General features: G+C 72.4%; 50 protein-coding genes (2 of these 50 only partly in view). 25 read left to right on the top strand and 25 right to left on the bottom strand.

The genetic code is table 11. The features are described from left to right. Nucleotides 1-1154, bottom strand: partial view of a M36 family metallopeptidase gene (locus tag ACFYTT_RS27135; RefSeq protein ID WP_387263342.1) — the start only. 1669 nt of this gene lie to the left of the window's left edge; only the first 1154 of its 2823 coding nucleotides appear in the window; the start codon lies at nucleotides 1152-1154; the stop codon falls past the left edge of the window. 296 nt (nucleotides 1155-1450) lie between these two features. Here ACFYTT_RS27135 and ACFYTT_RS27130 point away from each other — a divergent pair, with 296 nt between their 5' ends. The 5 genes from ACFYTT_RS27130 (at nucleotide 1451) to ACFYTT_RS27110 (ending at nucleotide 6784) form a co-directional block, all read left to right on the top strand. Then, nucleotides 1451-1981: a PadR family transcriptional regulator gene (locus ACFYTT_RS27130; protein ID WP_131054704.1), complete on the top strand. Its 531-nt coding sequence runs from the start codon at nucleotides 1451-1453 to the stop codon at nucleotides 1979-1981. Beyond that, nucleotides 1978-2670, top strand: a complete 693-nt coding sequence (locus ACFYTT_RS27125) for an ABC transporter ATP-binding protein (protein WP_176094487.1) — start codon at nucleotides 1978-1980, stop codon at nucleotides 2668-2670. Before ACFYTT_RS27130 ends, ACFYTT_RS27125 begins: the two co-directional genes overlap by 4 nt. Continuing rightward, nucleotides 2667-4958, top strand: a complete 2292-nt coding sequence (locus tag ACFYTT_RS27120) for an FtsX-like permease family protein (protein ID WP_387263338.1) — start codon at nucleotides 2667-2669, stop codon at nucleotides 4956-4958. Before ACFYTT_RS27125 ends, ACFYTT_RS27120 begins: the two co-directional genes overlap by 4 nt. Nucleotides 4959-5151: 193 nt before the next feature. Then, nucleotides 5152-5829, top strand: coding sequence for a hypothetical protein (locus ACFYTT_RS27115; RefSeq protein ID WP_387263335.1), 678 nt, complete (start codon nucleotides 5152-5154; stop codon nucleotides 5827-5829). A 76-nt stretch (nucleotides 5830-5905) separates the two neighbouring features. Continuing rightward, on the top strand, nucleotides 5906-6784 hold the full coding sequence (locus ACFYTT_RS27110; RefSeq protein WP_387263333.1) for a metallophosphoesterase family protein: 879 nt from the start codon (nucleotides 5906-5908) through the stop codon (nucleotides 6782-6784). A 3-nt stretch (nucleotides 6785-6787) separates the two neighbouring features. Here the strand turns inward: ACFYTT_RS27110 and ACFYTT_RS27105 are convergent, their stop codons facing one another. Both ACFYTT_RS27105 and ACFYTT_RS27100 read right to left on the bottom strand, forming a co-directional pair. After that, nucleotides 6788-7204, bottom strand: a complete 417-nt coding sequence (locus tag ACFYTT_RS27105; RefSeq protein WP_131055080.1) for a cold-shock protein — start codon at nucleotides 7202-7204, stop codon at nucleotides 6788-6790. Nucleotides 7205-7373: 169 nt separating this feature from the next. Next, nucleotides 7374-9407, bottom strand: coding sequence for an NAD(+) synthase (locus tag ACFYTT_RS27100; protein WP_176094483.1), 2034 nt, complete (start codon nucleotides 9405-9407; stop codon nucleotides 7374-7376). A 254-nt stretch (nucleotides 9408-9661) separates the two neighbouring features. Between ACFYTT_RS27100 and ACFYTT_RS27095 the strand changes: the two genes are divergently transcribed. Continuing rightward, a complete protein-coding gene (locus tag ACFYTT_RS27095; protein WP_387263328.1) occupies nucleotides 9662-10258 on the top strand; it encodes a LemA family protein in 597 nt (198 codons plus the stop codon). After that, nucleotides 10258-11763: a DUF2207 family protein gene (locus ACFYTT_RS27090; protein ID WP_176094481.1), complete on the top strand. Its 1506-nt coding sequence runs from the start codon at nucleotides 10258-10260 to the stop codon at nucleotides 11761-11763. Before ACFYTT_RS27095 ends, ACFYTT_RS27090 begins: the two co-directional genes overlap by 1 nt. Here ACFYTT_RS27090 and ACFYTT_RS27085 read toward each other — a convergent pair. The 4 genes from ACFYTT_RS27085 to rpsD all read right to left on the bottom strand — a co-directional run bounded on the left by ACFYTT_RS27085 (nucleotide 11704) and on the right by rpsD (nucleotide 15119). Continuing rightward, nucleotides 11704-12723, bottom strand: a complete 1020-nt coding sequence (locus ACFYTT_RS27085) for a hypothetical protein (RefSeq protein ID WP_254876912.1) — start codon at nucleotides 12721-12723, stop codon at nucleotides 11704-11706. The two genes, ACFYTT_RS27090 and ACFYTT_RS27085, sit on opposite strands and share 60 nt — an antisense overlap. After that, on the bottom strand, nucleotides 12720-14081 hold the full coding sequence (locus ACFYTT_RS27080) for a hypothetical protein (RefSeq protein WP_387263325.1): 1362 nt from the start codon (nucleotides 14079-14081) through the stop codon (nucleotides 12720-12722). The genes ACFYTT_RS27085 and ACFYTT_RS27080 overlap by 4 nt, the downstream gene beginning before the upstream one ends. Beyond that, nucleotides 14078-14383 carry a DUF6403 family protein gene (locus ACFYTT_RS27075; RefSeq protein WP_176094479.1) on the bottom strand — a complete coding sequence of 102 codons (306 nt, stop codon included), beginning with the start codon at nucleotides 14381-14383 and terminating at the stop codon, nucleotides 14078-14080. Before ACFYTT_RS27075 ends, ACFYTT_RS27080 begins: the two co-directional genes overlap by 4 nt. Before the next feature lie 127 nt (nucleotides 14384-14510). After that, nucleotides 14511-15119 carry a 30S ribosomal protein S4 gene (gene rpsD, locus ACFYTT_RS27070; protein ID WP_357216987.1) on the bottom strand — a complete coding sequence of 203 codons (609 nt, stop codon included), beginning with the start codon at nucleotides 15117-15119 and terminating at the stop codon, nucleotides 14511-14513. A gap of 32 nt (nucleotides 15120-15151) precedes the next feature. On the opposite strand from rpsD, the gene ACFYTT_RS27065 reads away from it, so the two are divergent. The 5 genes from ACFYTT_RS27065 (at nucleotide 15152) to ACFYTT_RS27045 (ending at nucleotide 20552) form a co-directional block, all read left to right on the top strand. Continuing rightward, nucleotides 15152-15880, top strand: a complete 729-nt coding sequence (locus ACFYTT_RS27065; protein WP_387263322.1) for a DUF2470 domain-containing protein — start codon at nucleotides 15152-15154, stop codon at nucleotides 15878-15880. Between the two features lie 36 nt (nucleotides 15881-15916). Beyond that, nucleotides 15917-16645: a DUF2470 domain-containing protein gene (locus ACFYTT_RS27060; protein ID WP_387263321.1), complete on the top strand. Its 729-nt coding sequence runs from the start codon at nucleotides 15917-15919 to the stop codon at nucleotides 16643-16645. A gap of 118 nt (nucleotides 16646-16763) precedes the next feature. Further along, nucleotides 16764-18785, top strand: a complete 2022-nt coding sequence (locus ACFYTT_RS27055) for a copper resistance protein CopC (RefSeq protein WP_387263318.1) — start codon at nucleotides 16764-16766, stop codon at nucleotides 18783-18785. Nucleotides 18786-18968: 183 nt separating this feature from the next. Beyond that, nucleotides 18969-19847, top strand: a complete 879-nt coding sequence (locus ACFYTT_RS27050) for a hypothetical protein (RefSeq protein WP_387263315.1) — start codon at nucleotides 18969-18971, stop codon at nucleotides 19845-19847. Nucleotides 19848-20000: 153 nt separating this feature from the next. Continuing rightward, nucleotides 20001-20552 (top strand): AAA family ATPase, encoded by a 552-nt coding sequence (locus ACFYTT_RS27045; RefSeq protein ID WP_387263312.1) that lies wholly within the window; start codon nucleotides 20001-20003, stop codon nucleotides 20550-20552. Nucleotides 20553-20579: 27 nt separating this feature from the next. Here ACFYTT_RS27045 and ACFYTT_RS27040 read toward each other — a convergent pair whose 3' ends face one another. From ACFYTT_RS27040 to ACFYTT_RS27030, 3 genes are all read right to left on the bottom strand, one after another. Continuing rightward, a complete protein-coding gene (locus ACFYTT_RS27040) occupies nucleotides 20580-21215 on the bottom strand; it encodes a response regulator transcription factor (RefSeq protein ID WP_176094472.1) in 636 nt (211 codons plus the stop codon). Further along, complete coding sequence (locus ACFYTT_RS27035) at nucleotides 21187-23322, bottom strand: sensor histidine kinase (protein ID WP_387263309.1); 2136 nt, start codon at nucleotides 23320-23322, stop codon at nucleotides 21187-21189. Before ACFYTT_RS27035 ends, ACFYTT_RS27040 begins: the two co-directional genes overlap by 29 nt. Before the next feature lie 127 nt (nucleotides 23323-23449). Beyond that, nucleotides 23450-24181, bottom strand: coding sequence for a hypothetical protein (locus ACFYTT_RS27030; protein ID WP_387263307.1), 732 nt, complete (start codon nucleotides 24179-24181; stop codon nucleotides 23450-23452). A 177-nt stretch (nucleotides 24182-24358) separates the two neighbouring features. On the opposite strand from ACFYTT_RS27030, the gene ACFYTT_RS27025 reads away from it, so the two are divergent. Together ACFYTT_RS27025 and ACFYTT_RS27020 are read left to right on the top strand one after the other, a co-directional pair. Beyond that, the gene (locus tag ACFYTT_RS27025; RefSeq protein ID WP_387263305.1) at nucleotides 24359-26386 is read left to right on the top strand and encodes a hypothetical protein; all 2028 of its coding nucleotides are present in this window, start codon (nucleotides 24359-24361) and stop codon (nucleotides 26384-26386) included. Beyond that, entirely contained in the window at nucleotides 26373-27284 is a 912-nt protein-coding gene (locus tag ACFYTT_RS27020; protein ID WP_387263302.1) for a hypothetical protein, read from the top strand. Before ACFYTT_RS27025 ends, ACFYTT_RS27020 begins: the two co-directional genes overlap by 14 nt. A gap of 107 nt (nucleotides 27285-27391) precedes the next feature. Here the strand turns inward: ACFYTT_RS27020 and ACFYTT_RS27015 are convergent, their stop codons facing one another. Next, entirely contained in the window at nucleotides 27392-28606 is a 1215-nt protein-coding gene (locus ACFYTT_RS27015) for a S8 family peptidase (protein ID WP_387263300.1), read from the bottom strand. Nucleotides 28607-28867: 261 nt separating this feature from the next. Between ACFYTT_RS27015 and ACFYTT_RS27010 the strand changes: the two genes are divergently transcribed. From ACFYTT_RS27010 to ACFYTT_RS26995, 4 genes are all read left to right on the top strand, one after another. Next, the gene (locus ACFYTT_RS27010) at nucleotides 28868-29956 is read left to right on the top strand and encodes an aldo/keto reductase (RefSeq protein ID WP_387263297.1); all 1089 of its coding nucleotides are present in this window, start codon (nucleotides 28868-28870) and stop codon (nucleotides 29954-29956) included. A gap of 15 nt (nucleotides 29957-29971) precedes the next feature. Further along, nucleotides 29972-30586 carry a TetR/AcrR family transcriptional regulator gene (locus tag ACFYTT_RS27005; RefSeq protein ID WP_387263294.1) on the top strand — a complete coding sequence of 205 codons (615 nt, stop codon included), beginning with the start codon at nucleotides 29972-29974 and terminating at the stop codon, nucleotides 30584-30586. 261 nt (nucleotides 30587-30847) lie between these two features. After that, nucleotides 30848-32158: a cellulose binding domain-containing protein gene (locus ACFYTT_RS27000; RefSeq protein WP_387263291.1), complete on the top strand. Its 1311-nt coding sequence runs from the start codon at nucleotides 30848-30850 to the stop codon at nucleotides 32156-32158. A gap of 157 nt (nucleotides 32159-32315) precedes the next feature. Continuing rightward, entirely contained in the window at nucleotides 32316-33095 is a 780-nt protein-coding gene (locus tag ACFYTT_RS26995) for a DUF4184 family protein (protein WP_176094463.1), read from the top strand. On the opposite strand, the gene ACFYTT_RS26990 is transcribed toward ACFYTT_RS26995, so the two are convergent. Together ACFYTT_RS26990 and ACFYTT_RS26985 are read right to left on the bottom strand one after the other, a co-directional pair. Next, nucleotides 33037-33249: a hypothetical protein gene (locus ACFYTT_RS26990; protein ID WP_131054241.1), complete on the bottom strand. Its 213-nt coding sequence runs from the start codon at nucleotides 33247-33249 to the stop codon at nucleotides 33037-33039. The genes ACFYTT_RS26995 and ACFYTT_RS26990 overlap by 59 nt on opposite strands. Nucleotides 33250-33465: 216 nt before the next feature. After that, the gene (locus tag ACFYTT_RS26985) at nucleotides 33466-34263 is read right to left on the bottom strand and encodes an SAM-dependent methyltransferase (protein ID WP_176094462.1); all 798 of its coding nucleotides are present in this window, start codon (nucleotides 34261-34263) and stop codon (nucleotides 33466-33468) included. Between the two features lie 160 nt (nucleotides 34264-34423). Between ACFYTT_RS26985 and ACFYTT_RS26980 the strand changes: the two genes are divergently transcribed. After that, nucleotides 34424-34969 carry a hypothetical protein gene (locus ACFYTT_RS26980; protein ID WP_387263287.1) on the top strand — a complete coding sequence of 182 codons (546 nt, stop codon included), beginning with the start codon at nucleotides 34424-34426 and terminating at the stop codon, nucleotides 34967-34969. Here the strand turns inward: ACFYTT_RS26980 and ACFYTT_RS26975 are convergent. Both ACFYTT_RS26975 and ACFYTT_RS26970 read right to left on the bottom strand, forming a co-directional pair. Beyond that, nucleotides 34957-35142, bottom strand: coding sequence for a hypothetical protein (locus ACFYTT_RS26975; RefSeq protein ID WP_387263284.1), 186 nt, complete (start codon nucleotides 35140-35142; stop codon nucleotides 34957-34959). The genes ACFYTT_RS26980 and ACFYTT_RS26975 overlap by 13 nt on opposite strands. A 55-nt stretch (nucleotides 35143-35197) precedes the next feature. After that, nucleotides 35198-36034, bottom strand: coding sequence for a phosphohydrolase (locus ACFYTT_RS26970; RefSeq protein WP_387263282.1), 837 nt, complete (start codon nucleotides 36032-36034; stop codon nucleotides 35198-35200). A 272-nt stretch (nucleotides 36035-36306) separates the two neighbouring features. Between ACFYTT_RS26970 and ACFYTT_RS26965 the strand changes: the two genes are divergently transcribed. Then, nucleotides 36307-37260: an endonuclease domain-containing protein gene (locus ACFYTT_RS26965; protein WP_387263279.1), complete on the top strand. Its 954-nt coding sequence runs from the start codon at nucleotides 36307-36309 to the stop codon at nucleotides 37258-37260. A 26-nt stretch (nucleotides 37261-37286) separates the two neighbouring features. On the opposite strand, the gene ACFYTT_RS26960 is transcribed toward ACFYTT_RS26965, so the two are convergent. Both ACFYTT_RS26960 and ACFYTT_RS26955 read right to left on the bottom strand, forming a co-directional pair. Continuing rightward, complete coding sequence (locus tag ACFYTT_RS26960; protein ID WP_254876908.1) at nucleotides 37287-37580, bottom strand: hypothetical protein; 294 nt, start codon at nucleotides 37578-37580, stop codon at nucleotides 37287-37289. Then, complete coding sequence (locus ACFYTT_RS26955; protein ID WP_387263276.1) at nucleotides 37577-37855, bottom strand: DivIVA domain-containing protein; 279 nt, start codon at nucleotides 37853-37855, stop codon at nucleotides 37577-37579. The genes ACFYTT_RS26960 and ACFYTT_RS26955 overlap by 4 nt, the downstream gene beginning before the upstream one ends. A gap of 316 nt (nucleotides 37856-38171) precedes the next feature. Here ACFYTT_RS26955 and ACFYTT_RS26950 point away from each other — a divergent pair, with 316 nt between their 5' ends. The 3 genes from ACFYTT_RS26950 (at nucleotide 38172) to ACFYTT_RS26940 (ending at nucleotide 41223) form a co-directional block, all read left to right on the top strand. Further along, nucleotides 38172-38411 (top strand): winged helix-turn-helix domain-containing protein, encoded by a 240-nt coding sequence (locus ACFYTT_RS26950; RefSeq protein ID WP_387263273.1) that lies wholly within the window; start codon nucleotides 38172-38174, stop codon nucleotides 38409-38411. Between the two features lie 320 nt (nucleotides 38412-38731). Next, the gene (locus tag ACFYTT_RS26945; protein ID WP_176094454.1) at nucleotides 38732-40903 is read left to right on the top strand and encodes an EAL domain-containing protein; all 2172 of its coding nucleotides are present in this window, start codon (nucleotides 38732-38734) and stop codon (nucleotides 40901-40903) included. Further along, nucleotides 40900-41223: a hypothetical protein gene (locus ACFYTT_RS26940; RefSeq protein ID WP_176094453.1), complete on the top strand. Its 324-nt coding sequence runs from the start codon at nucleotides 40900-40902 to the stop codon at nucleotides 41221-41223. Before ACFYTT_RS26945 ends, ACFYTT_RS26940 begins: the two co-directional genes overlap by 4 nt. An 84-nt stretch (nucleotides 41224-41307) precedes the next feature. Here the strand turns inward: ACFYTT_RS26940 and ACFYTT_RS26935 are convergent, their stop codons facing one another. From ACFYTT_RS26935 to ACFYTT_RS26900, 8 genes are all read right to left on the bottom strand, one after another. Then, on the bottom strand, nucleotides 41308-44148 hold the full coding sequence (locus tag ACFYTT_RS26935; protein ID WP_387263269.1) for an AAA domain-containing protein: 2841 nt from the start codon (nucleotides 44146-44148) through the stop codon (nucleotides 41308-41310). Nucleotides 44149-44546: 398 nt separating this feature from the next. Then, nucleotides 44547-46109: a polysaccharide lyase family 1 protein gene (locus tag ACFYTT_RS26930; protein WP_387263267.1), complete on the bottom strand. Its 1563-nt coding sequence runs from the start codon at nucleotides 46107-46109 to the stop codon at nucleotides 44547-44549. A 71-nt stretch (nucleotides 46110-46180) separates the two neighbouring features. Beyond that, entirely contained in the window at nucleotides 46181-47539 is a 1359-nt protein-coding gene (locus tag ACFYTT_RS26925) for a polysaccharide lyase family 1 protein (protein ID WP_387263264.1), read from the bottom strand. Between the two features lie 214 nt (nucleotides 47540-47753). Next, complete coding sequence (locus ACFYTT_RS26920) at nucleotides 47754-48917, bottom strand: Gfo/Idh/MocA family protein (protein ID WP_387263261.1); 1164 nt, start codon at nucleotides 48915-48917, stop codon at nucleotides 47754-47756. Between the two features lie 86 nt (nucleotides 48918-49003). Next, nucleotides 49004-50494, bottom strand: coding sequence for a mannitol dehydrogenase family protein (locus ACFYTT_RS26915; protein WP_387263258.1), 1491 nt, complete (start codon nucleotides 50492-50494; stop codon nucleotides 49004-49006). After that, nucleotides 50485-51786, bottom strand: a complete 1302-nt coding sequence (locus ACFYTT_RS26910) for an enolase C-terminal domain-like protein (protein WP_387263255.1) — start codon at nucleotides 51784-51786, stop codon at nucleotides 50485-50487. Before ACFYTT_RS26910 ends, ACFYTT_RS26915 begins: the two co-directional genes overlap by 10 nt. Beyond that, the gene (gene uxaC, locus ACFYTT_RS26905; RefSeq protein WP_176094446.1) at nucleotides 51783-53213 is read right to left on the bottom strand and encodes a glucuronate isomerase; all 1431 of its coding nucleotides are present in this window, start codon (nucleotides 53211-53213) and stop codon (nucleotides 51783-51785) included. The genes ACFYTT_RS26910 and uxaC overlap by 4 nt, the downstream gene beginning before the upstream one ends. Nucleotides 53214-53237: 24 nt before the next feature. Then, nucleotides 53238-54566 (bottom strand): Gfo/Idh/MocA family oxidoreductase, encoded by a 1329-nt coding sequence (locus tag ACFYTT_RS26900; RefSeq protein WP_357216890.1) that lies wholly within the window; start codon nucleotides 54564-54566, stop codon nucleotides 53238-53240. A gap of 238 nt (nucleotides 54567-54804) precedes the next feature. Here ACFYTT_RS26900 and ACFYTT_RS26895 point away from each other — a divergent pair, with 238 nt between their 5' ends. After that, nucleotides 54805-55935 (top strand): LacI family DNA-binding transcriptional regulator, encoded by a 1131-nt coding sequence (locus tag ACFYTT_RS26895; protein WP_387263251.1) that lies wholly within the window; start codon nucleotides 54805-54807, stop codon nucleotides 55933-55935. A 19-nt stretch (nucleotides 55936-55954) separates the two neighbouring features. Continuing rightward, nucleotides 55955-56979, top strand: the 5' portion of a protein-coding gene (locus tag ACFYTT_RS26890) for an ABC transporter substrate-binding protein (protein WP_387263248.1). It continues 319 nt past the right edge of the window; only the first 1025 of its 1344 coding nucleotides appear in the window; it begins with the start codon at nucleotides 55955-55957; the stop codon falls past the right edge of the window.

The raw sequence follows: 56979 nt of genomic DNA, 5'->3' as shown, positions 1-56979 counted from the left end.
ACGTCGTGGATGATGTTGTTCCAGTAGAACAGGTTGGCGGTGGCCGCGTCCCGGTAGCTCTGCGGGTTCTCGCCCAGGTCGAGCGGGAAGTTGAAGGTCAGGTTCGGCCCGCCGTCCGGGCTGCTGCCGAAGTCCGGCGCGTTGTTGTTGTCCTGGTCCTGGTACGCGTGGACGTTGTTGCCCTGGGTGGTGGTGAACTCCGGACCGGGCACACCGTCGGTGTCGTGCCAGCCGTGCGGCGAGGCCAGCGCGTCCGCCGGGTCGGTCACCACGGCGCGGGGGCCGTCGTTCGGGCTCTCCGTCGGGTAGCCGTAGACGTGGTAGCTCGACCCGTCCCGCACCGGGTCGGGCGTGCCGAGCGGCCCGCTGCGCCGGACCGGCATCGTCCGGCCGGAGACCGGGTGCAGGGTCTCGGCGAGGTCGTCGGTGTGTTCGTGGGTGGTCCAGTCGTCGGCGTCGAGCAGGTCGCCGCTCTCCGCGTCGACGGTGGCGTTCCAGAGGTGGGCGTCGGTGGCGTCGTCGATGACGAGTTGCCAGGCGAGGCGGAGCCCGGCGTCGGTGGGTTGCCAGCCGAGCTTGGCCGGGATGGGCTCGGCGGAGACGCCGCTGCCGCTGACGACGGTGCCCTGCGCCGGGCCGCCGGTGCGGCTCATCACCCGGGTGTTGGTGGGCGTGGGCAGGTCCAGGGCCTCGGCGGCGGCCTCGACGGCGTCCACGGCGTCCAGGTCGGGGGTGGTGGCCCCGGCGGTCAGGCCGGCCACGAGGGTGTCGCCGACGAAGACGACGCTGCCGTCGCGGGCGACGTTGACCGTCGCGGTGGCCCCGAAGATCTCCAGCTTCTCGTGGCGCTGGGCGAGGTTGACGTGGGTGACGCCGGTGTGCCGGCTGGTGTAGCTGGACACCACGGCGAGGTCACCGAGGTCGGCGGCGGTCACCCCGTGCCGGGTCGGGTCGGCGCGCAGGTAGGCGGCGGCGATGTCCTCCGGGGCGCCCTGGTTCGGGCCGGTCAGGAAGATCTCGTGGGACCTGAGGGGTTCCTCCGGGGCCGCCGCGGCGGGCTTCGCGGCGACCGAGGTCAACGAGGCGACGAGGGCGGTGGACAGCAGCAACGCGCCGCTGCGGCGAGCGCGTGACGAGCGGGGTTGTCGGGGCACTTCTGCTCCTTCGGGGGTGGAAAGGACAGCACGGAGCGCCGATCCACGACCGGGCGGTCCGTCACGGCGGCCGTGACGCTCGCGTGCGGTCACGGTGCGTGACCGTGCCCGTGCGAGGTGGATCGCGTCGACGCTACGGCGCAGCTCACGGCCGGTCATCCGACAAATGTTCAAATATTTCGATCTATTGCTCCTACGTCTGTCGTGCGACCGTTCCGAGCTGCGGCAATGCGTCGTCGGTCCGTACGTCGCGCGCGTAGACACTGTGTGTATAGCCCGCGTGTATAGTGGCACTCATGTCTGTCGGTTACGCCCTACTGGGTCTGCTGGAGCAGGGCCCGCGACACGGTTACGACCTCAAGCGTTCCTACGACGACCAGTTCGGTCGCGGGCGGTCGCTGCACTACGGCCAGGTCTACGCCACGCTCGCCCGGTTGCTCAAGAACGGTCTCGTCGAGGTCCAGTCCGAGCCCGGCGAGGGCCCGGACCGCAAGCGGTACGCGATCACCGAGGCCGGCGTCACCGACGTCGAGCAGTGGCTGGCCCGACCGGAGCAGCCCGAGGTCTATCTCCAGAGCAAGCTCTACACCAAGGTCGTCCTGGCGCTGCTGACCGACCGTGACGCGGTCGACCTGCTCGACGTGCAGCGCGCCGCCCACCTGGCGCAGATGCGGGAGCTGACCCAGCGCAAGCTCGCCGGTGACCTGGCCGACCAGCTCGTCTGCGACCACGCCCTGTTCCACCTGGAAGCCGACCTGCGCTGGTTGGAGCTGACCGCCGCCCGGCTGGACCAGCTCCGCGCGCAGGTGCGAGAGGAGATGCGATGAACCCCGCAACGGACGCCCCGCTGCTGGAGGCGGAGGAGCTGGTCAAGACGTTCGGCGCCACCACGGCGCTGGACGGCGCGTCGCTGCGGGTGTACGCCGGTGAGGTGCTCGCCCTGATGGGCCCGTCCGGCTCCGGCAAGTCCACCCTGCTGCACTGCCTGGCCGGGATCGTCATGCCGGACTCCGGTCGGGTCCGCTACGCCGGCCAGGATCTGGTCGCCCTGTCCGACCAGCGGCGCAGCGCGCTGCGCCGGACCGAGTTCGGCTTCGTGTTCCAGTTCGGGCAACTCGTGCCGGAGCTGACCTGCCAGGAGAACGTGGCCCTGCCGTTGCGGCTGTCCGGCGTCCGTCGGCGGGAGGCGGCGCGCCGCGCTGCCGAGGCGTTGGCCCGGCTGGAGGTCGGCGACGTGGCGGACAAGCGACCCGGCGAGGTCTCCGGCGGTCAGGGCCAGCGGGTGGCGGTGGCCCGCGCGCTGATCACCGGTCCTCGGGTGATCTTCGCCGACGAGCCGACCGGTGCGCTCGACTCGCTCAACGGCGAGCGCGTGATGCGCCTCTTCGTCGAGGCGGCCCGGCAGACCGGCGCCGCGGTCGTGCTGGTCACGCACGAGGCGCGGGTGGCCGCGTACTCCGATCGGGAGGTCGTGGTGCGCGACGGCACGGTCCGCACTCCGGCGCAGGTCCGATGAGCGCGGGGACGCGACGTGGCGGGTTGGCCTGGCTGGAGGACCTGGCGCTGGGCGTACGGCTCAGCGTGGCGGGCGGCCGGTCCGGCTGGACCCGACTGGCCCTGATCTCGGTCGGTGTGGGCCTCGGGGTGGTGCTGCTGCTGACCGCCGCCGCCCTGCCCACACTGGTCGCCGCGCGCGGCGACCGGGAGGCGGCCCGCCTGCCGGGCCCGGCGGTGTCCGCACCCGGGCCGGAGACCCTGCTGACCGTGGATGTGGAGTCGCGCTACCGGGGCACCGACGTCAACGGCTGGCTGGTGCGGCCCGAGGGGGAGCGGTCGCCGCTGCCCCCCGGTGTCGACCGCCGGTTGGCGCCGGGGGAGATGGTCGTCTCGCCGGCCCTGGCCGCAGTGCTCGACTCGCCCGACGGCGCGCTGCTGCGGGAGCGGTGGGGCGGCCGGGTGGTCGGCACCATCGGCCCCGACGGGCTGGCCGGCCCGGGTGAACGACTCTTCTACCTGAACTCGGAGCAGGTGGACGAGGAGTCCCTCGGTGCCCGGCGGATCGCCGCGTACGGCGGTGACGGCCCGCAGGAGTCCGGAGGAGTGACTCCGGTGCTGCTGGTGTTGGGCGTGCTGGGCCTGGTGGTCCTGCTGCTGCCGGTGATGATCTTCGTGACCACGGCGGTGCGGTTCGGCAGTGAGGCCCGCGACCGCCAGCTCGCCGCGATCCGGCTGGTCGGTGCGGACAGCGCGATGACCCGGCGGGTGGCGGCGGGGGAGAGCCTGGTCGGCGCGGTGCTCGGGTTGGCCCTCGGGGCGCTCGCGTTCCTCGGCGTCCGTGGGGTGGCCGGCGACCTGCTGCCGCCCGGGTTCAGCTTCTTCGCCGCCGACATGCGTCCGGTGCCCGGGTTGGCGCTGCTGGTCGTGATGCTGGTGCCGACCGTCGCGGTCCTGGTCACCCTCTCCGCGCTGCGGCGGGTGGTGATCGAGCCGCTCGGCGTGGTCCGGCGCGGCAGCGCGCGGCATCGTCGGTTCTGGTGGCGGCCACTGCCGTCACTGGTCGGACTCCTCCTGCTCTACCCGCTGGTCGGCGGTCTCCCCGAGCAGGCCGGCGGCCTGCTGGTGGAGCTGCAACTCGCCGCCGGGGCGACGCTGCTGCTGGTCGGGGTCGTCCTGCTGCTGCCGTGGCTGGTGCAGGCGACGGTGCGGCGGCTGGGTGGCGGCGGCGTCGCGTGGCAGCTCGCGGTCCGCCGGTTGCAACTGGACAGCGACACCGCGGTCCGCGCCGTCTCCGGTATCGCGGTGTCGGTGGCCGGCGTGATCGCCGTGCAGGGAGTGCTCGGCGCGGCGCAGACGCACAGTGCGAGCGACCTGAGTCCCGACGACGACTTCCAGGCCGTGGTCTTCGTCTATGAGCCGGGCGTGCCCGACGGTCCCGCGCGGACCTGGGCCGAGGCGCTGGCCGACACGGTCGGGGTGCGGGCCACCAGCGGGGTGGCGGACCTGGGCACCGCCCCGGACGCGGCACAGGTCCATCGGGTCTACATCGCCGACTGCGTGGCCCTGCGCCAGTACGCCGAGCTGCCCACCTGTGCCGACGGTGACAGCTTCGCCGGCCCTGGTGGCGCGTCGACGGCTGCGGGCACCACGCTCACCTTCGACGACGACGGCACACCGATCCGCTGGACGGTGCCGGCCGAGGTCCCCACGGTGCGGCAGTACTCCACGCTGGTCGTGGCGGACTTCCTGCTCACCCCGGGCGCGGTGGAGGTGCCGCCGGTCAACCCGAGCAGCGTGCTCGTCGCGTACGACCCGGCCGACCGGGACGCGGTGGAGCGGTTGCGCAACACCGTCGCGCGGGTGGACCCGACGGCGGTCGTGCAGACGTTCGAGGAACGCCGTACCTCCTCGGTGCTGGCCGGTTACCAGCAGGCGCTCCAGATCGGCGCGGTCGTCCTGCTGCTGGTCATCGGCGCGAGCATGCTGGTCAACATCCTCGAACAGCTGCGCGAGCGGCGGCGGCCGTTGGCGGTGCTCAGTGCGTTCGGCGCGCGCCGCCGCAGCCTCTCCGGGTCGGTGCTCTATCAGGTGGCGATCCCGGTCTCGTTGGGCATGCTGTTGGCGGTCGTGACCGGAAGCGCGGTGGCGGCCCTGCTCCAGTCGGTCGCCGGCATCGCCGTCGGCGTCAACTGGGGGGCGATCGCCGGGGTGTCCGGCACCGCCGCGGTGCTGGTGCTCGTGGTCACCGCCGCCAGCCTGCCACTGCTGTGGCGGTTGACCCGGGCCGAGGGGCTGCGCAGCGAGTAGCCGGACGTGACCCGGCAGATTCGCGGCGTGGCTCGGGGCACGCCGCGAATCTGCGGCGAGCGGCTCCTCGCCGCCGCTCGCAGGCTTTCGTGCCCGCCGAGTGAAAGTTCACGCCACTGTGCACGAAAGTATCGACGAGTCGTGATATGCGGGCTACGCTCCGAGCGAATCGTCGTCGATCCGAGGGGTGGCCATGTCCCGTCGCACCGGAAGGCCCTCCTACCTGCAGACCCCGCCGGCCCCGGCACATCGGACCTCCGGTCTGTCGATCCTCGGTGCCGTCACGGCAGTGCTGGTGGTGGCCCTGGTGGGCGGGCTGGTCGGGTACACCCTGGGACGGCCGGACGACACCGACTCGCGGATCGCCGAGATGCGCGCGGCGGAGGTCGAACGGGACGCGCGCCAGATCGTCGAACTGACCGACCTGGCACGCCGCACCGGCCAGCAGATGGCGCCGATCCTGGTGGCCGTGCGGGAGCACGGGGAGTCCGGGCGGGCTCCCGAGCCGACGCAACTGGACCAGTGGCGACAGACCATGGGCCAGCTCACCGAGGCGTACGCCGACCCACCGTCGGGCAGCACGGCCACCAACGTCGCCCGGGGCGGCCTGCGCAGCGCCGTGGCCCAGGCCACCGTCGCGGTCGACGCCGTCGCCCTGGCGGCCTCCGTGCCCGACGCCCTGCGCCGCGACCACCTGACGCTGGCCGCCCGGCAGGCCACCCTCGCCGCGACCACCTGGTCGGTGGCCGCGACACAACTCGACCAGATCAACATCGACGCCGGCAACGGCCACCAGCACGTGCACCTCGACACCGGTGAGGCCGACGGCGCCCTCACGCCCGACGGCGCCGCCGAGGGCACCGGCGGCTGACGGGCTGTTCGTCCACCGCCGGTACGACTACCGTTGCGGGGCGGCGACGGGCCGCAGACCGGGGGTGGACGAGGACATGGGTGCCGGCACGCTTCTCGCGGTCAGCGACCTGCACGTGGGCTACGCCGAGAACCGGCAGATCGCTGCGGAGCTGCGACCCCGCTCCGACCAGGACTGGCTTCTCGTCGCCGGGGACATCGGTGACGCGTACGCCGATGTGGAGTGGACCCTGCGGACCCTCACCGAACGCTTCCACACCGTGGTCTGGGCACCGGGCAACCACGAACTGTGGACCCCCCGGCACGACCCGGTGGACCTGCGCGGCGAGCAGCGGTACGACCACCTCGTCGAGTTGTGCCGCACGCTCGGCGTGCACACCCCGCAGGACGAGTACCCGGTCTGGCGGGGGCCCGGCGGGCCGGTGGTCGTCGCCCCGCTCTTCGTCGGCTACGACTACTCGTTCCGGGCACCCGGCACCACCACCAAGGAGGAGTCGCTGGCGCGGGCGTACGCCACCGGGATCGTCTGCACCGACGAGTTCATGCTGCACCCGGATCCGCACCCGAGCCGCGAGGCGTGGTGCTGGGAGCGGGTGGCGTACACCCGGCAGCGCCTGGACGCCTGCGACCCGAGCCTGCCGACCGTCCTGGTCAACCACTACCCGCTGGTCCGCGAGCCGACCGACGTGCTGCGCCACCCGGAGTTCGCCCAGTGGTGCGGGACGGAACTGACCGCCGACTGGCACGTCCGGTACCGGGCGGCGGCGGTGGTCTACGGTCACCTGCACATCCCCCGGACGACCTGGCACGACGAGGTGCCGTTCCAGGAGGTGTCGCTGGGTTATCCGCGCGAGTGGAAGCCCCGGGGCGGACGACCCGAGCTGCCGCGCACGGTGGTGTTCGGCGGCGCGTCGGCGACCCGTACGCCGGACGTCGGCAGCGGTCGGGCCGACTGAGGCTCAGCCCTCGGTCCACCCGTGCCGGGTGGCGATGCGGATCACCTGGTCCCGCAGCCGGACGATCTGACCCGCGGTGAGGTCCGGGGCGGCCTGGATGAACGCCTCGGTCACCTCGGCGCGCAGCGCCGCGGCGGAGAGCACGTCACAGGTGGCGTCCTCGTCGTACTCCTCGGTGTCGGCGGTCGCGACCGGGGCGGCGAGCGGACGGCGCTCCGACGCGACGACCCGGACGTCGTAGCCCTTGAGGCCCCGCTCGCCCTCCTTGATCTGGAACTCCACCCTGGTGCCCGGTGTGATGGCCTGCTTGCCCTCCATCAGGTCGTTGGCGTGGACGAAGACGTCCTCACCACCCTCTTCCGGGGCGATGAACCCGTACCCCTTCACCTCGTCGAACCGGACCACGCGCCCTACCGCCACAGCACTTCCCTCCACTGACCTGCCACCCGCCGCCGTACCGCCGCATCCCGACCCCGTGCCGGCCCACCGCCGCTTCATCGGCGGCGGTGAAGCGGAAGCCCTCGGTGAGTTCACCCTACGTCCGGTGGCCGGTCCGAACCATCGTCCGGGCCGCGTCCACACCGTCCACTCAGTCCGCGTCCCAGCGGGCGAGATCGCGCAGCCACGCCTGCGCCGAACCGTCCGACGGCGCCCGCCAGTCGCCGCGCGGGGAGAGCGAACCACCGGCGACGACCTTCGGGCCGTTCGGCATCGCCGAGCGCTTGAACTGGGCGAAGCCGAAGAACCGGCGGCAGAAGACCTCCAGCCAGCGGCGGATCTCCGGCAGGTCGTAGGCGACCCGCTTGTGCTCCGGGAAGTGGGGCGGCCACGTGCCCGCCGCCGAGTCGTGCCACGCGTGCCAGGCCAGGAAGGCGATCTTCGACGGTCGGAAGCCGTAGCGCAGCACGTGGAAGAGGGTGAAGTCCTGCAACGCGTACGGGCCGATGCTGCTCTCGGTGGACTGGAGTTCCGCGCCCGGCACCAGCTCCGGGCTGATCTCGGTGTCCAGCACCGCGCGCAGCGTCTCGCCCACCTCCTCGTCGAACTGGCCGCTGCCGATCACCCACCGGATCAGGTGCTGGATGAGGGTCTTCGGCAGGCCCGAGTTGACGTTGTAGTGGCTCATCTGGTCGCCGACGCCGTACGTGCACCAGCCCAGTGCCAACTCGGACAGGTCACCGGTGCCGAGCACGATGCCGCCGCGCTGGTTGGCGAGCCGGAACAGGTAGTCGGTGCGGAGCCCGGCCTGCACGTTCTCGAACGTCACGTCGTAGACCGGTTCGCCGGCACCGAACGGGTGACCGAGTTCCTGGAGCATCAGCCGCGCGGTGGCGGTGATGTCCAGCTCGGTCGCGGTGACCCCGAGCGAGCGCATCAGCTTGTGGGCGTTGTCGCGGGTGTGCGCGCTGGTCGCGAAGCCCGGCATGGTGAACCCGAGGATGTCGCTGCGCGGCCGGCCGGCCCGGTCCATCGCCCGTGCCGCGACGATCAGGGCGTGGGTCGAGTCCAGGCCGCCGGAGACCCCGATGACGACCTTCGGGTCGCCGGTCGCCGCCAGCCGCTGGTGCAGGCCGGCGACCTGGATGTGGTACGCCTCGTAGCAGTCCTGCGCCAGGCGCGCCGCATCCGACGGCACGAACGGGTACCGCTCGACCCGCCGCCGCAGCCCGAGGTCCCGCGTCGGCGGCTCCAGCCGGAACCGCACCTCGCGGAAGCCGCCGGTGCGTCCCGCGTGCGCCCGCCGGTTGTCGTCGAACGTGCCCATCCGGAGCCGCTCCTGCCGCAGCAGGTCCAGGTCGACGTCGGCCACCGCGTGCCGCTCGTCGGCCGGGAACCGGTCGGTCTCGGCGAGCAGGACCCCGTTCTCGTAGATCATCGTCTGGCCGTCCCAGGACAGGTCCGTGGTGGACTCGCCCAGACCGGCCGCCGCGTAGACGTACGCGGCCAGGCAGCGCGCCGACGCCGACCGGCACAGCAGCCGACGGTCCTCGGCCCGACCCACCGTGATCGGGCTACCGGAGAGGTTGACCAGGACGGTCGCGCCCGCCAATGCCGCCTCGGCGCTCGGCGGCACCGGCACCCACAGGTCCTCGCAGACCTCGGCGTAGAGCACCAGGCCGGGCACGTCCTCGGCGGTGAACAGCAGGTCCACCCCGAACGGCACCTCGGCGCCGCCGAGCCGGATCGTCCCGCCGCGCTCGTCGACCCCCGCGCCGATCTGCCGGGCCTCGTAGAACTCCCGGTAGTTCGGGATGTACGACTTCGGCGCCACGCCCAGCACCCGACCCCGGTGCACCAGCACCGCGCAGTTGTAGACCCGGCCCCGGTGCCGCAGCGGCGCACCGACGACGAGCACCGGCAGCAGCTCCGCCGACTCCGCCACCAGGTGTGCCAGCGCCGTCTCCACCTCGTCCAGCACCGCGTCCTGGAGCAGGAGATCCTCGATCGAGTAGCCGCACAGGCCCAGTTCCGGGAAGACCGCCACGGCCACCCCCTCGGCGGCGCACCGGCGGGCCTGCCGCAGGACGGCCTCGGCGTTGGCGGTGGGCTCGGCGATGCGCGTACGCCCGGTGCAGGCGGCGACACGGACGAACCCGTGCTGGTAGACGGAGCGGAAGTTCACCGCACCATCATCGCCGAACCCGTCCCGGCCCCGGCCGGGACCCGACGCTGCCGCTGACCGACGCTGCCGCTGACCGACGCTGCCGCTGTGACGCAGGCGACGCGTCGCATCCGGTCACCGACCGTTCGCCTGATTGTGTCCCCCGGGTCCGATCCCCATGATCGGACCGGCCGGACCGCCGACACCGAGGTCCGGCCCGTTCGCGCCGGTCACCGCAGGTCGCGGCGTGCAGGTGCGGCACCGGAGGGGCAGGAATGGGCAGTGACGTCGTGGCGAGTCTCGTCGGCGGGCTGTTCTGCCTGCTGGTGGTCGCCGTACTCGGCGGGGCGACGGTCGCCTACAACCGTCTGGTCCGCCGCCGCAACCAGGTGCGGGCCTCCTGGGCCCAGATCGACGTGCAGCTCAGCCGCCGGCACGACCTGATCCCGAACCTGGTCGAGACCGTCAAGGGGTACGCGGCACACGAGCGCGACGCGTTGACGGCGGTGTCCGCCGCCCGCAGCGGTGCGCTGGCCGCCGCCACCACGCCCGGCCTCGCGGGTCGGGCCGGTGCCGAGACCGTGCTGACCGAGGCGGTCGGCCGACTGCTCGCGCTCGCCGAGGCGTACCCGGATCTGCGGGCCGACCGGAACTTCGCGGCGTTGCAGACCGAACTGTCCCGTACCGAGGACCGGATCGCCTACGCCCGGCAGTTCTACAACAGCGCGGTGCAGACGTACAACACCACCGTCGAGTCCGTCCCCACCAACCTGGTCGCCCGCGTGGCCGGCTTCCGGACGCGGGACTACTTCGAGGCCGGGACGGGCGAGCGCGGCACCGTCGGAGTCCGCTTCCCGGGCCCGGGCGCGTGATGGACGGTCGTCTCCTGCTCGACCTGACGGTGGGGCTGGGCGCCCTCGCCGGCTGGCTGCTGCTCTACGGTGTGCTCCGGTGGGTCACCCGGCCCGCCGCCGTGTCGCCCGCGCCGGCCACCCCGGAACTCGGCGCCGAACCGCCCGCCGTGGTCAACCTGCTGGTCAACCGTTGGTCGCTGACCGAGGACGCCGCCGAGGCGACCCTGCTCGACCTCGCCGCCCGGGGCTTCTTCGAGGTACGCCAACCCGGTGCCGACCCGATGCAGAGCACGGTGCACCTGCCGGCGGCTCCGCCCGACGAGGCCGGGCTGCGTCCGTACGAGCGACTGGTGCTCGACCGGGTGCGGGGGCTCGCGGTGGACGGCGTCCTGCCACTGACCGCGCTGACCTTCCGCGACGAGGCCCGGGCCCGGGCGTGGAACAAGCGGCTGCGCGGGCAGGTGGTCGCCGACGCCCGGGCCGCCGGGCTGTCCCGGCGGCGCTTCGGCCCGCGCGTGACCGGTCTGCTGGTCGGCACGGCGCTGGTCGCCGCCGTGGTGGTCGGCCTGGCCGCGCTGCACCTGGCGAGCTGGCATCCGACCTCGGGCAACCACGCGTTCATCGCCGGGATCGCCGTGTTCGTCCTGTTCTCCACGCTGGCCGGGGCGTCACCGGGCGAACGCGACACGGCGCTCGGCCGTCAGGTGGCGACCCGGTGGCTCGGTGTCCGGGACTGGCTGCGCGGGCACGAGCAGTTCGACGAACTGCCGCCGGCCGCGGTGGCGATCTGGGACCGCTACCTGGGTTACGGTGCCGCCGTCGGCGCCACCCACCTGGCCAGCGCGGTGCTCGACCTCGGCCTCGGCGACCGCACGTCGGTCTGGTCGTCGTACGGCGGCACGTGGCGCCGGGTCCGCGTCCGCTATCCCCGGCTGTTGCTCCGCTACGGCCGCTCGGTGCCGCGCCTGCTGGCCGGCGGCGTGATCGGCATCGCCGTCGGCGGTTTCCTGCTCAACGCCGTCGGTCCCACGTTCACCCTCACCCCGTCGACGGTGAACCAGGCCGCACGGATCTTCGACCTCGTGCGCAACGGCGTCGTCGTGCTGACGGTCCTGGTGCTGCTGTCCGGGATCCACACCGTGGTCCGCACCCTGGTGGACCTGGTCACCGAGCGCACCGTCACCGGTGAGGTGCTCTGGATCGAGGTGTGGCGCAGCACCACTCAGGGCGAGAACCGTCCGGCCCGGCCCTGGCTGCACTACCTGGCCGTGGACGACGGCACCGCCGACCGCACCACCGCGTGGGGGCTGCCCAGCGAGTGGGCGAGCCGCTGCCACGACGGCGACATGGTGACCCTGCGGGTACGGCCCTGGTCGCGGCGGGTCGTCGAGCTGTCGGTGGTCGGGCACGGCCGCTCCCGGCTCCCCACCGGCACGGTCGCGCCCGACCCCGTCGGCCCGCCGTCAGCCGGTGGTGGATCCGGGCCGGTCGCGCCGCCGCCCCCGCCGACCGCCACGCCGTGACGTCGACCGCCGCGCCGACCGGTCGTCGGACCCCGCACCGTCCCCGGTCCGGGCCGCCGCCTCCCGCGCGAGCATGGTCGCCCGCGAGGCCAGCTCGTCCACCCGGCCCCGCAGCCGCTCCACGGTGACGTCGCCCGCGTCGGCGTCGGAGAACTCGCCGAGCAGCCGGGTGTAGTCGCTGACCAGCCGCGCGTATCCCCGGCCCGTGCTGCGGGCGGAGAGCTGGCCGTACCGCTGGTCGAGGTCGACGATCTGCTGTGCCAACCCGGCTGTCGCGGCGCTGAGCGCGCTGCGCTCGTCGGCCCGGTCGTCGCGTCGGCGTCGCCGCGCGGCGGCCAGCCGGCCGGCCCGCCGTCCCGCGAACCAGAGCGACGCGGCACCGGCGACCACGCCGCCGACCGCCGCGCCGGCCAGCAGGTACCGGGGCAGCGAGGGGCTGATCGTGCGTGCCCCGTCCGGGACCGTGCCGGCCCGTACCAGCAGGTCGTAGTTGACCACGATGACCTTGAGCGCCTCCACCGGCTGGTCCACGAACGAGTCGACACCCCGGCCGATGATCGTCTCCGCGACCATCGCCCGGCCGAAGTCCTTGCTGTCGCGCTGGCGGATGCGCGAGCAGCCGTAGGTGTCCCAGTCGTCGCCGTCGCGGCTCATCGCCAGCACCAGCGTCCCCTTCGCGGCCTGCCGGGTCTGGTCACAGGCGGCCCGCAGGTCGTCGCCGGGCGACATCAACAGCACCACCAGCCGGCGGTTGCCGACGACCCGCTCGGCGGCGGGCCGGTCCAGGTCGACCCCGGGGGCGACGTACAGCGACGAGGCGCGGACCTCGCGGGCGATCGGGCCGTCCAGGATCCCGCCCGACCACAGCGCCCACCCGGCCAGCACCAGGCAGGCCAGCACCGCCCAGCCGAAGGTGGTGCCGACCAGTGCGGCCAGGCCGCGTCGCAGCGTGGCGGTCACGACAGCCTCCCCTGGAGATAGAGGTCGGGGCGGAACTCGGGGATGCCGGTCAGGCGGGCGGTGTCGTCCAGCTCCGCCGTCGCGTCGTCGAGCAACCGCCGGACGTGCTTGTCGGGGAGCCCCTCGTCGAGCGCCTGCCGGGCCGCTTCGAGCTTGCCGATGCCCCGGGTCAGCGCCGGGTTGCTGCGCGCGTCGGTGAGCAGCGACGCCTCGACCGCGAGCGCGGTGAGACCGGCCAGCCGGGCCCGCACGCCACCGCGTTGCGGATCACCCGGGCGGGTGCCCGAGCGGCGCAGCGACCGGATCGACAGCACCAGGAAGCCCGCCACACAGGCCGCGAAGATCCAGGGCAGGGCGGGCAGCGCCACCCGCAGCGGATCCAACGGCCGGTAGGGCAGTGGGCGGTCGAACAGGCCCGCGTACCGGATGTCGGTGACCCGGCCCAGGTAGACGCCGAGCACGTTCTGCTGCGGATAGTCGTAGCGGCTGAGCCGGTCGCCGAAGTGGGCGTAGAAGCTGGTCCCGGCGAGCTCCGCGAAGTCCGCCGCGCCCGGACCGTGGTACTCGACCCAACTGCCGTACATCACCACCAGCGGCTGGTCCGGAAAGAGCCGGTGCAGCGCCGGCCCGTACGCGGGAAGCGGCTCGCCGTACGGCTGGGCGGGCAGGGCGACGTACCAGGCGCCGTCGGGGAAGGCGGTGTCGGCGTCCTTCGGCACCTGGCGCAGCGTGGCGCCCTCCGCCACGTGCAGCCCGTCGGCGCGGAGGTCGGCGGTGACGGTGTCGAGTTCCGTCCCGCTCGGGTCACGCCAGCGCAGCGTGTCCTGGTCGGCCGGTCGCGGCACCTTGCGCAGCGCGGTGATCAGCGCGACCAGTTGGTCGGTGACGTCGCCGGTGGCGAACTGGGCCCGCCAGCCGGGCAGGGTGTCCGGGGTGGCCTGGAACATGCCGCCGCTCACCTGCGTACCGATCACCCGGACGGTGGCGTTCTCGACCTCGCGGACCCGTTTGCGTTCCTCCTCGTCCAGGCCGGTCGGGGCGACCAGGATCCGGGTGTCCTCGCCGCCGATCGCCTCCCGTACCCGCTGCTCGTCCCAGCGGGCGACGGCACCCGGCAGGCGTACCACCGGGTCGGCGTCGATCAGGGCGGTCATCTCCTCAGTGGACGGCACGGTCGCGTCGCTCAGCTCACCGGCGGAGCCCTCCTCGACCCGCTTCGACACCGCCGGTGACTGCCCGTAGCTCACATCGATGCTCTGCCGTTGGGCGAGCAGGAAGACCGCCAGGACGACGACCGCGACGGCGAGCAACGCCCAGCGCAGCGGTTCGGCGCGTCGGACGCCTCGGGGCGCGGTCACCGCCGTGCCTGCCACAGCGCGTCGGCGCGGCGGGCGAAGTCGGCCGCCGCGCGGGCGGCCGTGACGCCGCCACGGTCGGCGGCGAGCAGTTCGGCGCGGGCCAGCAGGCCGTCGGCCTCCGGCAGTCGGGTGCCCGCCGCGTCGCGGCTGACCGTGGCGCTGTCGATCGCGGCCCGGGCGGTCGACCAGGCCACGAGGCGGTCCTGCCGTCGTGACCGCAGGCGGGGCAGGAGGGTGGTGAGGAGTCCGGCACCCAGCAGCAGTACGCCGCCGGTGAGCCAGGTGAGCAGGGATGGTGACATGTGCTCCCGCCATCCGAGGGGGTCGGTAGGGCTACCTGTCTAGCGCACCGGTACCAACCCTCCGCAGGCCACCCCTGGTGCCGGTGGTCCGGCCGGTGCCGTGGGCGGCTCCGGCCGGACCGCGCGGTCAGCGGGAGTAGTACTCGACGACCAGTTGCTCGTCGCAGCGCACCGGCACCTCGGCGCGCTGCGGCAACCGGATCAGCCGTGCGGTCAGCCCGGCCAGGTCGACGTCGAGATAGGGGGCGGTCCGTTCCGGGGCGTGCGCACCGGCGGCGGCCACCACGAACGGGGTCTTGGCGCGGCTGCCCTCGCGGACCGCGATCACGTCGTCGGGGCGCAGCCGGGCCGAGGGGCGGTCCACCCGCCGTCCGTTGACGTTGACGTGACCGTGGGTGACGGCCTGGCGGGCCTGGTAGATGGTGCGGGCGAGACCGGCGCGCAGGACCAGGGCGTCCAGGCGCGTCTCGAGGTCGATCACCAGTTCCTCGCCGGTCTTGCCCGGACGGCCCACGGCGCGTTCGAAGGCCAACCGGAGCTGCTTCTCCCGCAGGTCGTACTGCGCCTTGAGGCGCTGCTTCTCCAGCAGCCGGACCTTGTAGTCGCTCTCCTTGGTCCGCGCCCGACCGTGCACGCCGGGTGGGTAGGGCCGGCGTTCGAAGTACCGCACGCACTTGGGGGTGAGCGGGATGCCGAGGCGGCGGGAGCGCTTGATCTTCGGGCGGGACTGGTTCATCATCACCTCTCTAGTAAGGTAAGGCTAACCTAATGGGAGGTGGGGCATTGAGCAAGGCACCCCTGGCGGCGACCACCGCCACACCGGCCGAGCGACTGCGTACGCTGCTCGCCGCCGCGGACTCGCTGCGCCTGCGGACCACCCGCCACCGCGCGGACCTGATCGGACGGCACTCTCTCGACGCCGACGGGCTGCTCCGGGTGGCGCTGCCCGCCCACGCCGAACTGGCCCGACACCTGCTGGACACGGGGGAGGTTCCGGCGCTGGTCGAGATCACCGACCTGGCGCCGGTCCCGGCCCGCCACCGGGTCCGGGCGCGGGCCACGCTCACCGGCTGGCTCACCCTGGACGACCTCGACGGTGGCGACGTGACCGCCTTCCTCGCGCTCGCCACCGCCGACCTCGTCGACGCCGACGGCGACGCCACCGTCGACCCGGACGACCTGGCTGCCGCCGACCCCGACCCGCTCGCCCCGTACGAGGCCGACCTGCTGCGTCACCTGTACGCCGCACACCCGGAGACGCTCGGTGGCCTGACCCGGCTGGTGCCGCCCGACCGGCGGGCCGGTGCCGGCCGGGTCCACCCGCTGCGGCTCGACCGGCACGGGATCGTGCTGCGCCTGGAGGTGCCCGAGGGGCACCGGGACGTCCGGCTCGCCTTCGCCGAGCCGCTCACCGGCCCGGACGACGTCGGCGCGGGGCTGGCCCGCCTGCTCGGCGGCGAGCCCGGCTGCCCCACCTGCGTCCACTCACACCCGTGACCGCACCCCGGCCGCCCGCCCGAACGGAGCCCGCCCATGCAACCCAGTAGCGCCGAGATCGCCCGCACCCTGGCCGGCAGCGCGACGCTCGCCACCGTGGTGGCGTACCGCGGGCCGACCGTGACCGACGTGCGGCACGGTGCCGCCGCCGACGGCCGCATCCTGCTGTTGTGCCGCCGGGACGAGCCGCTCGCCGGCATCACCGGCTCGGTGCTCGTGCACATCGCGGACGTACCGCCGCTGCCGTTCTCGCCGACCTGGGGCCGGTTGCGGGTCGGTGGCCGAGCGACCCCGCTGGCCGGGGCCGCCGCCCGCGCCGCCGCCGACGCGGTGGCGGCCACCCTGCCCGACCCGGACCTGCTGGACATCGGCGCGGAGACGGTCATCGTGGAGGTGGTGCCGAAACGCGTCACGCTCGCCGGCCGGGACCGGGACCTGCCGGTACGCCTCGTCGACTACCGCGCCGCCGCGCCCGACCCGATCTCCGCGATGGAGCGACCGCTCCTGGTCGACCTGGTCGACCACCACGGCACCCGGTTCTATCCGTTCCTGCGGCGGCAGTTGGTCGCCGCCGGGGTCGACCTGCCCGCCGACTGTCTGCCGTGTCCGCTGCGGCTGGACCGCTACGGGCTGCTGGTGTCGATTCCCACCCCCAGCGGCGGGAGCGCCTGCTACCGGCTCTGTTTCACTCCGCCGCTGAACGGGCAGGAGGACCTGGTGCAGCGGCTGCATCCGGTGCTGTTCCACCCGTGCGACCGGCACTGACCCTCGCTGTTTCGTCGGAGGCGCCGACAGGTTGAGTCGGGGAGGGCATAACTTTTGCTATCTGAATAAAAAGATGACGGGCTATTGAACGAAGCCCTGCCGTCGCAACGATGACCGGATGCGTCGACTCCCAACGGCTCCCCGACGCGTGGTCTCGGGCCTCCTCGCGCTCGTCCTCGCCTCGGCCGCCGTCCTCCTCGGGTCCACCCCACCGGCCGCCGCCCACGGCACCCTGGCGGTGTCCACACCGGCCGAGGGCGCCACCGTCGACACACCACTGACCACAGTGGAACTGCAATTCACCGAGCAGGTCCGGGACGACGCGTACTTCGCCGTCACCGCGCCCGGCGGCGCCCGGGTCGACAACGGTTGGACACACGGGACACCCACACCCCTGGACCGCCCGGTCCGGGAGTACTTCCTGGTCGACGGTGTCTTCGAGCCACGCGAGTACGCCACCGGCTTCCCGGCGGTGGTGACCCTCGCGCACCTGCCCGCGACCGGCCGCTACTCGGTCAGCTACCTCTCCGTCGCCTCCGACGGCGAGACCGTACGCGGCACCATGAGCTTCCGCTACACCGGACCGGTCACCAAGGCACCCGCCGGCTGGCAGGCGCCCACGGACCAGCCCGCCCCGGCACTGCTCGCCGCCGCCGAGCAGCACGGGACGTCCGGGTCCGGCGCGACGCCCGCCGCCTCACCCGAGGCGGCCCCCGCACCGGCTATGACCGAGCCCCCCTCATCTTCCGGCGACGGCGGGGGCGGCCCCGGATGGCTCGCATGGCTCACCGGCGCGGTGGCGCTCGGCGCGGCGGTCGCGGCCCTGCTCGTCCTGCGTCGCCGCCCCACCACCGGCGTCCCCGCCGGCCGATCGCGCCCCACCCGCCCCCGGGGTGACACCCGCCGGACCGGCACCGGACGTCGATCCGGCGCGAGCGCGGTCCCGGCGACCACCACGAAGAAGCCGGCGTCGGCGCGGAAGCCCGGCGGCGGCGGAGTCAGGACGTCCACGGTGACCGCCTCCACAGCGAACGCCGGCCGGACCTCGACGGTGGCGACGTCCTCGGCGCGCGTACGCGCGACGTCGGCGGCCGATCGGAGGCCCTCGGCGGGCGTCCCGGTCGGTGCGCTCGCCACCACCGAGCGGGAAACGCCGGTCGTCGACCCACCGGACGACTCGGCACCGGCCCGCACCGGCCCGGAGAACCGACGCGGTGACACCCGGCTGGTGCTGCTGGTCGGTGGGCTGGTGGTGGCCCTGCTGGCCGGATTCGGGCTGGGCCGCCTCGGCACCGGCGAGCCACGCACCACCAGCACGGGCGGCCCGCAGGCAGCCGCCGCCGGTTCCCCGGTCGCCGGAGCGGTGGCGGGCGACGGACACCAGCACCCGTCGGGCACCGGTCCCCACACGCACCCCGGCGACGGCACCGGCCAGGCGACCGGCACCGAGGTCAGCGTGAGCGGCTACACCCTCCAGCCGGTGCTGCGTACGCAACAGGCCGGCAAGGCCCTCGACTACCGGTTCCGGATCGTCGGCCCCGACGGGCAGCCCGCCACCCGGTTCGCGGTGGTGCACGAGAAGCCGCTGCACCTGATCGTGGTCGGCAACGACCTCGGCGGCTACCAGCACCTGCACCCGACGATGGCGCCGGATGGCACCTGGAGCGTCCCGCTGACCGTGGCGAAGGCCGGCGACTACCGCGTCTACGCCGACTTCTCCGTCACCACCACCGACGGTCGACAACTGCCGCTGGTGCTCGGCGTCGACCACCACGTCCCCGGGGCGTACACCCCGGCCGGGCTGCCGCCGCCGCAGCGGGAGACGACCACCGGACCGTACGCGGTCGCGCTGGAGGGCACGCCCACGGTGGGCGTGACCACGCCACTGGCACTACGGGTCACCCGCACCGGCGGCACCGAGCCGGCCCGACTGGACCGCTACCTGGGCGCGTACGGGCACCTGGTGCTGATCCGGGAGGGGGACCTGGGTCTCGTGCACGTCCACCCCGAGCAGGAGCTGGTCGACGGCGCGGTGACGTTCTGGCTGACCCCGCCCAGCCCCGGCCGGTACCGCGCGTTCTTCGACTTCCAGGTCGACGGCGAGGTGCACACGGCCGCGTACACGGTCACCGTGACGTGACCGGCCCGACCTCCGCCGAACCGGCCCAGACCCGATGCGCTGACAGCCGAGGACGAGATGTAAGGAAGGGACCCCTACTAACGTCTGGTGAGGTAAAGGGGTCCCTTCCTTACATCCACGCCCGACGCGCGCGAAAGATGACGGCGGAAGAAACCGATCGGGCTCCGGATACGTCCGATCGGCATGAAGATTCATCGAAGCGGGCGGCTGGCGGTCCTTCCCCTGCTGTTGCTGACCTCGGCGGCCTGCGGCCAGCAGGGGGCCGGCGGCGCGGGCGACGCCGGTTCTCCCGAGCGCTCCTACTCGGCGGACTCCGTGGTGTTCCGGATGGACTACGTCGGCGGGTTCGTCACGCCGGCCATGCTGGCCACCCGCCTGCCCGCGATCAGCGTCTACGGCGACGGGCGGGTGATCACCGAGGGGCCGACGACGTTGCAGTATCCCGGCCCGGCCCTGCCCAACCTCCAGGTCCGCACGATCAGCGCCGACGAGGTCGAGAAGCTGGTGGCGCAGGCCCGGGCAGCGGGCGTCGGGGGAGTCTCCGACCTCGGGACCCCGCCGGTCGCGGACGCCGCCTCGACCCGGTTCACCCTCCTGGGTGACAAGGGCGTCGAGGAGTCCGAGGTCTACGCGCTCGGCGAGGCCACCGGCACCGACAGCGGCCTGAGCGCCGAGCAGCAGTCGGCCCGGGACAAGCTGCGCGCCTTCGCCGAGTCGCTGACCGACCCGTCGGGCCCGCTCGGCGACACCCTGGAGGACACCACCGCGTACGCGCCGACCGCCGTCGCGGCCGTCGCCGAGCCGTGGGTCGCCGACAGCGAGGCCGGCGAGCAGCCCGAGGTGGCCTGGCCGGGGCCGGCACTGCCCGGTGCCGCCCTCAGCAAGGACCTCGGGTTGGGCTGTGTGACGGTCACCGGTGACGAGGTGCGCACGCTGCTCAGTGCGGCGGCGAGCGCCAACATGGCGACGCCGTGGACCTCCGACGGCAAACAGTGGCGGGTCACCCTGCGGCCGCTGCTGCCCGACGAGTCGGACTGCGGCGACCTCGCCAACCGGCGTTGAGTCCGACCGGGCGGCCGGGCCGGGTGCACCGGCCGCCCGGCGGATCTCGGGTCGACCAGGATCGTGGTGCGAAAGCGCCCCTCCAGGGGCGGATCCGTACCACGATCTGGGCCCGGTCGACCGCGCGAAGATCACTCGGTAGGCTGCCGCGCGATGAACAGCCCGACTCGCATCCTGGTGTACGGGGTGCACGGCTCCGGCAAGTCCACCCTCGCGCAGCACTTGGCCCACCGGCTCGGGCTGCCCTGGCACCCGGTCGACGACCTGCTCTGGGAACCGGGCTGGGTGGAGGTGCCGGTCGCGGTGCAGCGCAGCCGGATCGAGGCGATCTGCCGCAAGGAGCGGTGGATCCTGGACGGGGCGTACCACGGCTGGCGGGACGTACCGTTGGCCCGGGCCGACCTGGTGATCGGCCTGGACTATCCGCGTGGGCTCTCCTTCCGGTGGCTGCTGCGCCGCACCCTGGACCGGCTGCGGACCCGGGAGGAGATCTGCAACGGCAACCGCGAGTCGCTGGGCAGCGTGCTCTCCTCGGAGTCCGTCCTGGTCTGGCACCTCACCGGGTACGCCCGCGAACGCGCGCGGATGCGCGCCTGGCAGCAGGATCCGGCCGGGCCGCCGGTGCTGTTGTTCGACACCCCGCAGGCGCTGGAGCACTGGCTCGCCGCCCTACCGTCCCGCCCGCCCGACGCACCGCCCCGCTGACCCGCCACACCAACGCGCCGCCCCGGCTCAGAGGCCCTGGCGGCGGGCCACGCTGATGGCCTGGGCGCGGTCGGCGACCTGGAGTTTGGCGAAGATGTTGGAGACGTGGTTGCGGACCGTCTTCGTGCTCAACCCCAGCCGGGTCGCGATCTGCGGATTGGTCAGGTGCGCGGCGATGAGCGTGAGGATCTCCCGCTCGCGTGCGGTGAGTTCGGGGAACGCCGGTTCGGCCCGGTCCAGCCCGGCGAAGTAGCCCATCAGCCGGGTGGCGATGGCCGGTCCGAAGATCGCCTCGCCGTCGGCGACCACCCGCACCGACCGGATGATCTCCAGTCGGCGGGCGCCCTTGAGCACGTACCCCCGGGCACCCGCGCGCAGCGCGGCGAAGACCGAGTCGTCGTCGTCGGCCATGGACAGGATCAGCACCCGCACGTGCGGGCTCATCCGGACCATCCGCTCGGTGGCCGCGATGCCGCCCATCCCCGGCATGGTCAGGTCGAGCAGCACCACGTCGGGTTGCAGCCGGGCGAGTACGGCCAGCGCCTCCTCGCCGCTGGCCGCCTCGCCGCACACCTCGATGTCGGGGCTGGTGGCGAGCAGCGCGCGCAAGCCGGCCCGGAACGGCGCGTGGTCGTCAACCAGCAGGGTCCGGATCTGGTCCATCGGTCTCCTTCATACCGGTGAGCAGGGTGGCGGTCACCAGCGTGCCGGCGCCCGGTGTCGAGGTGACGACGCAGGAGCCGCCGAGTTCCTCGGCCCGTTCCCGCATCGTGTGCATGCCCACGCCGTCCGGCCGGTCGGGTCGGCGGCCCCGGCCGTCGTCGCGGATCTCCAGACACAGCCGCCCGCCGGAGACCCGCAGCCGCACCCGCACCTGGGTGGCGCGGGCGTGCCGCCGGGCGTTGGTGAGGGCCTCCATGGCGATGCGGTAGGCGGCCACCTCGGCCGCCGCGGAGAGCTCCGGCAGCACCGGTGGGGCGTCGAAGACCACCCGGGGCCCGTCGTCCGGCCAGCCGGCGATGTGCGAGCGCAGTGCCCCGATCACGTCCATGGTGTCCAGCGCCGGTGGTCGCAGACCGTTGACCAGCCGCCGGACGTCGGCGACGGCGGTCTGGGCGTCCACCACGATCTCCTCCAGCAGCCGCTGGGTCGGCGGACCCGGTCCGAGTTCCTGGGCCGCCTCGGCGCGCATGGTCAACCCGGCCAGCGTCGGCCCGAGGCCGTCGTGCAGGTCGCGACGCAGCCGCCGCCGTTCCTCCTCGCGTGCCAGCACCAACTGCTCGCGGGAGCGTTGCAGGTCGGCGGCGAGCGACTGGGCCCGGTCCAGGGCACCGACCGCCTGCACCGCCACCCCGATGTGCCGGGCCAGGTCGCGCAGCAGCCGCAGTTCCCAGGCACCGAGCGTGGTCTCCCCGATCCGGGGGCCGAGCAGCAGGTGACCGACGGTGTCGTGGGCGGCCAGAGGAAGCCGCACCGGGTCCGGTGGCGGGACACCCAGCCGGTACGACCGGCCGTCGACCGTCTCGATCTCCACGTAGGAGAGCTGGAGCGCCTCGCGGACCGTCGCCGTGCTGGTGGCGAGGACGGCGGCGGCGTCCTGGGTCTGGTCCAGCCGCTGCCCCAGCCGGGCCAGCACCGCGTACGGGTCGTCGCGTTCGCCGTACACGAGAAGGTTGACGCGGCGTTGCAGCCAGCCGCGCAGCGGCGCCAGGATCAGCGCCGCCACGGTCGCCGCGACGAACGAGACCGGCAGGCTCGCGGAGGCGTCGAAGCCGGCCCCGAGCAGACCGACGACCAGCACGTACGCGCCGCCGACCGCCACCGACAGGGCGACGAACACGGCGGTCCTGCTGATCAGCAGGTCGATGTCGAAGAGCCGGTGTCGCAGGACGGCGATGCCGATGGCCACCATGATCAGCGCGCCGCTGAGACCACCGGCCAGGTCCCAGAGCAGGTTGCCGTGCGGCCAGATGGTCGGGTGCGCGTCGGTCAGGCCGGCGACGAGCCGGGCGACCACCACACCGACCGCGACCGCGACCGCGTACCCGAGCCACTTGACCTGCTGTCGGCGGACGCCCTGGGCCCGGCGGGCCTGCCACACCACGGCGCAGCCGGCGGCCACGTAGATGATCGCGCTGGCCAGGGTGGCCACGGCAGCGGTCGAGTCGGCGACGGGTTGCCAACCCGGTACGCCGAGCGGATTGACCGCGCCGACCGGGCTGACCTGTTCGTTGGCGCCGGGTCGCAGCGCCCCGGCGACCATGGCGGCGACGCCGAGGAGCACCACCACCCAGACCGCCGGCCGCCATCGGGGCGACAGCAACCGGCCGTCGGGGAAGAACACCGGGATCAGCGCCACGGCCGCGTTGCCGGGCACCCAGAGCCAGTTCTGCGGCCAGGCCAGCACCTCGGCGAACGGCACCCGACCGGGTGCCACCACCAGCCCGTACGCGGCGTACTGGCCGCACGCCTCCTGGAGCGAGAAGCAGAACCCGCTGGTCAGGGCCAGCCAACCGATCGGGTTGTCCGGACGGTGGGCGGCGATCGCCGCGCCGACGATCGCGCACGAGGTCACCAGCAGCAGGTGTGACATGTCGCCCACCGAGCCGCCGTTGAGCACCGCCAGACCCACCGCGACGGCGGCCAGTTGCAGCGACGCCCCGCACAGCGCCCATGCGGCGCGGCGCGACCAGGCCGGGCGCGGTCCGCGTACGGCTCGCGTCCGGGCGGCGTCCGTGACCGGCGCGACGGCGGTGTTCTCGGTGGTCATGGCGTCGCCGAGACTAGACCGTGCGGGCGGGTCGGCGGATCGGGCGACCGGCCCGGCACCGCCGTCGCCTCGGTGGGCTCGTGCCCGCGCGTGGCCCCGCCGGTGCCGTACCAGGACCCCCGCACGGTCAGGGACGCCCGCCCGGACGTGGGCGCATCGCCAACGCCACCCCGGCGACGACCAACCAGATCCCGCCGGGGACCAGCGAGATGTACTGCACCGGCGCGAGCTGGGTGGCCGCGACCAGCACGGCGATCACCGCGCTGAAGACCGCGAACCAGCGGCTCACCGAGCCGTGCCGGAACCCGCCGACCGCGACCGCGGCGGCGGTCAACCCGATCCCGCCCCAGAGCCAGGCCATGGTGGCGTAGATGGTGAGCTGCGGCGCGATCACGTCCGGGTCGTACTCCGCCGCCGCGTTCAGCGAGAAGAACAGCTCGGTGGAGATCCCGCCGCCGATCAACAGCCCGACCAGCACCAGGCTGACCCCACCGGCGGCGAGCGTCGGGACCAGGCTGCCGGCCGGTTCCTGCGCCCCCAGGTAGCGCCGCAGCCCGGCCGCGAAGACCGCCAGGCAGACGATGGCGACCACGGTCACCACCTGGTGGGCCCAGACGTACCCGGCGCGGTCGGCCAGGGCGGCGACGTAGCCGGCGTTGTCGGCGCGGTACTGCTCGGCGGGGGCGGTCAGGCTCGCGGTGGTGAAGATGCCGACCAGGCCGACCAGGCCGCCGAGGGCGCCGCTCAGCGCCCAGGCGCGCGGCGGGCGCACGGGTGCCGGCGGGGGATCGCTCGGCGGGTTCTCCGACGTGGTGGCGGGATACATGGTGGTCTCCTTCTCGGGCGCAGGGTGCGTCACCTCGCACCCTGCCGCCGGGCCGACCCGGTCCGCATGGGGCGTCGCGGCCCACCGGCGCGTGAGGTTCCCGACCGGCCGGGACATCGGTCCCTGGTGACCGGGATCGGCCTGCCGGTCTGATGCCGGGGGTGGCACTGCCCGGTGCCCCACCGCCCAGCCGGGAAAGGACCCACACCGATGACACGCACCTCCTGCCGGGCACGAGGTGTCCCCGCGCCACGCGGCGTCACCCGCCTCCGGTGGCGACCACCGGTGATCGCGCTGCTCTGTCTGGCGCTCGTCGCCTCCGCCTGCACCGCCGACCGTGACGATCCACCGCCGTCGGGCGGGGTCGACCGTCCCGCCCTCGAAGCGGTCGCCGCCACGTTGCCGGCCGATCCGGTGGAGGCGGCCGAACGTCTGGTCACCGAGATCCATGCCGCAGACCCGACCCGGTCGGCGGCGGCCACCGCCGAACTGCTGCGCCGCGCCGGCCACCCGATCGTGTCGGTACGCGGGCCGGTGGTGGCGATGCCCGACCAGGTGGCGCTGCACGACGCACCGGTCTACGCCGAGCTGCTGCCGCTGCTGGCCGCCGCCACCCGGGCGGGGGACCGGTACACGGTGGACCAGTTCGCCGAGCTGCTGGACGCGGTCGGGCTGACCCGGAAGAAGATGACCTTCGCAGAGGTCACCACCGCCGTCGCCGGCTGGGCCCGGGACCCGGACCACCACCCGATCTTCGTCACCGCGGCAGCTGGCGTACGGGCCCTGTCGGGGCACCGGCAGCAGGTGCTGTTCGCCGGGGCCGACCCGGACACGGCGTACCTGGACCCGTTGCAGACGGTCCTGCTGCTCGGGCACGCCACCAGCCGTCTGGTCGAGGTGGTCGACGATGCCCAGCCCCGGGCGGCGGCCCGGCCCGGCGCGTTCGACCGGTTGGTCGGCGGCGGGGTCGCGTACGCCTCGGACGGGCCGTGCAAGGCGCTCACCCGACGGTTCGGGGCGCCGCAGGACCCGGTGGCCAAGGGGATCGTCGACTCGGCCAAGGGCTACCTGAAGGACAACCTGGTCAAGAATCTCTCCGACGAGGCACAGAACCGGGTGGGCAAGGCGGACGAGGTGTGGGGCAAGTCCGCGGCGGCGGCGAGCGCGATCCTGTTGCTGCTGGGCGCCCGGCTCTCGCTGAGCGCCGACAAGACCAGCACGCACTTCAAGCACACGGCGGGCAGCCGGGCCGAACACGTCCTGCTGACCGCGACCGCGACCTTCGACCTGGAGACGGCGCTCGAAAAGATCGACTGTTACGCGTTGGCCGGGGTCACCGTGCCCAGGAGCGGACCGCTCAAGGACTTCACCGTCCGGTTCAGCACTGTCCAACCGCAGGTCGGCACCATCCAGGAGGGCGGCACCCAACTGCTGAAGGCGGTCTCGGCGGACAGTGTGAAGTCACAACGGGGCGCCAAGACCGGCGCCGACGGCGTGGCCACTCTGGAACTCAAGCCGCCGGTCGAGGATCCGAGCGGCGAGGGCGAGAAGTTGACCGGCCAGGCCACCTACATCGCCTCGCTGGACAAGGAGAGCCTCCCGTTCGAGCTGGGCGACGTCTACGGACTGCTCAGCAACCCGGTCGGCTTCGGCGTGGGCAAGAACTTCGACCTGCTCCGGGACGTCCTGGTCAAGGCGGGCCTGCCGGCACAGCAGATCACCATCGAGGTCACCTACCACGGGTCCGACATCGTGCTGGCCCAGGGCGCGGGCGAGGTCAACCTGATCCTCGCGAAGCTGCCCAAGGTCTACGTCGACCTGGTGAGCTGCGCCGGGCTCGCCGGACCGTTCACCGGCACCGCCGGCTACAGCGGCGCGCAGAGCGGCCAACTGTTGCAGATGGCCGGCGCGGCGACCGGGGTGCACGTCCCGAAGGGCTTCGCCGGCAAGGCCAACAGGATCAGCGTCACGCCCAACAACCAGGGTGGTCCGGAACCGTTCTTCATCATGAAGGGTGAGGGCGGCAACCAGTTCCTCGACGGCGTCCTGCGGTTCTATCCGTTCCTGAACACCCGGGCCGAGATACTCGCGGACTACCGGGTCGGCCGGCCGGTCGGCGACGTCGAGATCCTGCTCGCCGGCAGTTCGTTCCCGTTCAGCAGGCTCTCCTGGCCGGTGGTCCGGGTGACCACCGACCCACGATGCCCCGAGGTGAGGTACTTCCATGACGAGACGTGACCGGTGGCGCACCGGTGCGGTGACGTTCGGCGCGGCCGTGGTGCTGGCGCTGACCGCCTGCACCGGCGGCGGGTCCACCCCGGACACCGCCCCCGAGGGGCGGCCGGCGGGTGCCGGTCCGACCGAGGACGGCGCGGCACCGGCCGCCTTCCCCGGGCTGTACCTCGCCGCCGACGTGGTGCCGGTCGAGTCGTCCGACACCAGGATCACGCTCGCCAGCGGGCGTCGGTGCCGGGACCTGTCCGCGATGCTCGCGGCCGGTCAGTGGCACCGGGTCGACCGGCTCACCTTCGGCACCCTGGGCAGCGCCGAGGTGGCCCTGCTGGCCGGCTTCGGCGGGGTCGCGGGCGACCTGCTGCGCCGGGGTGACCGGCTGATCTTCGCCGGCCTGGAGGGCGATCCGGCCTGCACGGCCACCGTCGCCGAGGTGACCCGGGGGGAGATCGGCATCGAGGGTCGGGGGCTGCCGGGGGCGTCACCGGGCTGGGTGGCGACGACCCGGTGCTACCGCTCCAAGGCCGACGGCGCGCTGACCGTGAGCCTCTATTTCGACACTAAGGCGAAGGTGGGCGGTCAGGGCCAGGTCGTGCTGACCCGGTCCGGCGACCGGTATCAGGTGGACGACGACACCTCCGCGCTCACCCTGGTCCTGCTGCGCCACTCCGGGCGCTATCTGACCAGTATGTCGGCCGTGTACGCCGAACCGAACCGCCGCCCGGCCGGGCTGAGTCAACTCGTCGCCGGTGACTCGTTCCGGGCCGAGGTGACGGTACGCGACGGGACGGCCGACCGGCCCGCCGGCACCGTCGAGATCGCCGGCCTGGCCGACGAGAGCCGGGGTGGGGCTGTCTCGGTGTCGCTGCCGTTCGCCTGCGCCCACGTGACCGAGATCCGCTAGTCGGGCGGGGCCCGGCCCGACAGCGGCGGGCCGTCGAGTCCGAGCGCGCGGGTGCGGAGAGGCCGGGTGTCCCTGCCGGGGGAGCGGCGGGGACACCCGGTCTCCGGTTACAGGTTCTTCTTGTTCAGCAGCAGGTTCGGGGTGCCGGAGAGGCTGCCGGTGACCACGCCGCTGGTGCCGTTGGCCACGATCCAGTTGTGCACCGTCGCCTGGCTCGCGTCGCCGTTGGTCGCCTTCCAGAGGGCGGCCACCCCGGCGGCGTGCGGCGTCGCCATCGAGGTGCCGTTCAGCGAGGCGGTCGTCGAGGTGGGGTACGTCGACACGATGCCCGAGCCGGGGGCGTAGATGTCCACGCAGGAGCCGACGGAGGAGTAGCTGGCCCGCGCGTCAGTGTTGGTGGTGGCGGCGACCACCAGCGCGGCGGTCAGGTTGCGGGGCAGCCGGTCACACGAGTTGCCGCCGGTGTTGCCGGCGGAGGCGGCCAGGAACACGCCGCTGTTCATCATGTTCGTCAGCGCGGTCGCCAGGCTGGCGCTGTAGGTGTAGTTCCAGGAGGCGTTGGCCACCGCCGGCTTGTTGGCGTTGCGGGTGACCCAGTCCACCGCACCGATGGCGGCCGACAGCGTGCCGCCGCCGGAGCAGTTCAGCCACTTCACGCCGTACAACCGGACGTTCTTGGCGACGCCGTGGCTGGTCCCGCCGATGGTGCCGGCGACGTGCGTGCCGTGGCCGTTGCAGTCGGTGTTGTTGGTGTCGATGGCGTTGTAGGCGAACTGAGCGCGCCCGCCGAAGTCCGGGTGGTTGGCCTGGATGCCGCTGTCGATCACGTACGCGTGCACGCCGGTGCCGGTCGAGTTGTAGGTGTAGCTGCGCGACAGCGGCAGGGTGGTCTGGTCGATCCGGTCGATGCCCCAGGCCGGCGGGTTGGTCTGGGTGGCGTCGACCACGTCGTACTGGAGCACGTCCCGCTCGATGCTGAGCACGTTGGCGTTGTGCGCCAGCTCGGCGACCTGCGCGGCGGTGAGGCGGGCCGCGAAGCCGTTCACCGCCCGGCTGAAGTAGGCGGAGGGGGCGGCCTTGAGAGCGCGGGCCGGCACGGTGGCGTCGGCGCCGGGCTTCATCGTGACGACGTACGCGCCGGGGATCACCGCGACGTCTCCGGCGGCCTGCGGGGTGGTGACCGGTACGGCGGTGGCCCGGTACGGCCCGCCCGCAGCCATCGCGGGTTGCGGCAGTGCGAGCAGGCTGGTGACGACGGCGGTCGCGGTGATGCCGGCGGCGAGTACGGCACGACGCCGGCGAGGTAGGCGTGCTTGTGACACGGAGCCTCCTTGGAAGCAGACCACCCGTAGTGGATGATCTTCGATGTCAGGAGGCTAGCGGCGCGCGGGCCGACATATAAGTCTGTGGATGTTACGGATTGGTACCGAGGTGGGTCGCGGGTGACAGACGGGGTTTGGCTCCCCACCCGAGGTGCCTGAGAGATGCCGCGCGACTGCCCGGTGCGGCGCGGGTCGCGGCCCTCCGGGCGGGCCGGGAGTTCTGGACTTGTCGGTCCAATTTTGCCGCGTCACAGTGACGTCATGAATCACTACTACCTGCTCGGCCGGTCCGGGCTGCGGGTGAGTCGACTGGCGCTGGGCACGATGAACTTCGGCACCGGCGGCTTCCACGCCGCGTACGGCCGCACCGAGGCGCAGGCGGAGCCGATCTTCCGGCGCTACCTGGAGTCCGGCGGCAACCTGATCGACACGGCGGACTTCTACACGGCGGGGGAGAGCGAGCGGATCCTCGGCCGGCTGATCGACTCCGCGAAGATCCGCGACCGGCTGGTGCTGACCAGCAAGTTCACCAACACGGTCGACCCCACCGACCCCAACGCCAGCGGCAACGGCCGCAAGCACATGATCCGTGCCGTGGAGGAGTCGTTGCGCCGGCTCGGCACCGACTACCTCGACCTGTACCTGCTGCACACCTGGGACCGGATCACCCCGGTCGAGGAGGTGGTCCGGACCTTCGACGACCTGGTCCGCGCCGGCAAGATCCGTTACGCCGGTCTCTCCGACGTGCCCGCCTGGTACGCCGCCCGGGCGCAGAGCGTCGCCGAGGCGCACGCGATGACCCCGATGGTCACCGTGCAACTGCCGTACTCACTGGTGGCGCGGGACATCGAACCCGAGTTCGTGCCGATGGCCCAGACGCTGGGGCTGGGCCTGACCGCGTGGAGCCCGCTCGGCGGCGGCCTGCTGACCGGCAAGTACCGCCGAACCGGCGACGGCCTGTCCGGGGCGGGACGCCTCGGCGACGGAACCCGGCCGGTCGGCGACGCCGAGTGGCGCGTGGTGGAGGCCCTGCAGAGCGTGGCCGGTGAACTGGACCGGCCCATGGCGCAGGTCGCCCTCAACTGGGCGATCACCCAACCGGCCGTGGGTTCCGTGGTCGTCGGCGCGAGCAGCGCCGACCAACTCGACGGCAACCTCGCGGCCCTCGACTTCGAGATCCCCGGCGAGCTGCGCGACCGGCTCGACGCCGCCAGCGCCCGCCCACTCGCCGCCCCGTACTCGATGTTCACCCCGGCGTACCAGTCCTGGATCGTCAGTCCCGGCCTCGGCATCGGCGACAAGCCGACCGGCTACGCGCCGCCGGTGTTCAATGGCCCGGTAGCCGCCTGACCTCGGGAGGACGAGTTGCCGCGTGCGCTGACCCGCAAGGGCGAGCAGACCCGCGCCCGCATCGTCGCCGGTGCCGCCGCCGAGGTGCGCGAGCGTGGCGTCGACGAGGTACGCCTCGACGACGTCATGGGGCGCACCGGCACCAGCAAGGGGCAGATCTTCCACTACTTCCCGGACGGCCGGGAGGAACTGCTGCTCGCCGTCGCCCAGCACGAGGCAGACCAGGTGCTCGCCGACCAGGAGCCGGCGCTCAGCGACCTGACCACCTGGCCGGCCTGGCAGGAGTGGCGTGACCTGCTCGTCGCGCGCTACCGCGCCCAGGGCATGTCCTGTCCGCTCAGTACCCTGCTCGGGCCGACCGGTCGGCGTGGCCCCGGCTCACAGGCGGTGGTCGCCGGGCTGATGACCCGCTGGCAGGCGCGGATCACGGCCGGCGTCCGGCAGATGCAGGCGACCGGTCAGATCGCCGCCGGGTTGGACGCCGACCGCGTCGGGTCGGCACTGCTGGCCAGCATCCAGGGCGGCGTGCTGCTGATGCTCTCCACCGGCAGGATCGACCATCTCGAGGCCGCGCTCGACTTCGCCCTGGACGGTCTGCGCGCCTCGGCCCCGACGATCACCGGCCGCTGATCGACTGGTGGGCACGGCGCACCGGCCGGCCGCACCCGGCGGGGCGCCTCCGCAGGTTGCCATCGACTCCTTGCTATGTTATCGCTCACAGGTTACCGTCCCTACGGGAGTGAGGGGCACGCGCCAACGCTCGGCCGCGTTCGTGAATCGGCGCGGCCGAGCGCACGGCACCAGGCCGGTTGATGGGCATCCCGGCCGTACCCACCACCACGGCGCCCCGCGCCGCCCGCGCGTCCACGCGACGCGGAATGGAGTAACACGATGTCCAGGCGTAGATCGTTCTTCGGGCCTGTGCTGCTCGCGGCCCTCCTCCTGGTGGCCGCCGCCGCCACGGCGGTGACCGGCAGCCTCGGCCGCACCGCCGCCGCGGCCGAGATCGGCACCCTCGCCGCGACCGCCGGGTGCGGCAAGACCCCGACCCTGCGCAGCGGTACGCACACCATCCAGAGCAACGGCAAGAGCCGCAGCTTCATCCTGCGGGTGCCCGACAACTACCAGAACACCAACCCGTACCGGCTGGTCTTCGGTTTCCACTGGCGTGGCGGCACCGCCACCGACGTCGCCACCGGCCAGACCGTGCAGCGTGACGCCTGGGCCTACTACGGGCTGCTGCCCCTGTCGAACAACAGCACCATCTTCGTCGCGCCGCAGGGACTGAACAACGGATGGGGCAACTCCGGCGGCGAGGACATCACCTTCGTCGACGACATGCTCCGCGTCATCGAGTCGGACCTGTGCGTGGAGACCACCCAACGCTTCGCCCTCGGCTTCAGCTGGGGCGGCGGGATGAGCTACGCCGTCGCCTGCGCCCGGCCGAACGTGTTCCGGGCGGTCGCCGTGTACGCCGGTGGCCAGATCAGCGGATGCAGCGGTGGCACCGGCCGGATCGCCTACTTCGGGGCGCACGGCATCCGGGACAACGTCCTCGGCATCGCCGGTGGCCGCTCCCTGCGCGACCGGTTCGTCGGCAACAACGGGTGCACCGCGCAGAACCCGCCGGAGCCGAGCCAGGGCAGCCTGACCCACCGGACCACCACGTACTCCGGATGCGCGGCCGGCTACCCGGTCGTCTGGGCGGCGTTCGACGAGGGGCACATCGCCGCCCCGCAGGACGGCGCTCCCGGTGACAGTGGCTCGCGGACCTGGCTGCCGGGCGAGACCTGGCGCTTCTTCACCCAGTTCGGCGGCACCACCCCGCCGCCGACCACCACCCCGCCCACCACGACCCCGCCGACCACCCCGCCCCCGGGCGGCGCGTCCTGCCGGGTCACCGCCACGGTCAACGCCTGGAACAACGGCCTGACCGAGGACCTCACCATCACCAACACCGGCAGCTCGTCGGTGAACGGGTGGTCGCTGGTCTTCACGCTGCCCTCCGGGCAGACCATCACCGGCGGCTGGAACGCCAGCTACTCGCCGACCTCCGGGCAGGTGACCGCGAGGAACGTCTCCTACAACGGCACCATCGCGCCCAACGCGTCGGTCAGCATCGGGTTCCAGGCCAACCACACCGGCAACACGGCCCGACCCGGTGCGTTCACGCTGAACGGCGCCACCTGCACCGTCGCCTGACCGCGCGGGGGCGGAGCCCGGCGGCTCCGCCCCCGCTGATCGGGCTCAACGTGGCGGAGCGGCGGTGCCCGCCTCAACGTGGCGGTGTAGCTGTTCGCGCGTCGACGTGTCGCACAGCCACACTGCCACGATCAGGGATGGGCTTAGGCTGCTGCGCGTGCCGTTGACCTTTCCCGCGCATCTCGCGCCGGTGCTGGCGCTGAAGGTCTGGCGGCCACGGTGGTGCGACGGGGTGGCACTGAGCACCGGTGCCGTTGCCCCGGACGTCGCGTACCTGGCCGCCGGGGCGGACGGTCGCACCTTCGCCGACACCCACTCCTGGCCCGCCCTGTTCTGGTGGTGCCTGCCGGTGGCGTTGGCGTACGCGGCGGTGGTCCGGTTCGCCGGTCCCGACGTCGCGGTCCACCTGCCCGGGAACCGGTGGTTCGGCTGGCGGGGGTACGCGCTGCGTGGTGCGGTGCTGCCGTACCGCCTGTGGATCACGGTCGGCTCGGCGGTGCTCGGCGCGGCGAGCCACCTCGGTTGGGACTGGCTCACGCACACCGACGACTGGCTGCGGGTGCTGTTCGGGGTCGACTGGTCCCGGGTCAGCGGCGTGGCCTGGTGGACCGTGTCGGACCTGACGAGCACGGTCGTCGGCAGCGCGCTGGCGGTCGTACTCGCGGCTCGGATCGGTCGGCGCGGCGGGCGGGAGGCGGACGGAGGTGCCGTCCCGGCCCGCCGGCCGACCCTGTTCTGGGGTGTCGCCGGGGTGGTCGCCGTGGCCGGTGCGGTGTGCGTGGCGGCGCTGCCCGGTGCCGACCTGCTCGCGCCGACCGGCGTCCGGCTGTTGCACCTCGCCGCGCTGGCGCTGCTGGCCGGTGGCCTGGCTGTCCGGGTCAGCTCGCGGCGCGGCGTCTGGCGGCGTACGGCAGGGCGAACAGGTACAGGCCGGTGACGAGCAGCAGGAAGAGCGGCGGCAGGGGCAGGAAGAACACCCACTCGGCCGGTTCCTGCTGCCCCATCACGACGACGGTGACGATGACGACTGCCACCGTGAAGACGATCGACGTCCACCGGTGCACCTGACGGACCCACGCGTTGCCCTTCACCGGGGCCTCCCTCCGGACCGAGCCGCCGCACCGGCACTCTGCCGGTGGTGTGCTCGACCGGAAGTCAGGCTATGGGCGGGGCGCTGACCTGCGCTTCTCGATTCCTGACCGGTCCGTGCACCGGTTCACACCGGGCCATCCCGAAGGCCCGGCAGGTCACCCTGACGGCCCGCCAGGGTCACCCGACGGTCCGCCGGGCCATGGCGACCGGCGAGGTCAGGGCTTGCGGCCCACCGCACCGTACGCGTCGATCGCCACCGCGTCCGGGTCCGCCGGACGCCACAGCGGGATCGGCACCAGGCCCGGCTCCACCAGCGTCAGTCCCTCGAAGCAGGTGCCGAGCTGTTCGGGGCTGCGCAGGATGTAGGGCACGCCGCCGCTCTGGGCCAGCCGTTCGGCACCGGAGACGACCTCGGGGCTGGTGTCGGTGCCGTCCCAGAGCACGAGGTGGCTGCCGGAGGCGGTGGCCGCCATGGTCCGGCCGACGATGGCGCGTACCACGTCCAGGTTCGGCTCGTAGCCCATCACGCCCATGTACATCACCGCGACGGGCTTGTCGAAGTCGAGCGTCTGCGCGGCCTCGGCGAGGATCTTCTCCGGGTCGTGGTAGTCGGCGGGCACGTACGTGGTGACGCCCTCGGAGGTGGTGCTGGACAGCAGCGCGCGGGCGTGGACCAGCACCATCGGGTCGTTGTCGACGTAGACGATGCGCGAGTCGGGCGCGATGGCCTGGGCGACCTCGTGGGTGTTCTGCATGGTGGGCAGACCGGTGCCGATGTCGAGGAACTGCCGGACGCCCGCCTCGGCGGCCAGGTAGCGCACTGCCTGGATGAGGAACTTGCGCGACTGCTGGGCCATCACCACGATCTCGGGGTAGACCTCCGCCACGGCGTCACCGGCGGCCCGGTCGGACTGGAAGTTGTCCTTCCCGCCCATCCAGTAGTTCCAGATCCGCGCGGCATGCGGCACCTCGGGCTGGAGCTTCGCGGCGAGTTCGGGATCCGGGCTGGCCATTCCTAGCTCCTGTCGACGGGGTCGGCTGACGGACCTGCGGATGATCACATCATCGTACGCAGGGTCCGTCCACTGTCGAAGGTGAAGGTACCGCGTTGAGCGGGATTCCCATGCCCTCCGCCGTGCCCACAGATGGCAGGCTTCGGGCGTGGAGAGCCTGATGGCGCAACTGCCTGCCCTGCTCGGTGTCCTGATCGGCACCGTCGGCACGATCGTCGCGACCTCGCTGGCCGACCGGTCGCGCTGGCGGCGGACCCAGACGGTGCGCTGGGACGAACGGCGGCTCGACGCGTACGCGGAGTTCGCCCGCGCGCTCAAGGAGGTGCACGCCACCTCCGGCCGGCTGTTGCCCGGATGGCGAGGGGTGCCGGTGGACCGGGATCGGGAGCTGGCCAACCTCGTCGAGGCCGACTTCCGCCACACCCTCGCCTGGGAGAACGTACTGCTGCTCGGCGACGGCCCGACGGTGACCGCGGCCCGGGCGTGGCGCGACGCGGTCTGGGCGATCGAGCGAGTCGCCCAGGGCAGGCCCACCGACGACCTGGCGGCTCTGCTGCACCGGGCCAACGAGGCCCGTGACCACTTCTACGACGCGGCCCGGGACGGCCTGGGCGTCGGCGGTGGCTCGGTCGCCCAGGCCACCCTCTTGCAGATCCGCCTGGGCGACCGGGACCTCCCGTTCACCCGTGACGTTCAACCGGGGTGAGGAGTACGCGCGTTCATCTCGACAGGCACGCGGGGTGGCCTGCCGTCGCTGGCGATGACGGCGAAGCCGTGACCGTCGGACAACCCGCTCGCCCGCAGCGCGTTCACCCCGTCGGGCGCCAGCGTCGGGAACGCCCCGCCCAGCACGTCCCGGCTGTGGCGTGGCCCCGCCACCAGTGGGTCGAACCCGACCTGAGGTAGCGCGACGGCAAGTGTCGCAGCGACCCGGTCAGGCGGGGTGGGCCGGTTGGTCGAGGATGGCGCTGAAGCGCTCCTCGGCCAGGTCGAGCTGGTCGAGGATGTGCCGCCGTACCGCATCGGAGAGCGGAGTGTCCGCCCGGGTGACCAGATCCCGATAGACCGGCACCAGCGGCCGGTACTTCCGCGCCAACGACTCGACCTTCGGCCCGACCGAGTGGATCACGCCGACCCCGTTGTCCGTGAAGTCGGAGATCTTGACGACCCGTGCCCACGGCTCCCGCTCCAGGCTGGCGGCGACGTGCTCGTGGTACTGCTCGTCACGCCCTCGCCCCGGATCCCACGGCGGATTCGTCACCGCCGCCACCAGCCGCGCCACCCGGGGTCCGAACCGCTCCGCGAGTACGTCCAGCGCCGCCCCGGTCTCGTCGAACCCACTCGGGTCTCCGAGCTCGAACCCTCCCGGGTCGCCGGTCACTGCGGCCTGGTCGGATCGACCCGGGTCTCTGACCCCGGACTCGCCTTGCCCGCCAGCCATGGACCCGCCTCGCTCGGCGGCCAGGTCGGCCGGGTGGTCCTCCACGGCGTCGTGGAGCAGCCCGGCGACGATCACGTCGACGTCGCGTACCTCGTAGTAGTGCATCATCCGGATGGCGACCCGGAGCAGGTGGTTGACGTACGGCTCGCGGGATCGCCGGTCGTCCCGGTGCAGCCGTGAGGCCAGTGTCAACGCCCCGTCGAGGCGCTGCTGATGATCCTCGTCGAAGACCTTGATCTCCAGCCGGAACCGCTCCCGCAGACCGGCCTCGCCGTGCATCTCGGTGATCGCGTGCATCGGCATGGTGGCCAGATACGGTGGCAGTTCCATGCGTCTCTTATAACCGATCGCCCCGGCCTACGGGGGACCACCAGTCCGCCGACCCGCCCCGGCGCGCCGAAGCGGCCTTCTGATCGTGGCAGCGTGGCTGTTACCGCAGCGGCGTGTCGAACAGCCACACTGCCACGCTAAGCCGAGGCACCTTCCCGGCCGCCATAGCAGACGGGGGGCCGGGGCGGGGGTTGTCCACAGCGGGCCGCCCATCCACAGGTACGGCCGCTCGGGGCTGTGGAACCTGCGGGCCGGGTGGCACGGTCCAGGGCGTGGACGTGGTGTTGGCGGAACTGGTGGAACGCGGGCACGGGCTGGTGAACCGGTCCGTCGTCGAGCAGGTCGTGCCGGCGTGGATCCTGCAACGGGCGTGCACCACCGGCGAGTTGGTGCGGGTACTGCCCGAGGTGTTCGCGGCAGCACACCTGCTCGACGAAGAGGGCAGGCGGGCGTACACCTCGCCGCTCGGCCGGATCGGTCCGGACCTCGGCCGCCGTGCGGTCGCTGGCTGGATACGCGAGCGCGGCGCGCTCAGCCACCTCACCGCCCTCGACGTCTGGGGGTTGCGTGCACAACTGCCCGGGGACCTGCTGCACGTGAGCGCCCCGGCCGGCAGCGGCCTACGAAGCTGGCCCGGTGTCCGGGTCCACCGACGACGCCACTTCAGCCTCACCTCACCGTCGGTGCTGGCACGACAGGGACTGCCGGTGACCACCGTCGAGCGTGCCCTCGTCGACTCCTGGCCGATGCTCTCCCCGGCGGAACGGCGGACGCCGATGATCAGGGCGGTGAACGACCGGCTGACCACCCCCGAGCGGTTGCGGGCCGCACTCGATGGCACGACGCGGGTGCCGGGCCGGGCAGGGCTCAGCACACTGCTGACCAGGCTCGCCGAGGGCTGCCGAAGTCCGCTGGAGATCTGGGGACACGAGCGGGTCTTCACCGGCCCGGGAATGCCGTCGTTCCAGCGGCAGGTGCGCGTCCGGCTCGGTCGGCGCACCGTCCACCTCGACCTCTACGCCGAACCGGAACGCGTCAACATCGAACTCGACGGTGCCACGACCCACGGCGACCCGCGACAGCGCGAGATCGACCTGCGCCGCGACGCACAACTGGCCGCACTCGGCATCCTGGTGGTCCGTTTCGCCCATCGTCGGCTCGTGCGTGAGCCGGAGACCGTACGCCGGGAGACCCTCGCCATCCTGGCCAGCCGTCGACCTCGTTGATCCGCGGCACCGCACGAGCTCAACTGTCAACCGTCCACCACCGCCCTGGTGCGACGTGCGGAAGGGCGAACGAGCCGCGCCGACTGCGGCGGAGTGCTGGCGGCGGGGCGGAGACCGGCGATTTGGACGTAGATCTCGCGTTTGGCGGTGGCGGTGCCGTGCCGGTCGATGACGTACCCGGTCAGCCAGATCCAACCGTCGTACGCCTGTCGGTCGCTGGTCGAGACGACGCGCAGAGTCAGTGCCCGGCCCCCGGCGAACTGCACCGAGGCGCGGCCGTCGATCCGGAGCAGGTCACCGGGGGCCGGGCGCGCGATCACCAGCGGGCCTGGTTCGGCGGTCGGCAGTGCCGCGCGTGCATCGACTGCCAGTCGCGCAGCGCCCGCTTGAGCCGCTCGTTCTCGTGGGCGAGCTGATGGACCTGCTGGTGCAGGTCAGCCAGCTCGTCGGCGACCGTGGTCTGGAATTCGCGTACCTGATCGGGGTCGACCCCACGGCGACGCGGGGCGAACGTGTGGTTGCGTACCTCGTGCGGGGTCAGTCGGGTCGGGCGACCGGTCCCGTAGGGCTGGCCACCTCGATACACCTGGGCCACTACGGTCCTTTCCTCAGGGCAGGCTGAAGCGCGGAGGGTCGGTGCGGTGGTGCGTGGAAGGGCGGACCGTGCGTGGCCGGCGTCCGCACGGCCCGCCCGCTCGGCCGCCGCAGCCCAGTTCGGCGGTACGACGACAGAGCAGCTCACAGGGTCGGGACGGGCACGCGCACCCGCCCCGACCAGGGGGATGAGCCGAACTCGTTGCCACGCGAGGATCAGCTCGACACCAACATAACCAGGGAACATAGGGAAGTCAAAGGACATTGTGTAGGTGTTTGAGTTGTGATCGAATTCGGGTTGCCACGCGAGGAGTGCCATGCCCGAATCAGCCGAGTACCTCCGCATTGCCGCAGACGTGATCGCCGACGTCAGGTCCGGCAAGCTCAAACCGGGCGACCGGCTGCCGTCGCTCGCGCAGACCCGTGCCGACTACGGCGTCAGCTACGGCACCGTGCAGTTGGCCTACGTCCGACTCGAAGCCCTGCGGGTGATTCGGCGGCATCAGGGCAAGGGTGTCTTCGTGACCGATCCGAAGACCTGGATGCGGGAGCCGTAGCGCCGCGTCGAAGCCCCCGATGGTCACGAACTCGACCACCGGCAACCTCCACGCCGCGCTGCGGGCACGGGCAGGCTCTCCCACCGGATCGCCGAACGAGCCGCCCGTCTCCGCGGGCCCGACGAGCAGACCTGACCAGGCGGCGCTCCGAGCGCTGACGAGTCCACGGGTGAGATCGCACTCCTGACCCCGTACTCAGGGGTTGGTTGACGGGAATCTGACCTTGCGCGGTCCGATGTGGAGAAACCGATAGGGTTGCTCACGGCAAGCAGGCGAACTCGTGCCGTGACCGTGTGACCGATCGCCTCCGGGGGTGTGCGATGGCGCCGAGCAAGCGACAGGCCGTCCTGATCGGAGTCAACCAGTGCGGCTACGACGTGCAACTGCCCGCGCTGCGGTATGCCGAGAGTGACGCACAGGATCTCCGGGCCGTGCTGCTCGACCAGGACTACGGCACCTTCCACGACGGTGACGTCAAGATGTTCCTCGGTGCGGACGCCACGTGGCGTGACATCAAGGCGTATCTGCGCGGGATCGCGTTCGAGTCGGGCCCCTCGGATGTGCTGCTGGTCTACTTCGCCGGGCATGCGCTGGTGCCGGAGTGGAACGAGCAGCTCGACGCGTACCTGGTCACTGCTGATCTGGATCCGGACGCGCTGCCTCGGGAGCCGGACAACGGCCTGCGGATGTCGTTCCTCAAACGGGATGTGTTCGAGGCGTTCGCGGGCACCTCGTTCCTGGTGCTGGACTGCTGCCAGGCGGGCATCTATGCGGACGCCGACCGGCGGCATGCGGCGGCGATAGAGACCTACCGCACCCAGGTCGACCGGCACAGTGCGTTGCTGGCATGCCCGAAGGGCGGGGTGGCCCGGGAGAGCACCGACTACGGGCACGGTGTGCTGACCCACCACGTCCTGCGGGCACTGCGTGGCGAGGCGGCGGACGAGGCTCGCCGGGTGTCGTTCGCCCGGATGGCAGCGTTCGTGGCTGAGCAGGGCATCGACCCGCCGCCGGCCCAGTGGGTGAAGACCTACGGGCCGGCGATACCGCTGACCCAGCCGCCCGTGTCGCGGCACGATCGACAGACGTTCAACACACCGGCCAACCCCGGTGTCATCCGGCCCTGCAAGAACCCGCTCGAAGACCACGCGAACTCCATCATGCAGTTGCTCGGCCGGATGTTCCGCGGCGCGAACCGGCCGAACCACCACGCCCAGCAGGTCGAACTCATCCGGTACGCGGTGGACGCCGACTCGGTGGCGGTGGTGCAGTTCGCCGGTGACGGCATCAGCGTGGTGGACAAGACCTCACGCTTCGACTACGAGTTGCTCCGGCCGATGCTGGAACTCGCCGCCGACGAGGCCGTGCAGTACCGCACCTCGATGCCGGGTCATGAGGTTTCCGTCGGTGCCCGTCGGCGCATACTCTGCGTACCCGTCAAGGCGGTGGACGACAGACTGGTCGCCTACGCCGTGGTCGACCCGGCCCCCGCGCAACTGGAGATGGGCGAGCCGCTCGCGGTGATCCTGCGAGCAGTCTGGGACTCCGACCCGATCAACAAGCCGGTCGAGTCCGAGATGATCGTCATGACGGCGCTGCGGGCCGCGTTCGGCCGGATGCCGACACCGGTGTACGAGTACGCCTTCACCAGCTACCAGAAGCTGGTCGACTCGCTGACCATGGTTTTCCAGCCGGTGGTGGAACTGAGCCGACATCCCACCGGGGTGGGAGTGCACAGCTTCGAAGCACTGGCCCGCCGCAAGGAGGGCGACACCGGAGCACCGATGCCGGTCCTGCAGATGGCGCACCAGTGGGGCGACCGGTTCATCATCGAGCGCGACGCACTGCTCGTCTCGAAGGCCATCCGCTCGTACGCCAAGGCCGCCGTCGCCGCCAACTGGCAGGGCATCAAACCGCTGTCGGTGAACGTGGCGGTTCGCTCGCTGTTGCGCGACTCGTACCTGCATCAGGTGAGCCGGGCACTCGTCGAGGCGGACGTCAACCCACAGACCCTCACCCTGGAGATCTCCGAACAGGACCCGATCTCACCGGGGCCGGGCGAGAACTGGCCGCAGAAGCCGCTGAAGTACTTCCATCACCGCCTCACCACGCTGGCCCGGGACCTGCACATCAACTTCGCCGTCGACGACTTCGGTGTGGGCCACGCGTCGCTGGCGCGGATGGCCGAGCTGCGGCTCACCCAGATCAAGGTCGACCGGGAGATCCTGCACCATCCACTGGCCGTCGAGGAGTTGGAGCTGGTGGCGAAGGTCGCCCGCTACGCCCGAGACCAGGGCGACGCTCCCCATCCACGAGCTGTAGTGGTCGAGGGGTACGACGAGAAGGCACCGATCACCCTGAAGCAGATCTGGGATGTCGGCATCCACCACGTCCAGGGCTACTTCTGCGGGGCGGTGGCGTCGACGAGCCTGCAACCGCTCGACCGGCAGATTCAGGAAGAGATAGCAGCCCAGGTCAAAGGAGAACGATGAGCGTCGTCAAGCTTGAGTTGCCGGCGGACGTGCTGAACGAGATAGATCTGCCGTACGAGGGAATTCGTGGGCTGGACGCCCTCACGCTCGCCGTTGAAGGGGTCGCGGTGATGGCCAACCTCGCCACCCTCGCCGCTGTGCAGCCACAACTGGGCGCGTTGGTCGTCGCGATTCGCAACTGGCGGCTGCGCGACGATCGGCAGACCGTCGTGTTGACGGTCAAGGGCCGCGGTATCGACATGCGGATAGACCTGCCGCGCAATGTCGATACCGCGATGCTGCTGAAGCACCTGCAGCCGATCTTCGAGGAAGGACGGTGACCTGTCTCCTGCGGATCCGGGACTTCATCCACCGGCACGAGCGAGTTGCCATTCCTGACCCCGGCTGTGACGCCACGACAGGTGCTACCGCGCCGTCACCATCCGGGCGGTGAGGTCGAGGGCGGCGCGGATCGGGTCGTCGGACCAGCGGCTGGCGAACACGTCGTACAGGCACCACCCCGCGCGGGCCAGGCTGCGGTGCCGCTCCACGTGGGCGTCCACCCCGTCCGGGTGCACGCCGCAGATCACCGCGACCGCGTCCGTGTCGGCGCCGACGCAGAGGTCGATCCGCCAGCGGCCGACCGGGTAGTCGGGGCGTACCGGCACGCCGATCCGGTCGAGTTCGTCGGCGAGGGCGCGGGCCCACGGCTCGGACGCGGGTGCGTCGGGAGCGCTGGACACCGGCGGCTGTGCGGCGTACCGGAGGTAGTCGGCGACGATGCCGTCGGGGGAGCGCAGCGAGGTGACCACCGTGAGCTGCTTCCGGGCCCGGGTGACCATGACGTTGAACAGGTTCGGGTCGGCCAGGAAGCGGTGTCGGCCCGGCGGGTCGTCGTCGACCAGGCCCAGCGAGACGATCACCACGTCCGCCTCGCTGCCCTGGAACGCGTGCACCGTGCCGGAGCGTAGGCCGAGCCGTTCGATCTCGTCGACGTCGTACGCCGAGAGCAACGCCGCCTCCACCGCGTCGGCCTGCGCGCGGAACGGGCTGATCACCGCGATGCCGCCGCCGGGCGGCTGGGTGGCGAGCTTCCCGACCAGGTCGAGTACGGCGTCCACCTCGGCCTGGTTGACGCCGTCCACCACGGCGGCGTCGGTGGTGGTCAGCACGTCGATGGCGTCGACACGTTCGGTGCGGGGGTGCCGGGTGACCAGCTTGAGCCGGTCGCCGTAGAACCGCCGTGCGGAGAATCCGATCAGGTGCGGCGTGGACCGGTAGTGCTCGCCGAGCCAGGTGACCGGTGCGGCACCGGCCGCCAGGTCGAAGGCGCTGGACCGGCGTACGTCGAGCCGGTCGGCGAAGCGGTCCAGCCCGTGCCGGTGCAGGGTGGCGGTCACGTCCTCGTCGGAGACGAAGGAGACGAACCGTAGTTGGCGCGGGTCACCGGCGACCAGGGCGTGCCGGGCCCGGGCCAGCACCGGGGCGGCCCGCAACTGGTCGACGTGCGCCGCCTCGTCCAGCACGACCAGGTCGAACATTCCGGAGACCGGCGGCAGCAGGTCCTCCACGTCGGCCACCGTGCCCACCCAGAGCGGCAACGCCCGCACCAGTGCCTCGGCGTCCAGCCCGGCGAGCATCTCGCGGCGACGGTTGCGACCGGCCCGCAGGGAGGTGCCCAGGGCCCCGGCGGCACGTCGGCCCTCGCCGGTCCACCGTCGCGCACTGGTGACCTGGTGCCGCAGCGCGGTGCCGACCGTCTCGGCGAGTGCGGCGTCCGCCTCGGCCAGCGCCGACCAGGCGGCCGACAGGTCGGTGCCGCCCTCCGCCGGCAGTCGCGCCGCCGCGCGTACCGCCTCGGCGGCCTCCACCGCGGCCCGGAGCCGTTCGGCGGGTAGCTGGGGACCGGCACCGGTCAGGCGCCGGAGCCGTCGGGCGGCTCGGGCCCGGCGCAGCCGGGGCCACCAGCCGGTACCCGCCCGACGCGTGTCGACCAGGGCCTGCCGGATCGCGGCGAGGTCGGCGTCGGGTGCGAAGACCGCCGGGGCGTCGTGGCCCAACGCCGGCAGCAGGGGCTGCCAGCCGGGCAGGGTGGCGGCGAGTCGTTCCTGCTCCAGCGCCGCGCTGATGCCGGACCGGACGGCGGCCACCCGGTCCCGGGCGGCGGCCACGGCGGCGGCGTCGTCGCGCAACTGGGCGTCGTCCACTCCGGCCGCGATCCCACCGGCGAGGTCGGCGGCGACGGTCTCCCGTCGCTCGGCGTCGCCGAAGAGGACCGGAGGCGGGCCGGGATGCCGACGCAGCAGTTCGCCCAGCACCTCCGCGGCGTGCGCGGACTGCGTCGCCACCAGCACCGACCCGCCCCGGCCCACGGTGTCCAGGGCGGCGGCGACCAGGGCGTGACTCTTGCCGTTGCCGGGCGCCCCGGAGACCACCACCACCGCCTCGGTCCGGGTCCGCCGGACCACGTCCCGCTGCGCCTCGTTCAGCGCCAGCGGCGACAGTACGTCGTCCCGGTCCGCCCCGCCGCCGATGCCCTCGTCGGCGCTGCTGCTGGCGCTGTTGCCGCCGGTGCTGCTGTCGGTGCCGGTGCCGGTGCCGGTGCCGTCCGGCGTACCGGCCGGGCCGAGGTAGATCCGGGCCAGGGCGGTCCCGGTCAGTCCGGGGCGGCCCGCCCAGTTCAGCAGGGTGTCCCGCAGCCGACCGGCGAACACGTCCCGGGTGACGAACAACGCCGCCGAGGCCACACCGGTCAGGGTCGTCTCGTCGACGCGGCGCGGTGGCCTCGGCACGACCCGGTCGACCGTCAGGCCGGCGGCCTGGGCCGCCGTGGTCACCCAGGCGGCCGTGCCGGGCGCGGTCAGCCAGCCGGGGCCGGCGAGCCCCGGCGCGGCCTCCAACCGGGCGGCGAGGTCCCGATCCTCGATCAGCGAGGTCAACTCGAGGTCACCGGCGGGAACCACCCGGTAGGCGCGCCGCCCGCGTTCCAGGCGTACCGGTTGGGCCAGCAGCGGCAGCCGCACCCGACGTCGGGCTCCCGCCACGTCGACGCCGCCGACCAGGAACGCCAGGCCCAGCCGGAGGATCCGCTCGTCGCGGTGCAGTGCGTCCAGCGCCGCCAGCCGGTCCAGTCGGGCGGTACGCGGACCCCGGTGCGGCTCCGGCAACCAGATCAGCGGACGCCCGGTCCCGGACACGTCGAACACCCGCTCCGCGCCGGCCGGAGCCAGGTCGGCGAGAGCGGTGAGGATCGTCGCCGCGCGCATCGCCCGCCGATTCTGCCGTACGCCGTCCCGCCCGGCCGCCCGCGTGCCCCGATCCGCTGGGCGTGGCTGGTCGACCTGGCCTGGTCCGCCGGGCGTGGCTGGTCGGCCTGGCCTGGTCCGCCGGGCGTGGCTGGTCGGCCTGGCCTGGTCCGCCGGGCGCGGCGGGTCGGCCTGGATGTTCCACCCGGCCCCCTTTGCTCTGCTTCACCCCACGCACTGGTTCCACCCGGAAACCGTTGCGTCGGTTGAAGCAGAGCAAAGGGGCCAGCGAGGGGAGTGGTGGCGGCGATTACCGGCAGCACACCAGCACACCAGCGCGGCAGCCGCGTGGCGGCACCGGGTGGAGACGGCGGTGGGCGGGAGCCGTCGACGGCTCCCGCCCACGTGGCGGTCGGTTGTCAGGCGTACGTCTCGAACTCGGCGACCCTCGGCGTACCGCTGGAGCTGGTGATCTCGAAGGTGACCTTGCTGAGCGAGGTCGAGGCGAAGCTGATCACACCGGCGGTGGTGCCGGAGGCGAGTACGGCCCCGTTGCCGTGGTTGATGACCCGCCAGCCACGGATGTTGCCCACGGAGCCGGACGCCTCACGGATGTTGATCCGGGAGATCGTCTTGGCGGAATCCCACTTGATCGAGATGGAGCCCGTGGCGCCCGACGGCGACCAGGCGGTGCTCATGTTGCCGTCCCGGACGTCGCCGTAGCTGGTGCCGCTGGCCTTGCTGGAACCGTCGGAGCCGGCGCCGATGCTCAGGTTGGTGCCGCTCGGCGGGTTCGTCGGCCCGGGGGTGGGGCTGGTGGTCGGTCCGGGCGTCGGGCTGGTCGGCCCCGGGGTGGGGCTGGTCGTCGGGTTCGTCGGCGTGCAGTTGCCGTTCGAGGTCCGGATGCCCTTGTTGGCGCCGGCCGTGTCCCGCACGATGGTCGGCACGCAGCTCGCCGCGTCCATCCGGTACGAGTAGGGGATGCTGACGCTGGTGTTGGACGTCGGGTTGGGGCCGGCCGGGTTGTTGTCGCCGCTCCGGCTGGACCAGGTCACGTTGTCGAAGGTGTTGCCGCTGACCTGCCAGTAGCCGGCCTCGCTCGTGTAGAACGTGCCGAGCACGTCCTTGGCGTTCTGGAAGTAGTTGTTCTCCACCTTGGCCTGCCCGCCGGCCCGCGAGTTGATGCCGGACTCGTTGATCCGCAGGTAGTGGTTGTTGTAGATGTGGGCCACCCCGCCGCGCAGCAGGGGCACCCGCGAGTCGAGGTTCTCGTACAGGTTGTTGTGGAACGTGACGAAGCCGTTCGAGCGGTCGCTCTCGCTGGAGCCGATCAGGCCGCCACGACCCGAGTTGCGCAGGATGCTGTACGACAGCGTCACGTACTGCGTGTCGTTCTTCATGTCGAAGAGGCCGTCGAAGCCCTCCGACTCGCCGCCCGACGCCTCCAGGGTGACGTGGTCGACCCAGACGTTGCGGACGCCGCTCTCCATGCCGATCGCGTCGCCGCCGTTGGAGGTGGGCGAGCCGGACTTCTTGACGTTCCGCACCGTCACGTTCTGGATGATGATGTTGCGGGCCTCGCGGATGTGGATGCCGAGCTGGTCGAAGACGGCGCCGTTGCCCACCCCGAGGATGGTGACGTTGCTGATCTGCTTGAGCTCGATCACGTCGGCGGCGGTGTTGCAGCTCGACCCGGACACCTTGGTGGTGTTGCCGTGGTTGATGGTCCCCTCCACCTGGATGGTGATCGGGGTGCTGCTGCTGGCCCGGTTGCAGAGGGCCGCGTGGATCTGGGTGCCGGTGGTGGCGCGTACCGTCTGGCCGCCCGCGCCGCCGGTGGTGCCGCCGTTGCGGGTCGCGAAGCCGGTGGCGCTGCCGACGGCGGCGGACGCCTGGGGGGTCACCAGGGTCACGCAGACCGCGGCGCCCACGGCTGTCGCGGACAGCCCCGCGAGGAGTCGCAGTGCGACTGTTCGTCTCATCCTTGCCTACCTTCCTATCGGTGGTGGTACTGCTACAACCGGGTGTGGTCGCCGGGTCGCCTGAGGGACGGTCAGAGCGGCAGGCGGTCGGCTCCGGCGAGCGGGCCGACGACGAGGGGCACCAGTGGTGCCGGGAGGACCGGTCCGTGCCGCAGCGTCGGCGTCCAGCCGGCGTCGGGCGACAGGTCGGGGTCGTGTGCGACGTTGTACGCGGCCACCAGGTCCACCGGGCGGGGTAGCTTGCCGGCGGCCTGCACCCAGTTGCCCCGGGTGGTGATCGCGGTGCCGCTCCAGTCGTAGAGCAGGTCGGCGGCGGTGATGCCGGCGCCGAGCGTGAAGTGGTTGTTCTCGGCGTACACGGCGGACTGCACGCCGACGCCGATGGCGTACTCGAAACCGTCGCCGGTCAGGCGGTACTGGTTGTTGTAGAGGTCGACCTGCCCGAAGCGGACCCGGGGCAGCCGCTGGAGTGCCTCGTCGAACAGGTTGTGGTGCAGGGTGACGTTGAGTCGGCCGACGTCCGGGCCGACGGTGTTGGAGGAGCCGATCAGCATCAGCTTGTCCCGCCCGTCGAACCGGTTCCAGGAGGCGGTGACCAGGCTCGCCGTGTGCGTGATGTCCAGCGCGCCGTCGTGCACCTGGTACGGGCGCCCGAAGTGGATCGGTTGGCCGCTGTCGGGGTTGTCTCCGTCGGTGAACGTGTTGTGGTCGATCCAGACGTTCTCGCTGCGGCGGACCGAGACCAGGTCGTACTGGGAGTTCCAGTTGCCCGTCTCGCCGTCGGTGGGGGACCAGGCGGGGAAGCAGTCCCGGGCGTCGTCGAAGGTGACGTTGCGGACGATGACGTTGGGCGCCCGGTCGATCATCAGGGTGAGGCCGGTCAGCCGTGCCCCGCGCAGCCCGACGATGGTGGTGTTCGGGCCGACGTTGATCTGGGTCTGCCGGGTCTGGTTCGTCACCGACCGGACCCGTGCCTCCTCCACCGGTCCGCTCGGTGCGACCCGGCCCCACGTCGCCGGGTCGTACGCGGCCAGGTAGGCGTCCAGTGAGTACCCGGGGTCGGCCAGGTCGGTGCAGTCGAGCAGTCGCCCGTCGGCGTCCTCGAACCCGTCGATCTCGCCCTTGACGAAGATGATCTTCGGGGTGGTGTTGGTCGCGTTGGTGGCGTTGTTCCCGCCGAGCGCGGCGACCAGGTCCTGGCGACTGTCGACCACGTGGACCTGGTCGGCGGTGGCGGCGGAGCCACCGGTGGTGCCCGGTCCGGCCGCCGCCCAGCCGTCGTTCGTCGGCAGCGCCTGTCGGCCGATCTGGCGGGCCAGCACGGACAGGGTGTCCGGGCCGCCCGTCGGGCCGGGGTGCGCCGCCGCCGGGGCGGGTGCGGCGCTCAGGGTGAGAATGATCAATGCCGCACCGGCGGCAATTCTGTGCATCAGCTCGTCCCGTTCCCTCGTCGTTGTTTCTCTATGTGACGAAGGTTACGGTTGTGTTTTTATTGTGGTCAATATTAATGATGTGCAGTTTTGTTGCAGAAAATGCTTTCGGCCGGCATCGCCTCGACCTGTCCCGGTCGGGAAACCGCTGGTCATCGCGGAGTCCTCAGTCCTGATCGGACCGGCGATGTTGCAGTGGCGTTGCGGTGTCCTCCTATTTTCGTCCGGCCGGATCGGTCCGCCACGGAGCGACCGACCACGGCACGCCCAACTCGGTCGGCAGTACGCCGCTCTCGGCGGCCCGGCGCAGCACGTCGTTGACGCCCGGTATCCGTAGCACCCGCTGCGGCCCGTCGCCGACCGCCTCGACGAGATCGTCGCCGAGCAGCGTCGGCTCGGGTGCCGCCTGCAACGCGGTCAGCACCGCGGTGAACGGGGCGGTCCGGGCCAGCGGCGCGATCAACGGCACCCGGGGATCGGCCCGGTGGTCGAGCAGGTTCTCCAACAGCCCCCGCCGGCCGGGCACCTCGCGCGCCCGATCCTGGCCGGGCAGCAGCAGCCGGTCCGTCGGGTATTCCAGCACGGCCCGTCCGGCGTCACCGGTGACGATCACCTCGCCGGGCACGAAATCCTCCCCGGCCAGCGTCACCGCGGCCACGATCGGCGGGCCGTGCCGCAGGCGTACCCGCAGCACGGCGGTGTCGTCGACCTCGATCGGCCGGACCCGGTAGCGCTCCACCTCGACGGCCACGATCTCCGCCGGCTCACCGGTGACCGCCTCGGCCACCGCCAGGCACTGCATCACCGCGTGCGCCAGCGGGTTGGCCAGCGCGCCGTCGAGCACCGGTCGCCCGTCCAGGCTCCGGCGACCGGCCCATGGCGAGCGGGCGTAGTACGCGTCCGGACGCTGCCAGGCGGCGACCGTGGCGATGCCGGTGACCGTACCCAGTCGGCCGGCACTCACCGCGTGGGTCAGCGCGGTGAGCGCGGCCGACCCGAGCGCCTGGAAACCGACCTGCGCCACCCGGCCGGTGCTGACCAGTGCCCCGGCCAGTTCCTCGTGCTCGGCGGTGCAGAGCACCGGCGGCTTCTCCAGCAGCAGGTCGGCACCGGCGGCCAGCGCGTCCCGGGCGATCGGCAGGTGGGTGTGGGGCGGGGTGCAGATCACCACCACGTCCGGCCCGACGGCCGAGAGCATGGCGCGGTGGTCGGTGAAGACCCGGGCGTCGGGGGGTACCGGTGCGGCGGGCTCGTCGTCCAGCGGTCGCGTGTCCACCAGCGCGACCAGTCGCAGCCGGCCGGCGTCGTGCAGTGGACCGAGCACCCGACGGTGCCAGCGCCCGTGCCCGTTCGCCCCGACCAGCGCGACACGTGGCACGGCTGTCGCGGGCGTTGCGGCCGTCGGGGTGTTAGCAGGGGACCCCTGCTCTACCTGAGGCGTTAGGAAGGTGCCCTTCCTTTCACTCATCCGGCACCGGCCAGGGTCGCGGGGACGCCGTGGCGGTGCAGGTCGGTCAGCCAGGCGGTGACGTCGGCGCGGACCTGGGCGTCGGCGGCCACCTCGGGCGGGACGACCTCGTCGAGAGCGAGGACCGCGTCGACGGCCCCGGCCGGGGTCTGCGGTGCGGCGGCCAGGGCGGTGCGGATCCGCTCCGCCAGCGGGTCGTCCAGCGGCAGCGCCCGGCCGTCGTCGGCGGTGCCCTGGGCGAACCGGATCCAGGCGGCCACGACCAACGCCGCCCATCGGGCGGAGCGGCCGGACGCGCGCAGGTCGGCGATGGTGTGCAGGATCCGCTGCGGCAGCTTCTGCGAGCCGTCCATCGCCACCTGGAGGGTGCGGTGCCGGATGGCCGGGTTGCCGAAGCGGGCCAGCACCTGCTCGCCGTACTCGACCACGTCGACGCCGTCGGGCGGGGTGAAGCTGGCCGCCACGTCCTCGGTGATCAGCCGCCGCAGCACCGCCGCCAGGTGCGGCAGGACGAGGGCGTCGGCGATCGTCTCGCATCCGGCGAGCGCACCGAGGTACGCGGCGGCCGAGTGCACCCCGTTGAGCCCGCGCAGCTTCAGCCGCTCCCACGGCCCGGCGTCGGCGCAGAGCACCGCACCGGCGCGGTCCCAGGCGGGCCGCCCGCCGGGGAAGTCGTCCTCGATCACCCACTGGGTGTACGGCTCGGCCGCCACCGCCGCCAGGTCCTCGACACCGAGCGCCCGGCGGGCCTCGGCGAGGGTCTGCGCGGTGCTGGCCGGCACGATCCGGTCGACCATGGTGCCGGGAAAGCCGACCTGGTCCTGGACCCAGTCCAGCGCTGTCTGCCCGGCGCCCGCGTACACCAGGGCCTGGGTGACCAGGCCGCGCAGCCGGCGGCCGTTGGCGGGCAGGTTGTCGCAGCTGACCAGCGCGATCGGGCCGGCGTCGGCGGCGGCACGGGCCAGCAGACCGCGCACCAGCAGCCCCGGCACGGTGGCCGGTGGCCGGTCGCTGGTCAGGTCGGCGACCAGCTCCGGATCGGGGCGCAGCGTCCCGGCCGCCGGGTCCAACTGGTACGCCTTCTCGGTCACCGTCAGCGTGACCACCCGGATCGCCGGGTCGGCCAGCAACGCCACGATCGCGCCCGGGTCGGCGGCGGCCAGCCGGACGTCGGCCAGTGCCCCGATCACCCGGGTCTGCTGGTCGTCTGCGGAGAGCGTGCTCACGCTGAACAGGTTGTCCTGCGCGGTCAGCGTCCGCACCAGATCCGCGTTGCGCGGCGCGACACCGACGATGCCCCAGTCACCCCCGGCCGACGCGAGCGCCTGCTCGGTGTAGACGGCCTGGTGGGCGCGGTGGAACGCGCCGAGCCCGAGGTGCACCACGCCGGCCGGCACGGTGCCCGGACGGATCAGGGGACGGGACTGCACCGGTAGTCGGCGCAGGGCGCCCAGATCGAGTCGGGACGCGCCCACGGTCACCGCCACGTCGGGCCGTCCGGGAAACGGAAGGTGGCGATCGACTCGGGACGCATGGTGGCGCTGTAGCCCGGCTCGGTCGGCAGCAGGTACCGCCCGTCGCGGGTGCGTACCGGGTCGACGAAGTGTTCGTGCAGGTGGTCGACGTACTCCACCATCCGGCCGTCCAGGCTGGTGCCCACCCGCAGGTAGTCGAAGATCGCCAGGTGCTGGACGTACTCGCAGAGCCCGACGCCGCCCGCGTGTGGGCAGATCGGTACGCCGAACTTCGCGGCGAGCAGGATCTCGGCGAGCACCTCGTTGACCCCGGCCACCCGACAGGCGTCGATCTGCATCACGCCGATCGCCTCGGCCTGCAACAACTGCTTGAAGATGACCTTGTTGGCGGCCACCTCGCCGGTGGCGACCCGGCACCGGCCGCCGGTCAGCTCGGTCATCGCGCGGGCGATGCGGGCGTGCCCCAGGACGTCGTCGGCGTGCGTCGGCTCCTCGATCCAGTACGGGTCGACCTCGGCCAGCGCCGTCATGTTGGTGATCGCCTCGTCGACGTCCCACACCTGGTTGGCGTCCATCATCAGCAGCGCGTCCGGGCCGATCTCGGCCCGGATGATCCGGGCCCGCCGCAGGTCGTCGGAGGGCGGGCCGCCGACCTTCATCTTCATCGCCCGCCACCCCTGCGCGTACGCGTCCCGGGTCAACGCCCGGACCTTGTCGTCCGGGTAACCCAGCCAGCCCACCGACGTGGTGTACGAGGGGAAGCCGTCCCGCTCCAGCAGGGCCAGCCGGTCGCCGAGGCCGTCACGCCCCTTGTCGAGGATCGCGGCGGCGTCGTCCGGGGTGAGCGCGTCGGTGATGTGCCGGAAGTCGACGTTGGCCACCAGCTCCTCGGTGGACAGCTCGGCCAGGTAGCGCCACATCGGCTTGCCGGCGAGCTTGGCGCGTAGGTCCCACACGGCGTTGACCAGCGCGCCGGTGGCCATGTGGATGACCCCCTTCTCCGGGCCGAGCCAGCGCAACTGCACGTCGGCGACGAGCGAGCGCCAGAACGCCACCGGCTCGGCGGTGATCTCCTCCACCGTGCGTCCCCGCACGTGGTGGGCGAGGGCCCGCACGGCGGCGCAGGTGATCTCGTTGCCGCGACCGTTGGTGAAGGTGAACCCGGCGCCGGTCGGACCGTCGTCGGTGTGCAGCTCCACGTAGGTGGCCGAGTAGTCACCCCGGTTGATCGCGTCGGAGCCGTCGCCGCTGGCGGCGGTCGGGAACCGCACGTCGTGCACGGTCACGTCGGTGATGGTCGTCATGCTTGCTTCTCTCCGAACTTGAAGACCTGCTTCGGCAGCCGGTACGCCAGGTCGACGATGGTCTCGGCGGCCTCGTCCATGGGCAGCCGGTGCTCGGCGACCAGCCGGGCCAGGAAACCGGCGTCGATGCGGCGGGCCACGTCGTGGCGTACCGGAATGGAACAGAACGCGCGGGTGTCGTCGACGAACCCGGCGGTGTTGTAGAAGCCGGCCGTCTCGGTGACCGTCTCGCGGAACCGGCGCAGCACCTCGGGGGAGTCCAGGAACCACCAGGGCGCGCCGAGCACCAGGGCGGCGTACCCGCCGGCCAGCGGTGCCAGTTCCCGGGTGAAGGTGTCCTCGTCGAGCGTGTAGAGCACCACCCGCAGCCGGGGGTCGTTGCCGTACGCGTCCAGCAGCGGAGCCAGCGCGTGCACGAACTCGGTGACCTGCGGGACGTCACCGCCCACGTCGCGCCCGTGCCGGGCGTGCAGCCACCGGTTGTGGTTGCGCACCGCCCCCGGGTGCAACTGCATGACCAGCCCGTCGTCCAGCGACATCCGGGCGAACTCCAGCAGCATGTGGGCCTGGAACGCCTCGGTGTCGCCCGGTTCGGCCCGGCCCCGGCGGGCCCGGTCGAACAGCGCCGCCGCGTCCGCGCCGAGGTCCAGGGTGCGGGCGGTGAGGTGCCCGTGGTCCGACGAGGTGGCACCGGCGGCGATGAACACCTCCCGGCGGGCGCGCAGCGCGGCCAGATAGCCCTGGTACGTGCCGGTGTCCTCGCCGGTGATCTCGCCGAGCCGGTCGACGTTGGCCGACCAGTCCTCGAACTCCAGGTCCACCACGTTGTCCGGCCGGAAGGTGGTGACCACCCGACCGCCCGGACCTCCCCACCCGTCGGCGGCGAGCTTGGCGTGCCGACCAAGGTCGTCCAGGGGCGACTCGGTGGTGGCCAGCACCTCGATGTTGAACCGCTCGAACAGTGCCCGGGGCCGGAAGTCCGGCTCGGCGAGGCGGGCGGCGAGAGCGTCGTATACGTCGTCGGCGGTCTGCGGCGACAGCCGGGTGTCCAGGCCGAAGACCTCGGTGAGGGTCTGCTCCAGCCAGAGCCGGGACGGGGTGCCCCGGAACAGGTGCCAGTGCTCGGCGAAGCGCCGCCAGATCCGCCGCCCGTCGGTCTCCACCGGGCTGCCGTCACGGGTGGGCACGCCCAGCTCGGCCGGGAGCACCCCCTGGCTGAACAGCATCCGGGTCAGGTAGTGGTCGGGCACGATGAGCAGCCGGGACGGGTCTGGGAACGGCTGGTCGTCGGCGAGCAGCCCCGGGTCGACGTGCCCGTGCGGCGAGATGATGGGCAGCCGCGCCACCAGCGCGTACAGCTCGCGGGCCAGGGCACGTTGGCCGGGCTCGGCGGGTAACAGCAGGTCGGGACGGGTCGAGGTGGGCACGGGGTTCGGCTCCTGGGGTCGAGGTCAGTCGAGGGTGAGCAGGTCGGCGACCCGCACGGGGGCGCCGGTGTCGAAGGACCGGTTGGCGGCCAGACCGGTGAGCAGGGCCAGCGCGCCGTCGCGGGCGCTGGCCGCGCGATCCAGCGGATCGGGTACGCCGCCGAAGAGCACCTGGGTCATCCGGGCGTCCGCCCCGCCGTGGCCGTGCCGGGTGTACCCGTCGACCTCGATGCGTCGGGGCGGGGACCAGAAGGGGCGCAGGGTCAGCGTGGCCTGACCGCCCTCGGCGGCGGCCTCGGTGCCGTGCAGGGCGGCACCCTTGAGCGCACCGGCGGCGGCCGGGCTGACGAACTCGCTCTCGGTGACCTCCAGTTCCAGCCGGCCCCGGCTGCCGTTGACCATCACCCGGTAGCCCTCCCACGGTGCGTACGCGGTGAGGTGGTAGGTCATCGTCGCGCCGCTGGAGTAGGTGGCCAGCACCGCCATGTCGTCCTCGATGGTCACGCCGGGGGCGAAGACGTTGCGGTCGCGGTGGTAGCCGTCGGCGGCCTCGGCGTCGAGGTACAGCTCGCGCAGCCGGGGGTGCTCGGCCAGGCGCAGCGCGAACGGGTCGTCGGCGGCGGCGGGGGCGGCGTGCGCCCGGTCGTAGTCGCGGGCGTAGCCGTGCCGGCGGCCGTCGTCGCCGTAGAAGAACAGCCGGCCGGCGGCGTACACCTGCACCGGAGTGGCGTCCAGCCACCAGTTGACCAGGTCGAAGTGGTGGCTGGCCTTGTGCACCATCAGCCCGCCGGAGCTGGCCTTGTCGCGGTGCCAGCGTCGGAAGTAGTCGGCGCCGTGGCGCACGTCGAGCAGCCACTCGAAGTGCACCGAGCCGATCTCGCCGACCGCGCCCTCGGCGAGCAGCCGTCGCATCTGTTCGTGCAAGGGGTTGTAGCGGTAGTTGAACGCCACCGTCACCCGTCGCCCGGTGCGGCGTACCGCGTCGAGGATGCGGTGGCAGCGGGCCGCGTCGGTGGTCATCGGTTTCTCGGTGACCACGTCACAGCCGGCGTCCAGCGCGGCCACCACGTACGTGTCGTGGGTGACGTCGACCGAGGTCACCAGCACCACGTCGACACGTTCCTCGGCCAGCATGGTGGTGAAGTCGTCGGCGTGGTACGTCGGCAGCCGAGCGTGGCCCAGCTCGCCGAGCCACCGGTTGTGGGCGTCCATCCGGGCCTGGTTGACGTCGGCGAACGCGACCAGTTCGGCGGTGTCCGCGTGGTCGCGGACCAGGGCCCGGACGAACATCTCGGCGCGGGCGCCGGTGCCGACGACGGCGTACCGGGCGCGCTTGCCGGGTTGCGGTGACACAGACCGATCCTCCTCGATCTTTATGCAAACCTTTGCAGTGAAGTAACCACGATCGATTGGTCAGAGTCAACGAGCGGCCGAGAATCGGCGTCTTTTGACCCTATTCATGGGGTTTGGAGTGCATGGCGAGAGCCCGGCCGAAACAGAGCTGTAATCAAGTGCCGTTGACAGTGGAGCAACCGTTTGCATTAATTGGCGGCACCGTGACCGCCGACACACATCGATGAAGGGGGCCTGAGTGCCAGTCACCATCCGGGACGTCGCACGGGCCTCCGGCGTGCACATCTCCACCGTCTCCCGCACCTTCTCCGCGCCCCACCTGGTCAACCCGGAGACCCGGGTGCGGGTGCTGGCCTGCGCCGAGGACCTGGGCTACCGGCCCAACCGCGCCGCCCGGGCCCTCATCACCGGCCGGACGCACAACATCGGCCTGATCATCGCCGACATCGCCAACCCGTTCTTCCCGCCGCTGATCAAGGCGGCGGAGAGCCAGGCCCGCCACCGCGACTACCACGTCTTCGTCGCCGACACGAACGAGGACGCGGCCGCGGAGGAGGAACTGGTGCACGCCCTGGCCAAGCAGGTCGACGGTGTGCTGCTGTGCAGCCCACGGATGAGCAACAGCCTGATCGAGCAGCTCAGCCGCGAGGTGCCGCTGGTCGTGGTCAACCGCCAACTGGCCGGTCTGCCCTGCGTCCTGATGGACGTCGGGCAGGGCGCACGGACCGCCATCGAGCACCTCGTGGGCCTGGGCCACCGGCAGATCGCCCTGCTCGGTGGACCGCGCGGCTCATGGACCAGCCGGGAGATCCGGCGCGCCGCCAGCGCGGCGGCCCGGACCGCCGGTGCGGACCTGACCGTGCTCGGCCCCAACCCGCCCACCGAACACGGCGGCCTCGCCCAGGCGGAGCCGGTCCGCCGGGCCGGCGTCACCGCCGTGCTCGCCTACAACGACCTGATCGCGATCGGGCTCCTGGAGGGGCTCGACGCACTCGGGGTCGGGGTGCCGCAGGAGATCAGTGTCGTCGGGGTCGACGACATCAGCCTGAGCCGGCTCACCCGCCCCAAACTGACGACGGTGGCCACGCCGACCGCGGCCGCCGGCCGGACGGCCGTCGACATGTTGCTGCAACAGGACACCGATCTCCCGCGTACCAGCCGGGGCAGCGGTGCCGGGGCGACAGTCGGCGTCCGTCGTACCACCGCACAGGTAATGCTCCAGACCGAGTTGGTCATCCGCGACTCCACCGGGCCGGGACCATACGCCGGCCGGGAACGTCCTGGCGCCACTGCCGTAGGCCCGGGCCCGCATCGCCGTGCGGACCCGGGCAGCCCGATCGTGGCCGCCGGTGACGTCGTCGCCTCCTAACGCCAAGGAGTGAGCGCACATGCACCCCGCAACGCACCCCACCGCGAACGCGTCCGACGGGCGCACCTACCGTACCCCTCTGCTCCGCCGACGGTTGCTGCGCGGCATGCTCGCCGCGGTCGTGGCCCTGCCGCTGGTCGGCGCGGCCGCCGCCTGCGGCGGTGACGACGCCGGCTCCGACGGCAAGGTCAAGCTCTCCATCTTCTGGTGGGGCGGCGACGCCCGGGCCCAGCTCACCGAGCAGGCCCTCGACCTCTACACCACGAAGAACCCGGACGTCACGTTCGAGAAGGTCTGGCAGGCCAACCAGGGCTACTTCGACAAGCTGGCCACGCTCACCGCCGGTGGCAACCCGCCGGACATCTTCCAGATCGACGACAACTTCCTCGCCGAGTACGCCGCCCGCAACGCCACCCTGGACCTGAAGAAGTACGCGGACTCCGGCGACCTCGACACCAGCAAGTTCCCGCCCAGCCTGCTCCAGTACGGCGAGGTCGACGGCAAGCTCGCCGGCCTGGCCGCCGGGGAGAACACCCAGGGACTGGTCTACAACAAGACGCTGCTGACCAAGAACGGGCTGCCCGAGCCGACCACCGGGATGAGCTGGGAGGAGCACATCGCCTGGGCCGAGCAGGTCAGCAAGAAGGCCGGTGTCCCCGGCACCCAGGACCCGAGCGCCGACTACAAGGCGTTCTGGGTCTGGCTGCGCCAGCAGGGCAAGGACCTCTACGCCGGCACCGACCTGGGCTTCACCGCCGAGGACGTGACCAGGTGGTTCGAGCTGTGGAAGGGCGCGCGGGACCGGGGCGCCACCCCGACCCCGGACATCATCCACGAGGGCAACGCCACCGACATCACCAAGCAGCTCGTGGTGACCGGCAAGGCGGGCACCTCCTGGGTCTGGGTCAACCAGATGCCGGAGCTGAAGAAGAACACCGCCGACGAGCTGGGCGTCGTCGCGTACCCGGGTGACCCGAGCGCCCAGTGGGCCCGCGCCTCGATGTACTGGTCGGTCTTCCGGGGCAGCAAGAACGCCGACGTCGC

Source organism: Micromonospora sp. NPDC003816 (assembly GCF_042874705.1).
In the GTDB taxonomy this organism is placed as follows: Bacteria; Actinomycetota; Actinomycetes; order Mycobacteriales; family Micromonosporaceae; genus Micromonospora.
Note: the sequence above shows the minus strand (reverse complement) of the source record. Positions and strands in the feature narration are given on the sequence as shown.

Bases quoted from the DNA above. Each gene is read 5' to 3' on its own strand.
- ACFYTT_RS26940 (WP_176094453.1), top strand. From the start codon at position 40,900: ATGAGCGTCGTCAAGCTTGAGTTGCCGGCGGACGTGCTGAACGAGATA.
- ACFYTT_RS27060 (WP_387263321.1), top strand. From the start codon at position 15,917: ATGCAACCCAGTAGCGCCGAGATCGCCCGCACCCTGGCCGGCAGCGCG.
- ACFYTT_RS26970 (WP_387263282.1), bottom strand. From the start codon at position 36,034: ATGGAACTGCCACCGTATCTGGCCACCATGCCGATGCACGCGATCACC.
- ACFYTT_RS27115 (WP_387263335.1), top strand. From the start codon at position 5,152: ATGTCCCGTCGCACCGGAAGGCCCTCCTACCTGCAGACCCCGCCGGCC.
- ACFYTT_RS26980 (WP_387263287.1), top strand. From the start codon at position 34,424: ATGGCGCAACTGCCTGCCCTGCTCGGTGTCCTGATCGGCACCGTCGGC.
- ACFYTT_RS27050 (WP_387263315.1), top strand. From the start codon at position 18,969: ATGAAGATTCATCGAAGCGGGCGGCTGGCGGTCCTTCCCCTGCTGTTG.
- ACFYTT_RS27010 (WP_387263297.1), top strand. From the start codon at position 28,868: ATGAATCACTACTACCTGCTCGGCCGGTCCGGGCTGCGGGTGAGTCGA.
- ACFYTT_RS27045 (WP_387263312.1), top strand. From the start codon at position 20,001: ATGAACAGCCCGACTCGCATCCTGGTGTACGGGGTGCACGGCTCCGGC.
- ACFYTT_RS27025 (WP_387263305.1), top strand. From the start codon at position 24,359: ATGACACGCACCTCCTGCCGGGCACGAGGTGTCCCCGCGCCACGCGGC.
- ACFYTT_RS27075 (WP_176094479.1), bottom strand. From the start codon at position 14,383: ATGTCACCATCCCTGCTCACCTGGCTCACCGGCGGCGTACTGCTGCTG.
- rpsD (WP_357216987.1), bottom strand. From the start codon at position 15,119: ATGAACCAGTCCCGCCCGAAGATCAAGCGCTCCCGCCGCCTCGGCATC.
- ACFYTT_RS27120 (WP_387263338.1), top strand. From the start codon at position 2,667: ATGAGCGCGGGGACGCGACGTGGCGGGTTGGCCTGGCTGGAGGACCTG.
- ACFYTT_RS26985 (WP_176094462.1), bottom strand. From the start codon at position 34,263: ATGGCCAGCCCGGATCCCGAACTCGCCGCGAAGCTCCAGCCCGAGGTG.
- ACFYTT_RS27110 (WP_387263333.1), top strand. From the start codon at position 5,906: ATGGGTGCCGGCACGCTTCTCGCGGTCAGCGACCTGCACGTGGGCTAC.
- ACFYTT_RS26950 (WP_387263273.1), top strand. From the start codon at position 38,172: ATGCCCGAATCAGCCGAGTACCTCCGCATTGCCGCAGACGTGATCGCC.
- ACFYTT_RS27055 (WP_387263318.1), top strand. From the start codon at position 16,764: ATGCGTCGACTCCCAACGGCTCCCCGACGCGTGGTCTCGGGCCTCCTC.
- ACFYTT_RS27090 (WP_176094481.1), top strand. From the start codon at position 10,258: ATGGACGGTCGTCTCCTGCTCGACCTGACGGTGGGGCTGGGCGCCCTC.
- ACFYTT_RS26910 (WP_387263255.1), bottom strand. From the start codon at position 51,786: ATGACGACCATCACCGACGTGACCGTGCACGACGTGCGGTTCCCGACC.
- ACFYTT_RS27040 (WP_176094472.1), bottom strand. From the start codon at position 21,215: ATGGACCAGATCCGGACCCTGCTGGTTGACGACCACGCGCCGTTCCGG.
- ACFYTT_RS27130 (WP_131054704.1), top strand. From the start codon at position 1,451: ATGTCTGTCGGTTACGCCCTACTGGGTCTGCTGGAGCAGGGCCCGCGA.
- ACFYTT_RS26930 (WP_387263267.1), bottom strand. From the start codon at position 46,109: ATGAGACGAACAGTCGCACTGCGACTCCTCGCGGGGCTGTCCGCGACA.
- ACFYTT_RS27125 (WP_176094487.1), top strand. From the start codon at position 1,978: ATGAACCCCGCAACGGACGCCCCGCTGCTGGAGGCGGAGGAGCTGGTC.
- ACFYTT_RS26945 (WP_176094454.1), top strand. From the start codon at position 38,732: ATGGCGCCGAGCAAGCGACAGGCCGTCCTGATCGGAGTCAACCAGTGC.
- ACFYTT_RS27095 (WP_387263328.1), top strand. From the start codon at position 9,662: ATGGGCAGTGACGTCGTGGCGAGTCTCGTCGGCGGGCTGTTCTGCCTG.
- ACFYTT_RS27000 (WP_387263291.1), top strand. From the start codon at position 30,848: ATGTCCAGGCGTAGATCGTTCTTCGGGCCTGTGCTGCTCGCGGCCCTC.
- ACFYTT_RS27020 (WP_387263302.1), top strand. From the start codon at position 26,373: ATGACGAGACGTGACCGGTGGCGCACCGGTGCGGTGACGTTCGGCGCG.
- ACFYTT_RS27065 (WP_387263322.1), top strand. From the start codon at position 15,152: ATGGGAGGTGGGGCATTGAGCAAGGCACCCCTGGCGGCGACCACCGCC.
- ACFYTT_RS26925 (WP_387263264.1), bottom strand. From the start codon at position 47,539: ATGCACAGAATTGCCGCCGGTGCGGCATTGATCATTCTCACCCTGAGC.
- ACFYTT_RS26935 (WP_387263269.1), bottom strand. From the start codon at position 44,148: ATGCGCGCGGCGACGATCCTCACCGCTCTCGCCGACCTGGCTCCGGCC.
- ACFYTT_RS27035 (WP_387263309.1), bottom strand. From the start codon at position 23,322: ATGACCACCGAGAACACCGCCGTCGCGCCGGTCACGGACGCCGCCCGG.